Genomic DNA, 44,182 nt, shown 5'->3' on the forward strand with positions numbered 1-44,182 from the left:
CGCCCGGTTACATTCCGAACCCGGAAGCTAAGCCTTTCAGCGCCGATGGTACTGCAGGGGGGACCCTGTGGGAGAGTAGGACACCGCCGAACAATTTTTAGCCTCAACCCCCGGACTTTGTCCGGGGGTTGAGGCATTTTTGCGTTCATCTCCAGGAGGGTCGCCAAGCCGGCTGCCGCCCCTGTGTGGCCGCCTGCCTCACCCCTGTGAGGATCGCCACGAAAAGGACAAAGGATCACTATTGGCTGCAAGAGTGGCCGCATCGCCCGATCCATCCTGGGAGCACGCCCGTGGCCGCCCTCGCACGATGGTGCGTCAAGCACCGCCTCGTCGTCGTTCTCCTCTGGTTGCTCGCGCTCGGCGGGACCGTGGCCGGCGCGGCCGTGGCGGGCAGCGCGTACTCCTCCGACTACGAGGCCCCCGACACCGAGTCGGGCCGCGCGCTGGCGCTGCTCGACCGGGGCTTCCCGGGCGCCGGCGGTGACAGCGGCACCATCGTCTGGCACACCGAGCACGGCAGCGTGCGGGCCCCCGGCGTCGAGCAGCGGATGACCACCATGCTCCACCAGGTGGAGTCGCTGCCCGGGATCGCCTCCGTCACCTCCCCGTACGGCTCGGTGCCCGGCCGGATCAGCGCCGACGGCCGTACCGCCTACGCCGAGGTCGCCTTCGCGGCCGAGGGCGACAGCGTTCCCACCGAACGGGCCCAGGCACTCCTCGACACGGCCCGGGCCGCCGCGGGGAACGGCGTCCAAGTGGAGCTGGGCGGCCAGGCCGTCGGCCTCACCGAAGCGCCCGGCGGACACACCGCGGAGGCCGTCGGCGTGATCGTCGCCGCCGTCGTCCTCTTCATCGCCTTCGGTTCGCTCGCCGCCTCCTTGTTGCCGATAGGGACCGCGCTCGTGTCCGTGGGCACGGCCTACTCCGGCATCACCCTGCTCGGGCACCTCATGACGGTCGCCGACTTCGCCCCCATGCTCGGCATGCTCATCGGTCTTGGTGTCGGCATCGACTACGCGCTGTTCGTCGTGACCCGGCACCGGGCCGGTCTCAAGCGCGGCCTGCCCGTCGGCGAGGCCGCCCGCATCGCGGTCGCCACCACCGGCCGGGCCGTCGTCTTCGCCGGTGCCACCGTCTGTATCGCCCTGCTCGGCATGCTGATCCTCGGCCTCGGCTTCCTCAACGGCGTCGCCGTCGCCGCCTCCCTGACCGTCGTCCTCACCGTCGCCGCGTCCGTCACCCTGCTGCCCGCGCTGCTCTCCCTCATCGGCATGCGCGTGCTCAGCCGCCGCGAGCGCCGCCGGCTCGCCGAGCACGGCCCGCAGCCGGAGCTGCCCACCGGTTTCGCCGCCCGCTGGTCCGCCTTCGTCGAACGCCGGCCGAAGCTGCTCGGTGCCCTCGCCGTCGTCGTCATGGCGGTGCTCGCGCTGCCCACCTTCTCCCTCCACCTCGGTACCTCCGACCAGGGCAACAACCCGGCCGGGACGACCACCCGCACGGCGTACGACCTGATCGCCGCAGGCTTCGGACCCGGCGTCAACGGGCCGCTCACCTTGGTCGCTGGCCTCGACGGCGCCGACGACCGGCTCGCCCTCGACGCGCTGCCGGACCGGCTCGCGCACACCCAGGGCGTCGCCTCGGTCTCCCCGATCACGTACAACGGGGCGGGTGACATCGCGGTCCTCACCGTCGTTCCCGACTCCTCGCCGCAGTCGAAGGCCACCAGCGAGCTGGTCGACCGCATCCGCGGCGAGGTCCTGCCGGCCGCCGCCCACGACAGCTCGCTCCAGGTGCACGTCGGCGGGGTCACCGCCTCGTACGACGACTTCGCCGAGGTCCTCGTCGGCAAACTGCCGCTGTTCGTGGGCGTCGTCGTCTCGCTCGGCTGCGTCCTGCTGCTGCTCGCCTTCCGCTCGATCGGCATCCCGCTGAAGGCCGCGGTGATGAACATCGCGGCCGTCGCCGGCGCGTTCGGCATCGTCGTCGCGGTCTTCCAGTGGGGCTGGGGGAGCGAGCCGCTGGGCCTCGGCAGCGCCGGGCCCATCGAACCCTTCCTGCCCGTGATCATGGTGTCGGTGCTCTTCGGACTCTCGATGGACTACCAGGTCTTCCTGGTCAGCAGGATGTACGAGGAGTGGCTGGAGACCGGCGACAACCGGCGGGCCGTCCGGGTCGGCCTCGCCGAGACCAGCCGGGTGATCAACTCGGCGGCGGTCATCATGATCTCCGTCTTCCTCGCCTTCGTCCTGTCCGGCGACCGGGTCATCGCGATGTTCGGGATCGGGCTCGCCGCCGCCGTCGCCCTCGACGCCTTCGTCCTGCGCACCCTGCTGGTGCCCGCGCTGATGCACCTGCTCGGCGGCGCCAACTGGTGGCTGCCGCGCCGGCTCGACCGGATGCTGCCCCGGATCAGCATCGAGCCGCCCGAGTGCCGGATCGCCGCCGAAGCCCGCAGAGGAGCGGCCGCCGGGCCGGTGGCCCCGGAAATCGCGGGCGGTGCCGACTCCCGCCATGCGAAGATCCCCGCGCGAGAGGTGACCCTGACACAGCCGGAGGAAAACGAGGATGTTCGCGATATCGCTGGGTGACGACGGTGCCGAGCTGACCCCGCTCGCACCCTGGCAGGCGGAGGAGTTCTTCGCCCACATCGACGCCTCGCGCGACTACATCGGCGCCCACATCGGGATGCCCGACGCCGTCTCCGACCTCGCCGCCGCCCGGGCGTTCCTGAGGTCGTACGCGCAGAAGAGCGTCGACGACGCCGGGTATCTGTACGGCATCCGCGTCGACGGCCGGCTGGTCGGCGGCCTGATGTTCCGGGTCTTCAGCACGACGAGCGGGACGGCCGAGGTCGGCTGCTGGCTGGAGCCGGCCGCCGCCGGGAAGGGCCTGGTCACCCGCGCCTGCCGGACCATCATCGACTGGGCGGTCGAGCAGCGCGGCATCCACCGCGTCGAGTGGTACGCCCCGTCCGAGAACGCCCCCAGCCTCGCCGTCGCCCGCCGCCTCGGCATGCGGCGCGAAGGGGTGCTGCGACAGCACTACCCGTACCGCGGCAAGCGCGCCGACATGGAGGTGTGGTCGGTCCTCGCCCCCGAGTGGCGGGCCGCCAAGGAGGCGGCGGCGGGCGGGACCGTCTAGGGCCTTTCTTTTGGGTCAGGCTGGGTCAGGGAGCGGGGTTCGGCACGCGAGCCCAGCAGGATCCGAAAGAAAGGCCCTGGCGTCAGCCGCTTTCAGGGCCCCGGAACGTGTCGGCGTGCCGCGCGCACCAGACCCGGAACGTCCGAGCAGGCGCTCCAGGGTGTCCGTACGGAACCCGGCGGTGTCGGCGTGCATGAGGGCGAAGCCCTCCGTGAGGGCGTCGGCGAGCGCCGGGGGCGCCCCGTGGGGGAAGCGGGACCGTACCGCCTCGGCCGGAGTGGCCGTCTCCCGGACCTCGAGGTCGCGGCCGATCGTCTCGGAGAGGATCCGGACCTGCTCGGCGACGGTGAACAGCTCGCCGCCGGTGAGGACGTACTCCCGGCCCTGGTGGCCGTCCTCGGTCAGGGCGAGGGCGGCCACCGCGGCGATGTCCGCGGGGTCGACCGGCGCGTGGCGGCCCGGGCCGACCGGGTCGAGGACGTAGCCGCCCTCGCGGATGGTGGGCAGCCAGTCGAGGGCGTTGGTCATGAAGCCGCCGGGCCGCAGGAACGTGGCGGGGACGCCGGAGCCGCGGACGATCCGCTCGCGCGCGTGGTGCCAGCGGCCCATGGCGGGGATCGGGTCGAAGGCGACGTGGGCCGAGGACGGATGCACGATGTGCCGTACCCCGGCCGGTCACCGCGGATCTCACCGCGGCCGAGCGCGAGGTCCTCCTCGGCGCCCTGGCGAAGGTCCACCGGGCGGCGACCGCGCTGCTGAGCGGGCCCGCCGGGGAGGGCGGCGCCACTCCCTAAGGACCCCCTGGGGGTGCTCTAAGGGCCCCCGTACGCCGAACATGCGGAACCCGCCCGATGTGCCCGTACCCCCTGGGCGAGCAGAGTGGAGGCATCGCAAGGAGCGAAGCCGACACCGGCGAAACCCTCAGGGAGAACCCCATGTTCGCGTACGAACTGCACCGCATGCAGCACGCCGAGCTCGTCCGCCAGGCCGACACCCACCGCCTCGCCCGGGAGGTCGCCCGCGCCGCCCGCCGTACCGGACGCCGAGAACCCGAGGGGCGGGTGAGCGCCCTCCGCGACCGCTACACGCCGGCCGCGTGATCGCATGATCACCCATACGAGCGCGGGGGCGGCCGCCTGTGCGATGCTCAGCGCCGTGGAGACCAGGTCAGTCAGCCCCGTGTTCGTCGGCCGGGCGGGCGAACTCGCCGCCCTCACCGAGGCGCTCTCCCGCGCGGCCGCGGGAGAGCCCCAGGCCCTTCTCGTCGGCGGCGAGGCGGGCGTCGGGAAGACCCGCCTCATCGAGGAGTTCACCCACCTCGCCCGGGACCGCGGCGCCGTCGTCGCCGTCGGCGGCTGTGTCGAGATCGGCGCCGACGGACTGCCGTTCGCGCCCTTTTCCGCCGCCCTCGCCGCCCTGCGCCGCGCGCTGCCCGAGGAGTTCGCCGCCGCCGCCCACGGCCAGGAGGGCGAACTCGCCCGGCTGCTGCCCGAACTCGGCGACCCGGCCGGCCACGACCACGCCGCCGAGGACGCCACCGCCCGCCTCTTCGAGCTGACCGTACGGCTCCTCGAACGCGTCGCCGAGGACCACACCGTCGTCCTCGTCCTGGAAGACCTGCACTGGGCCGACGCCTCCACCCGGCACTTGCTCGCGTACCTCTTCCGCACCCTGGCCCACGGCCGCGTCGCCGTCGTCGCCACCTACCGCGCCGACGACATCCACCGCCGCCACCCGCTGCGCCCGCTGCTCGCCGAACTCGACCGGCTGCGCTCAGTCCGCCGCGTCGAACTCGCCCGCTTCACCCGCGCCGAGGTCCACCGCCAGCTCACCGGCATCCTCGCCGCCGAACCCGACCCCACCCTCCTCGACGAGATCTTCCGCCGCTCCGACGGCAACGCCTTCTTCGTCGAGGAACTCGTCGCCTCCGAGGCCTGCGGCTGCGCCGTCGGCTCCCTCAGCGAATCGCTCCGGGATCTGCTCCTGATCCGCGTCGAGACCCTCCCCGAATCCGCCCAGCAGGTCGTCCGCACCGTCGCCGAAGGCGGCTCCACCGTGGAGTTCGGCCTGCTCGCCGTCGTCACCCGGCTCTCCGAGGACGCCCTGATCGAGGCCTTGCGCGCGGCCGTCGGCGCCAACATCCTGATTCCCGCGCCCGACAGCGACGGCTACCGCTTCCGGCACTCCCTCGTCCGCGAGGCCGTCAGCGACGACCTGCTGCCCGGCGAACGCTCCCGGCTGCACCGCCGCTACGCCGAGGCCCTGGAGGCCGACCCCGGCCTGGTCCGCGCCGGCGAACGCGCCAGCCGGCTCGCCACGCACTGGTACCACGCCCAGGACACCGCCCGTGCCCTGCCCGCCGTCCTGCGCGCCTCCGTCGAGACCCGCAAGCGCCACGCGTACGCCGAGCAACTCACGCTCCTCGAAAGGGCGATGGAGCTGTGGGACACCGTCCCCGACGAGGTCCGCGGCGCGCTGCGCCCCATGGACTACGCCGAGTCGTACCCCGCCTGCGGCTGCGACCCGGAACACGCCCCGCTCACCCACCTCGACCTGCTCGCCGAGGCCGCCGTCGCCGCCCGGCTCTCCGGCGCCCGCGAACGCGCCCTGAAGATCGGCCGGACCGCGCTCCGGCTGCTCGGCGGTGAGGAGGAACACGACCCGCTGCGGGCCGCCTGGTTCTGGGTCGAGCGGGCCCGGCTCGAATCCCAGCTCGGCCGCGGCGACGGCTGGGCCGAGATCAGCCGCGCCCAGGAACTCGTCCGCGGCCTGCCGCCGTCGGCCGTGCACGCCATGGTCCTCGCCGACGCCGCCGGCTGGGGCATGCTCCGCGCCCCCGGCGTGGATTCCCTCGCCGCCGCCGAACGGGCCGTCGAATACGCCCGGTTGGTCAAGGCCGAGGCGACCGAGCTCAGCGCCCGGCTCACCCTCGGCACCCTCATGGTCGCCGCCGGGGACACCGAGGCCGGACTCGCCGAGCTGCACGCGGTGCGCGAACGGACCATCTCCCGAGGCCAGTTCCACGAAGCCGCGCGTGCCTATGTCAACATCTCCTCCAGCCTCGAAGGGCTCGGCCGTTCACGGGAAGCCGTGGACGCCGCCGTCGACGGGATCGCCTTCGCCCACACCCGGGGCCTGCTCGACTCCGCCGGCTGGATCAGAGCCAACCTCGCCGAGTCCCTGGTCTCGCTCGGCGCGTGGGACCGCGCCCAGGAGGAGGCCGAACTGCTGCTGCGCACCGGTGCCGCCTCCTCCAAGCCGGGCGGCACCGCCCTGCTCCAGCTGGCCCGGCTCGCCCTCCTGCGCGGCGAGACGGCCACGGCCGCCGCGCGCGTGGCCGAGGCCCGTACCCGCTACGGCGCCACCCACGACCCCATCCCGCAGTACACCCTGCCCACGGCACGGACCGCCGTCGCCGTCGCCGCCGCCGAAGGGCGGATCGAGGAGGTACGGAGCGGGCTCGCCGCGGCCGTCGACGCCGGCTTCCCGCCCGGCACCCATCGCTACGGCTGGCCGCTGCTGCTCGCCGCCGTCGTCGCCGAGGCCGACCACCGGGGGCTGCCGGCCGCCGACGCGGGCCGGGACGAGGCGCTGGAACGGATCCGTGGCTGCCTGCTGAGGCTCGCCGCCCCGTGCGGCGTCTGGCAGGCGTACTCCCTGTACGTCTCCGCCGAACTGGCCCGCGCCGAGGGCCGCGACACCGCCGGCCGCTGGGCCGAGGTCACCACCGCCTTCGCGGCGCTGGACCGCCCCTACGAACTGGCCCGTGCCCGCTACCGGCTCGCCGACGCCCTGCTCGCCGAAGGCGGCCGGCGCGACGAGGCCGCCGCCCTGCTCCACGACGCCCACACCACCGCCGACCGCCTCGGGGCGCGGCCGCTGCGCGAGGACGCCGAACTCCTCGCCGCCCGGGCCCGGCTGGCGCCGCCCACAGGCGAGGCGACGGCCCCCGCCGCGCCCGCACCGGAGCAGGACGACGCCTTCGGACTGACCCCGCGCGAACAGGACGTGCTGCGGCTGGTCACCGAGGGCCGCACCAACCGGCAGATCGCCGAGACGCTCTTCATCTCGCCGAAGACGGCCAGCGTCCACGTCTCGAACATCCTCGCCAAGCTGGGTGTCTCCGGCCGTGGCGAGGCCGCCGCCCTGGCGCACCGGCTGCGCCTGCTGGAGACCCCCGTCTGATCAGGTCCGTCCTGGATCCGGCTCCGGCTCCGGCCCCATCCCCGGCTGCCGCCCGCTCAGGCGGGGTCGGCCGGCGCCGGGATCCGTATCGTCACCTTGCCCGAGGCGAGATCTATCGGGCCGTGGTGCGGATTGGCGTCGCCCAGGTCCTCCCGGGTCAGGGCGAGCCGCTGCCGCTCGTCGTCGGTGTGCTTGCGCCCGGGTGCGAAGAACTCCTCCGCGATGTTGAACATGCGTCCTCCCTCGGCACCGGTACTCGGTCGGTCGGTCCGGACGGCGGCCGAGACGGCGGGGACAGCCGGGTCGGGCGAGGCGGCTACGGCGTGAACTCCAGACGCAGGATCCGGTCGTCCCCCGGACGGGGCGTGCCCCGGGTGTCGGTGTTGCTGGTGGTCAGCCACAGGCCGCGGCCCCCCGCGGTCGCCAGGACCGTGCGCAGCCGTCCGTACTCACGGGTGAAGAACGCCCGGGGCCGCCCGGAAAGTTCCGTTCCCGCGAGCGGGACGCGCCAGAGCCGCTGCCCGCGCAGCGCGGCCATCCAGATCGCGCCCCGGGCGTACGCGATGCCGCTCGGCGACGCCTCCGACGGGTGCCACCGCGCCACCGGGTCCGTGAGCCCGGGCCGCCCGGCCCGGCCCTCGGCGAGCGGCCAGCCGTAGTTCCGGCCGGGCCGGACGAGGTTCAGCTCGTCCCAGGTGTCCTGCCCGAACTCCGACGCCCAGAGGTGCCCCGCCGCGTCCCAGGCCAGGCCCTCCACATTGCGGTGGCCGTACGAGTAGACGACCGAGCCGGGGAAGGGGTTGCCGGGCGCCGGGCGGCCGTCCGGGGTCATCCGCAGGATCTTCCCGCCGAGCGAGCCCTTGTCCTGGGCGAGCCCGCGCTGCCCGGTCTCGCCCGTCCCGGCGTACAGCATGCCGTCCGGTCCGAACGCGATCCGCCCGCCGTTGTGGATGAATCCCTTCGGGATTCCGGTGAGCACCGGCTCCGGCGCCCCGAGCCGGTCGCCCGCCGCGCCGCCGTACCGCATGCGGACGATCCGGTTGTCGGTGGCCGAGGTCAGATACGCGTACAGGGTCCCGTCCCGGTACGCGAGGCCCAGCAGCCCGCCCTCGCCGGCCGGCGTCACCCCGGGAACCACACCGAGCGAAGTGTGGTGTCCGTCGCGTACGGCGATCCGGGTGACGGTACGGGCGTCGCGCGAGGAGACGAGCAGATCGCCGTCCGGCAGCTCGGCCAGGCCCCACGGGGACTTCAGGTCCTCGGTGAGGGTGCCGGCCACCCGGACGGCGGGCGGTGGCGCGGCCGTGGCAGTGGCGGTGGTCGCGGGAGACGCCGAGGCCGCCGTGGTCGCCGTGGTCGCGGGGGACGTCGCGGGTGCCGAGCATCCCACCACCAGGAGAAGGGGTGACACGGTGGCGGCGAGCAGCAGGGCGAGGCCTCGGTCGCGGCGCATGGTCCGGTTCCTTTCCGGCGGCGTTCCCTTCTTGATACACCGCCCGCGAACACCGCGCCCGGCCTCGCCGGACCACCCCGGGACCATCGCCGGGGCCGCCCGGCCCGTCAGTCCCAGGATCCCCGGGGCGCGGGCAGCGCCGCGATCTCCGCGAGATCCGCCGCGTCCAGGAACAGCTCCGCCGCCCGCGCGTTCTCCACCGCCCACGACTCCCGCTTGGCGCCCGGGATCGGGATCACGTGCGGCCCCTGGGCCAGCACCCACGCCAGCGCCACCTGCGCCGGGGTCACCTCCGCGCCGTGCCGGGCCGCGACCCGGCGCAGCCCCGCCACCAGCGACTGGTTGGCGGCCATCATCTCGGCCGTGAAGCGCGGGTGCCGGGCCCGCGGGTCGTCCTCCTCGAAGCCGCCGCCCGGCGTCAGCGTGCCGGTCAGGAACCCGCTGCCCAGCGGCATCGCGGCGAGGAAGCCCACTCCGCGCGCCGCGCACCAGGGCAGCAGCCGCTCCAGGGCCTCCGGCGACCACACCGACAGCTCGGCCTCGACCGCGCTGACCGGGAAGACCTGCTGGACCCGTTCCAACTGCCGGATCGTTCCGTCGTAGCCGCCGCCCGGCCTGCGCCGGCGGGTGGTCCGCGCCCCGACGGCGCACAGACCGAGCGCGCGGACCTTGCCCTGCCGGACCAGGTCCGCCATGGCGCCCCAGGTCTCCTCGACCGGCACCTCCGGATCGGCCCGGTGCAGCTGATAGAGGTCGATCACGTCCGTCTGGAGCCGCCGCAGCGAGGCGTCGCAGGCCCGGCGGACATAACCGGGCCGGCCGTTGGCCACCACGTGCTGATCGCCCACGAGCAGACCGCACTTCGTCGACACGAAGGCGTCCGCCCGGCGCTCCTTCAGGACCCGGCCCAGCAGCAGTTCGTTGGTGAAGGGGCCGTACATGTCGGCGGTGTCGAGCAGGTTCACCCCGGCGTCCAGCGCCGCGTGCACCGTCCGCAGCGAGCGGTCGCCATCGCGCTGCGAGCGGCTGTAGCCCCAGCTCATCGGCATGCATCCGAGGCCCACCGCACCCACACCGAGCGCCGCCGCCCCGATCGTCCTGCGCTCCACGTGCCGGTACCCCTCCCTGTGCCGTCCCTCAAGGTAACCAATGGGCTGCGGGATTCTTCGCATAGCCTCCCGGTCATGACTGTGCACAAGACCCCGACGGACGTGTGGCTTCCGATTCCCGCCGACGAGATCGACGGACTTCCCGAGCCGGGCGCGTCGGGCCTGAACTATCTCTTCTGGGACGGCGGACCGGACTTCCCCGGCGATCCCGCCTCCTGCGTCTTCTACGTCGTCCCGTACATGAAGGGCGAGCAGATCGCCGTCCGCCCGCTGTCCGGGATGAGCCGGGTCCGCGTCGTGCAGACGCTGTCGGCCGGCATCGACCATGTCACGCCCGGCATCGGCGCGCTGCCGCCCGGCGTACGGCTGTGCAACGCGAAGGGCGTGCACGAGGCCAGCACGGCGGAACTGACGCTCACCCTCATACTCGCCTCGCTGCGCGGCATCCCCGGCTTCGTCCGAGGTCAGGACGCGGAGGAGTGGCGGTCCGGCTTCTATCCCGCCCTCGCCGACAAAACAGTTCTGATCGTTGGATACGGCTCGATCGGGGCCGCGATCGAGGACCGTCTCACGCCCTTCGAGTGTGCGCGGGTGGTACGCGTCGCACGCTCCGCGCGCACGGGGGAGCACGGACCGGTGCACGCGATGGCGGACCTGCCGGAACTGCTGCCGGAGGCCGATGTCGTCGTGCTGTCCACGCCGCTCACCCCCGAGACCCGGCACCTCGCCGACGGGGACTTCCTCGGCCGGATGAAGGACGGGGCGCTGCTGGTCAATGTGGCGCGTGGGCCGGTGGTGGAGACCGCCGCGCTCCTGAAGGAGACCGAGACGGGCCGGATCCGGGCCGCGCTCGACGTCACCGACCCGGAGCCGCTGCCCGCCGGTCACCCGCTGTGGCACGCGCCGGGCGTCCTGGTGACCCCGCATGTCGGCGGCTCCACCTCCGCGTTCATGCCGCGCGCCAAGCGCCTGCTGGCCGCACAACTCACCCGGTTCGCAGCGGGGGAGGACCCGAGCAACATCGTCCTGACCACCTGACCACCTGACCACCCCTGGGGGTGTCTTGGCGACCGTGCGAGCTGGGCATGATCGGCAGGGCGTCCCCCGCAGGGCGCTGCGACGGCGTGCGCCCCCGCGTGCGCTCCGCGCCACCCCCAGGCCGTCACGGAGAGTACTGCGACCCTGTCCCTGAGTGACGAACCTGGTGTATGGTCCCGGAGCGGGGGACTGCGTCGAGTACGAGCGGACGCTGGGGAGTGACGTGACGGGACATCAGATTCCGAGGGGGGCGACGGATGGCGTACGAACGGACGACCGCCGGTCCGGTGCGGCGATGCCGCCGTCGGCCCCCCTCCCATACCGCATCGCCCTCCCGGCCCCCCGCGCGGCCGAGGGGGCAGGGTTCTGCGTGTGCTCCACCCGCTCCACGGCGGGTGGAGCGGCGCCGCCCGGGTCCGCCGGCGGCGCCGGTGCCGGTGACACCGCGCGCCCGGAGCGCGGCTGCGGCTGCGGGTGCGGCTGCGCCGGTACGGGCCGTGCCGGCGGGGCCTGGGCCGACGGCGAGGTGTGCCGCTCCGGCCTCGGCCGCGGCGTGCCCGCCCCGCGCGGCGGCGCCCGGCCATCCGGCGTGCCGCCCGAGCCGGCCGGCGGCTGCGGCGGGCACGCCGTCGCCGGGCCGGACGAGGGCGGCGAGGGACCCGGGATGCGGCAGCATCCCGGTGAGGCGCGGGAGCGGACGGTGAGCGCCGGGGCACTCGTCGACGACGCGGCCGGCCGCGCCGACTGGGCCGACCCCGTCGACTTCGCCGCCTACCTCGACCACACCGGCCACATCGGCTGCCTCGGCCACGCCGACCTCGACGACCCCGCGGACCCCACCGACCACGCGGACCACGCCGACCGGTCCGACGCGGACGGGCGGTCCGGGCCCGGGCCCGGCGCCGTACTGGCCCAGATCGGCCTCGGGCTCATCTGCGGCGGGTACGCGACCGGCGCGGCCCTCGGCTGGGGCTCCGCGGAACTCGCGCTCGTCATGGGCGACTTCGGCCTGAGCGCCGCCGCGCTCGCCGCCACCGTCTCCTGCCTGCTCTATGCCCGGATCCCGCACCGTCAGCGCGGCATCCGCCCGGCCTGGCTGCTGTTCGCCATCTCCTCGTTCATGGCCGCCGTCGGCAACGGCGTCTGGGGCTGGTACGAGGTCGTGCTGGACCGCCCGGTGCCCAGCCCGTCCCTCGCCGACCTGTGCTTCTTACTCTTCGCACCGCCCGCCATCGTCGGCCTGCTCGTCCTCGCCCAACGCCCCGTCACCCGGGCCGGCTGGGTGTGCCTGGGGCTCGACTCCTGGCTGATCGGCGGCTCCCTGCTCACCCTGTCGTGGAGCCTCGCGCTCGCGCACACCGCCTACCTGCCGGGCGAGAGCGTCGCCCGGGCCGCGCTCTCCCTCGCGTACCCCCTGCTGGACATCGTCCTCGTCAGCATGGTGCTCGCCCTGCACTTCCGCCGGTCGCACCTCAACCGCTCGGCGGTCAACACCGCCATCGCCGCGCTCGCGCTCACCGTGCTGTGCGACGCCCTGTTCACCTCGCCGCTGCTGCGCGAGCACTACAGCTCCGGCCAGCTCCTGGACGCCGGCTGGTTCGCCGGCTCCCTGCTGCTCGCCTACGCGCCCTGGGGCGCCCGGCGGGCCGCCGACGCGCAGCCCGCGCCCCTGCCGGTGCCCGCCCCGCGCACCCGGAACCCGCGCCGCCGCCCGTTCGCCGCGCTCACCCCGTACCTCGCCGCCGCGGTGTGCACCCTGAGCATCCTGTACAACGTGGTCGAGGGCCGCCGGGTGGACCGCGTCGTGGTCCTGACCGGCTGCGCGGTCGTGCTCGCGCTCGTCGTCCGGCAGGCCATCATGCTGGTCGACAACATCGCCCTCACCCACGAACTGGCCCAGAAGGAGAACCACTTCCGGTCCCTTGTCCAGGGCTCCAGCGACGTCATCATGATCGCCGCGCCCAGCGGGGTGCTGCGCTATGTCAGCCCCGCCGCCGGCGGCGTCTACGGACGCGAGGCCGAGGAGCTGGTCGGCTCGGCGCTGGCCTCGCTCATCCATCCCGAGGACCTCGGCGCCGTCGTCCACGAGGTGCGCCGCTTCCTCGCCGCCGTGCCCGCCGAGGAGCCCACCACCCGCATCGAGTGCCGCTTCCGCTCCGGCCGCGGCAGCTGGCTCAACGTCGAGTCCACCGTCAACCGCCACCAGGGCGGCCTGCTCTTCAACAGCCGCGACGTCACCGAACGCGTCCGTCTGCAGGCCCAGCTGCGGCACAACGCCGAGCACGACCCGCTCACCGACCTGCCCAACCGGGCACTGTTCACCGAGCGGGTCCGCGGCGCCCTGAGCGGCCGCCGGGCCTCCGACCCCGGCACCGCCGTGCTCTTCATCGACCTCGACGGCTTCAAGGCCGTCAACGACCGCCTCGGCCACCAGGCCGGCGACGACCTGCTCGTGCAGGCCGCCCGCCGGCTCCAGGACTCCGTACGGGCCGGGGACACCGCCGCCCGGCTCGGCGGCGACGAGTTCGCCGCGCTCATCCTCGGCGACGGCACCCACGACCGGGCCGCGCGCGAGCAGCGGGTGTACGAGATCGCCGACCGGCTGCGCGGCACGCTGTCCCAGCCGTACCGTGTCGAGGGCGGCGCCGAGGTGCGCGTCGCCGCCTCCATCGGCGTCGCCTTCGCCGACCCGGGCGTCGGCGCCGGGGACCTGCTGCGCAACGCCGACCTCGCCATGTACCGGGCCAAGGCCGCCGGCAAGAACCGGGTCGAGCTGTACGCGCCGCAGATGCAGGCCGAGGTGGAACGCCGTACCGAACTGGCCACCCGGCTGCGCACCGCCCTGCACGACGGCGAGTTCGCCCTGTTGCACCAGCCCGTGGTCGACCTCGCCACCGGCCGGATCGCCGCCGTCGCCGCCCAGGCCCGCTGGCGCTCCGCCCAGGGCATCCTGTTCACCCCCGCCGAGTTCCTGCGCGCCGCCGACGACGGCGAACGCACCGCCGAACTAGGTCACTGGCTCCTCCAGGAGGCCGTCGAACAAGCCGCCGACCGGGTCGGCAGCGGGCACCGTGCCCCCGTCACCGTCCGCCTCTCCGCTCGCAGACTGCTCGACCGTTCCATGCCGCTCGGCACCGTCGAGGGGCTGCTCACCCGGCACGGCCTGCCCTCCGGCTCGCTGATCGTCGAGCTCGCCGACAGCGACCCCCGCGACCCCAGGATCACCTTCGCCGAGCTGGAACAGCGTCTGGCCGCCCTGCGCCGCCTCGGCGTCCGGATCGCCCTGGACGGATTCGGCAGCGGCCACGCCGCCATCGACGCCCTGCGCCGCCTCCCCGTCGACATGCTCAAGCTCGACCACGGCCTCGTCGAGGGCATCGTGGAATCGGCCAGATTGCGCAAGATCACCAGCGGTCTGCTGCGCATCGCCGGAGACCTCGGGATGCAGTCCGTCGCCGAGGGCGTGGACCACCCCGAGCAGGTGCAGGCCCTGCGCTCCATGGGCTGCACCCACGCCCAGGGGGCGGCCTTCGCCGGCCCGCTCGACGAGTACCGGCTGCGCCGTGCCCTGGTCAGAGGCACCTATCCGATGCCGGGAGCAGCCGGCGCCGGGGTCCCCGTGACCGCCGGAAACGGACCCTCGCTCCGCTCACATGGTGAGACGCCCATCCCACCCCCTTGACAGTATGTGTGCGCCGGGGGGAGGGTCAGTGACATGCGCACCCGAATTCTCGTACTTGGACAGCGCGTCGGCTGAGGCAGGCCTGCGAAAGGCCGCCTGACACACACCGACGCGCTCCCCTCGCTTGCCTCACGGCACGAGGGGTTTTTTGTTGCACTGGATCACCCCGAAGTCGTCCCAAACCCTCGCAAAACCCCTCGCACAAACCCTCTGCCTCGAGAAGAGATTGCTGATGACCGAGCAGGCCACCGGGCACCATCCGCAGCCGCGGACCCGTCACGGCGCACCGACCGCCACGACCGTCGAGCACGTCACGGGTGCGCAGTCCCTCATTCGTTCTCTCGAGGAAGTAGGCGCCGACACCGTCTTCGGCATCCCGGGCGGGGCGATCCTCCCGGCGTACGACCCGATGATGGACTCGCGGCGAGTGCGCCACATCCTGGTCCGGCACGAGCAGGGCGCGGGCCACGCGGCCACCGGTTACGCCCAGGCCACCGGCAAGGTCGGGGTCTGCATGGCGACGTCCGGTCCCGGCGCCACGAACCTGGTCACCCCGATCGCCGACGCGCACATGGACTCCGTTCCGCTGGTCGCGATCACGGGGCAGGTCGCCTCGCACGCGATCGGTACGGACGCCTTCCAGGAGGCGGACATCTGCGGCATCACGATGCCGATCACCAAGCACAACTTCCTGGTGACGAAGGCGGAGGACATTCCGAGGACGATCGCGGAGGCGTTCCACATCGCCTCGACGGGCCGTCCGGGTCCGGTGCTGGTCGACATCGCGAAGGACGCGCTGCAGGCGAAGACGACGTTCTCGTGGCCGCCGCAGATGGACCTGCCGGGCTACCGGCCGGTGACCAAGCCGCACGCCAAGCAGATCCGTGAGGCGGCCAAGCTGATCTCGGCGGCGAAGCGGCCGGTGCTGTACGTCGGCGGCGGTGTCATCAAGGCCGGCGCGACGGCCGAGCTGAAGGTCCTGGCGGAGCTGACGGGCGCGCCGGTGACCACCACGCTGATGGCGCTGGGCGCGTTCCCGGACAGTCACCCCCAGCACGTGGGCATGCCGGGCATGCACGGTTCGGTCACCGCGGTGACCGCGCTGCAGAAGGCCGACCTGATCGTCGCGCTGGGCGCCCGGTTCGACGACCGGGTGACGGGCAAGCTGGACGGCTTCGCCCCGTACGCCAAGATCGTCCACGCGGACATCGACCCGGCCGAGATCGGCAAGAACCGCACCGCGGACGTGCCGATCGTGGGCGACGCGCGCGAGGTCATCGCCGATCTGGTCCAGGCCGTCCAGGCCGAGCACGCCGAGGGCGACAAGGGCGACTGCACCGCCTGGTGGTCGGATCTGAACCGGTGGCGCGAGACCTACCCGCTGGGCTACGACCTGCCCAAGGACGGCAGCCTCTCGCCGCAGCAGGTCATCCAGCGCATCGGCAAGCTCGCGCCGGAGGGCACGATCTTCGCCGCCGGCGTCGGCCAGCACCAGATGTGGGCCGCGCACTTCATCGACTACGAGCAGCCCGCGACCTGGCTGAACTCCGGTGGCGCGGGGACGATGGGCTACGCGGTCCCGGCGGCGATGGGCGCGAAGGCCGGCATGCCCGACCGCACGGTCTGGGCGGTCGACGGCGACGGCTGCTTCCAGATGACCAATCAGGAACTGACCACCTGCGCGCTGAACAACATCCCGATCAAGGTCGCCGTCATCAACAACGGCGCGCTGGGGATGGTCCGCCAGTGGCAGACGCTGTTCTACAACCAGCGCTACTCCAACACCGTGCTGCACTCGGGTCCGGGCGACGCCGAGCCGACGGCCAAGGGCACCCGGGTCCCGGACTTCGTGAAGCTGTCCGAGGCCATGGGCTGTGTGGCGCTGCGCTGTGAGGACCCGGCCGACCTGGACAGGGTCATCGCCGAGGCCAACGCGATCAACGACCGTCCGGTCGTCGTGGACTTCATCGTCCACCAGGACGCCCAGGTCTGGCCGATGGTCGCCGCCGGCACGTCCAACGACGAGGTCATGGCCGCCCGCGGAGTCCGTCCCGACTTCGGCGACGGCGCGGACGACTGAGGCGAAGAGCGAAGAGAAGCAGAGAACAGGCAGAGACAGGAAGAGACCCCACCATGTCCACCAAGCACACGCTCTCCGTCCTGGTCGAGAACACGCCCGGCATCCTCGCCCGGATCGCCGCCCTGTTCTCCCGCCGCGGCTTCAACATCGACTCGCTCGCGGTCGGTGTCACCGAACACCCCGACATCAGCCGCATCACCATCGTGGTCAGTGTCGAGGACCTGCCCCTGGAGCAGGTGACGAAGCAGCTCAACAAGCTGGTCAACGTCCTGAAGATCGTCGAACTCGAGCCCGGCGCGGCGATCCAGCGCGAGCTCGTCCTGGTGAAGGTCCGCGCCGACAACGAGACCCGCTCCCAGATCGTCGAGATCGTCCAGCTCTTCCGCGCGAAGACCGTGGACGTCTCGCCCGAGGCGGTCACCATCGAGGCCACCGGTTCGAGTGACAAGCTCGAGGCGATGCTGAAGATGCTGGACCAGTTCGGCATCAAGGAACTCGTCCAGTCCGGGACCATCGCCATAGGGCGGGGCGCCCGGTCCATCACCGACCGGTCCCTGCGGGCCCTCGACCGCAGCGCCTGACCCCGCACCGCCCGACCTCGCGGCGCCCGACCCCGTGCCGCCGCACCCGTTTTTCCCGTGTCACGCCGTCAAGAGGCGTCGGCCGCCGGTCCATCCGGCGGTCCGCCTGGCGAGATGCGGCACCCTACTTCCGCGCTCCGCCGTACGGTGGGACGCATCACCAGCACCTCAAGGAGAACCCCCGTGGCCGAGCTGTTCTACGACGACAACGCCGACCTGTCCATCATCCAGGGCCGCAAGGTCGCGGTGATCGGTTACGGCAGCCAGGGCCACGCCCACGCGCTGTCGCTGCGTGACTCGGGCGTCGACGTCCGCGTCGGTCTGCACGAGGGCTCGAAGTCCAAGGCCAGGGCCGAGGAGCAGGGTCTGCGCGTCGTCACCCCGGCCGAGGCCGCCGCCGAGGCCGACCTGATCATGATCCTGATCCCGGACCCGATCCAGGCACAGGTCTACGAGGAGTCCATCGCCCCGAACCTGAAGGACGGCGACGCGCTCTTCTTCGCGCACGGCTTCAACATCCGCTTCGGCCTGATCAAGCCCCCGGCCGGCGTGGACGTCGCGCTGGTCGCCCCGAAGGGCCCGGGTCACCTGGTCCGCCGTCAGTACGAGGAGGGCCGCGGCGTCCCCGCGATCGCCGCGGTCGAGCAGGACGCCACGGGCAACGCCTTCGCGCTGGCCCTGTCGTACGCCAAGGCCATCGGCGGTACCCGCGCCGGTGTCATCAAGACCACCTTCACCGAGGAGACCGAGACCGACCTGTTCGGTGAGCAGGCGGTGCTGTGCGGCGGCGCCAGCGCCCTGGTCAAGGCGGGCTTCGAGACCCTGGTCGAGGCCGGCTACCAGCCGGAGATCGCCTACTTCGAGTGCCTGCACGAGCTGAAGCTGATCGTCGACCTCATGTACGAGGGCGGCCTGGAGAAGATGCGCTGGTCGGTCTCGGAGACCGCCGAGTGGGGCGACTACGTCACCGGCCCGCGGATCATCAACGACGCCACCAAGGCCGAGATGAAGAAGGTCCTCGCCGAGATCCAGGACGGCACCTTCGCCAAGAACTGGATGGACGAGTACCACGGCGGTCTGAAGAAGTACAACGAGTACAAGACCCAGGACGAGCAGCACCTCCTGGAGACCACCGGCAAGGAGCTGCGCAAGCTCATGAGCTGGGTGAACGACGAGGAGGCGTAAGTCTCCGGGCGCGGGCCGGACCCCTCGTCCGGCTCGCGCCGCCCCGCGCACCACCGCCGTAACGGGCCGGCGTCACTCCCTCCGTACGGCCCGGCCGGCACCCCCGTACGGCGCTTGGACACCCCGTCCAACCACGGACGGGTGATCCTTCCAACGCGGCGTACGTGGCCGCTCGGCCCACCACCTACACTGCACAAACAACATCGCGTCCAGCCCACAGCGTCGTGCGCTTCCACGCGGCAAGCCCCCTCCACCGCTTCGGCCGTCGGGACGGCCGTCCGCACTGCCCTTGTGAGGACTCACGTGAGCTCGAAACCCGTCGTACTCATCGCTGAAGAGCTGTCGCCCGCCACCGTCGACGCACTGGGCCCGGACTTCGAGATCCGGCACTGCAACGGCGCCGACCGCGCCGAACTGCTCCCCGCGATCGCCGATGTCGACGCCATCCTCATCCGCTCCGCCACCAAGGTCGACGCGGAGGCCATCGCCGCCGCGAAGAAGCTGCGGGTCGTCGCCCGCGCCGGAGTCGGCCTGGACAACGTGGACGTCTCCGCCGCCACCAAGGCCGGCGTGATGGTCGTCAACGCCCCGACCTCCAACATCGTCACCGCCGCCGAGCTGGCCTGCGGTCTGCTCCTCGCCACCGCCCGCAACATCCCGCAGGCGAACACCGCGCTGAAGAACAGCGAGTGGAAGCGCTCGAAGTACACGGGCGTCGAGCTGAGCGAGAAGACCCTCGGCGTCGTCGGCCTCGGCCGCATCGGCGTGCTGGTCGCCCAGCGCATGTCGGCCTTCGGGATGAAGATCGTCGCGTACGACCCCTACGTGCAGCCGGCCCGCGCCGCCCAGATGGGCGTGAAGCTGCTCTCCCTGGACGAGCTCCTCGAGGTCGCCGACTTCGTCACCGTCCACCTGCCGAAGACCCCGGAGACCCTCGGTCTCATCGGTGACGAGGCGCTGCACAAGGTCAAGCCGTCGGTCCGGATCGTCAACGCCGCGCGCGGCGGGATCGTCGACGAGGCGGCGCTGTACGCGGCGCTCAAGGAGGGCCGGGTCGCCGGCGCCGGCCTCGACGTGTACGCCAAGGAGCCCTGCACGGACTCCCCGCTCTTCGAGCTCGACCAGGTCGTGTGCACCCCGCACCTGGGCGCCTCCACCGACGAGGCCCAGGAGAAGGCCGGCATCGCCGTCGCCAAGTCGGTGCGCCTCGCGCTGGCCGGCGAGCTGGTCCCGGACGCGGTCAACGTCCAGGGCGGCGTCATCGCCGAGGACGTGAAGCCGGGTCTGCCGCTGGCCGAGAAGCTCGGCCGGATCTTCACCGCGCTGGCCGGCGAGGTCGCCGTCCGGCTCGATGTCGAGGTGTACGGCGAGATCACCCAGCACGACGTCAAGGTGCTCGAACTCTCCGCGCTCAAGGGCGTGTTCGAGGACGTGGTCGACGAGACCGTGTCGTACGTCAACGCCCCGCTGTTCGCGCAGGAGCGCGGTGTCGAGGTGCGCCTGACCACCAGCTCCGAGTCGCCCGACCACCGCAACATGGTCACGGTCCGCGGCACCCTCGCGGACGGCCAGGAGGTCGCGGTCTCCGGCACCCTCGCCGGCCCCAAGCACCTCCAGAAGATCGTCGCCGTCGGCGACTACGACGTGGACCTGGCGCTCGCCGACCACATGGTCGTGCTGCGCTACGACGACCGCCCGGGCGTCGTCGGCACCGTCGGCCGGATCCTCGGCGAGGCCGGTCTGAACATCGCGGGCATGCAGGTCTCCCGGACCGAGGAGGGCGGCGAGGCGCTGGTCGTGCTCTCCGTCGATGACGACGTTCCGGCGGGTGTGCTCGCCGAGATCGCGGAGGCGATCGGCGCGGCCTCGGCCCGCTCCGTCAACCTGGTCTGACGCTCTCTCGTACGGACGACCGTGCCCGGCCCCCGGTCCTGGGGAGCCGGGTGCGGTCGCACCGTCAGAGCCGGGCCACTTTCAGTGCCATATGCAGCAGCAGCCGGTCCTCGCCCCGGTCGAGGTCGAGCCCGGTGAGCTGTTCGACCCGGGAGAGCCGGTAGTAGAGGGTCTGGCGGTGGATCCCGAGCGCCGTCGCCGTCCGCCCCGCCTGCCCCGCGTGGTCGAGGAACGCCTCGGCCGTCCGCGCCAGTTCGGCGTGGGACGGGGCGAGCAGGGCGCGGACCACCGGATCGGGTTCGGCCGGCGGGAGCGCGGTGAGCATCCGGTACGGGCCGATGGCCGACCACTCGGCGAGCGGGCCCAAGTGCGGCTGCGCGGTCGCCGCGCGGGCGGCCGAGGAGGCTTCCCGCCAGGCGATGTCCAGGTCCGCGAGCCCGCGCCGGGGCGCGGCGATCCCGGCCACGCCGGACGGATTGCCGCTGCCGGTGGACCGCAGCCGGCCGGCCGCGGTGGCGGCGGGGGAGAGATTGTCGGCCGCCCGGAGCCGGACGAGGACGGCGAGCGCGCGCCCCGCGGCGTGACCGCCGGCGGGTCCGCCCGGCCGGGACCACGGCACCGTGCACAGCGCCGCCGCTCCCGGAACCGCGCGCGGCGACGGGGAGTCCTCCTCGGGCCAGGGCGCGAGGCAGACCAGCGCGTGCAGCCCGTCGGCGTCCGGGCCCAGCGCCGTCCGCAGCGCGGCCACCGCCATGTCGTGCTGCCAGCCGCGCTCCACCGTGAGCGTGGTGCGCAGCTCCCGGGAGACGTCGGCCCCGGCCCGTTCCTCGTCGGCCAGCAGGTCGCCGATCCGGGCCGCGACCTCCATCGCGGCGCTCAGCCGTTCGTGTGAGGGGCCCGGCTCGGCGTCGAGCAGCCACACGTAACCGAGGGCCACGCCCCGGTGGCGTACCGGCAGGCAGATCCGGTCGCGGTAGACGCCCGCGTCCGGGGCGGCGGGGATCCGCACCGGGCCGGTCGCCCGGGTGATCCCGAAGCCCTCGAACCAGGCGCGGACCGCGGGCGTCGACTTCCTCGTGAGGATCGACCGGGTCCGGACCGGGTCCATGGCGCTGTCGTCGTCGCTGTCGTGCGCGCCGAAGGCGATCAGCCCGAAATCCCGGTTCTCCAGGATCGCGGGGGTGCCGAGCAGCGCCGAGATCTCGTCCACCAACTCCTGGTAATCGCCCTTCACGGCGCCATTCTCCCACCGCCACCGCCGATCTTCAGACAGATGTCTGAGCGGGTGACCACGGATGCGTGACAGCTGTAGATGGCGGACGATACGAGCGGTCCATAGGTTTCACGGTGGTTCTTCGTGCTGTTCCCGGCGATTCGAAAAGATCGGGTACGGCACCCTTCGTCACCCTGCCCCTTTGGAGGTGCCTCGTGCTGGCTCCCGTGATCCTCGCCGCGTCGCGCAGCGACAAAATGCGCCGTTTCGTTTCGGCCGCCCCCGGGACCAAGCAGGTCGTGGCACGCTTCATCGCCGGTGAGTCGGTGAACGACGTCGTCCCGATCGTGCAGGACCTGGCCGCCCGCGGCCTGGAGGTCACCCTCGACGTGGTCGGTGAGGACATCACCACCGTCGAGCAGTCCTACGCCGCCCGCGACGCCTACCTCGAGCTGATCGGCCGCCTCAAGGACCTCGGCCTCGGCGCCCGCGCCGAGATGTCGGTCAAGCTGTCGATGTTCGGCCAGTCCCTGGAGAACGGCCACGAGCTGGCCCTCGCGAACGTCCGCCCGGTCGTCGCGGCCGCCGCCGAGATCGGCACCACGGTCACCCTCGACGCCGAGGACCACACCACCCTCGACTCGATGTTCGCCATCCACGAGGAGCTGCGGAAGGACTTCCCGCAGACCGGCTGCGTCATCCAGGCCTACCTCTTCCGCACCGAGGACGACGCCCGCCGCCTGGCCGCCGCCGGCTCGCGCGTGCGCATCGTGAAGGGCGCCTACAAGGAGCCCGCCTCCGTCGCCATCCAGGACAAGCCCGAGATCGACAAGGCGTACGTCCGGATCACGAAGATCCTCATGGACGGCGAGGGCTACCCGATGATCGGGTCCCACGACCCGCGCCTCATCTCCATCGCCCAGGAGCTCGCGCGGCGCGCCGGGCGCAAGCTGGACGAGTACGAGTTCCAGATGCTGTACGGCATCCGGAGCGAGGAGCAGAACCGGCTGGCGGCCGAGGGCCACCGCATGCGTGTCTACACCGCGTACGGCACCGACTGGTACGGCTACTTCATGCGCCGCCTGGCGGAGAAGCCCGCCAACCTGCTCTTCTTCGTCCGTTCCATCCTGACCAAGGGCTGAGCCCACTACCTCTCTGAAGGAGTCCCGAGAGACATGGACGCTGTCACCCAGGTCCCCACGCCCGTCAACGAGCCGGTGCACAGCTACGCCCCGGGTTCGCCCGAGCGCGCCCGCCTCGAGGTCAAGCTCAAGGAGCTGGCCGAGAACCCGCGCGAGCTGCCGATGACCATCGGTGGCGTCAAGCGCATGGGCGGCGGCGACGAGTTCAAGGTCGTCCAGCCGCACAACCACAAGGCCGTCATCGGCACCTTCCGCGGCGCCACCCGGCAGGACGCCCAGGACGCCATCGACGCGGCCCTGGCCGCCGCCCCGGCGTGGCGCGCGATGTCCTTCGACGACCGTGCGGCGATCATCCTGCGCGCCGCCGAGCTGCTGGCCGGCCCGTGGCGCGAGACCCTGGCCGCCTCCACCATGCTCGGCCAGTCGAAGACCGCCCAGCAGGCCGAGATCGACACCCCGTGCGAGCTCGTCGACTTCTGGCGCTTCAACGTGTCCTACGCTCGCCAGATCCTGGCCGAGCAGCCCCCGGCCAACGCGCCGGGCGTCTGGAACCGCCTGGACCACCGCCCGCTCGAGGGCTTCGTCTACGCGATCACGCCGTTCAACTTCACGGCCATCGCCGGCAACCTGCCGACCGCCCCCGCCCTCATGGGCAACGTGGTCGTCTGGAAGCCGTCCCCGACCCAGACCCACTCCGCCGTGCTCCTCATGGAGCTCCTGGAGGAGGCCGGTCTGCCGAAGGGCGTCATCAACCTGGTGACCGGCGACGGCATCGCCGTCTCCGAGGTGGCCCTGAACCACCGCGACCTGGCCGGCATCCACTTCACCGGCTCGACCAAGACCTTCCAGCACCTGTGGAAGACGGTCGGCAACAACATCGAGACGTACCGCTCCTACCCGCGGATCGTCGGCGAGACCGGTGGCAAGGACTTCGTCGTCGCCCACCCGAGCGCCGACCGCGCCGTCCTGAAGACCGCCCTGACCCGCGGTTCCTTCGAGTTCCAGGGCCAGAAGTGCTCCGCGTCCTCGCGTGCGTACATCCCGGCCTCCATCTGGAACGACGGGTTCAAGGAGGAGTTCGCGGCCGAGATCGACGGCATCACCATGGGTGACGTCACCGACCTGTCGAACTTCATCGGCGCCGTCATCGACGAGCGCTCGTTCGCCAAGAACAAGGCCGCGATCGACCGTGCCCAGGCCGACGAGACCTGCACGATCGTCGCCGGTGGCACCTACGACGACTCGGTCGGCTACTTCGTCCGCCCGACCGTCATCGAGTGCTCCGACCCGGAGAACGAGGTCTTCACGACCGAGTACTTCGGCCCGATCCTCGCGATCCACGTGTACGACGACAGCTCTGCCGAGAAGTACGACGAGATGCTGACCCAGATGGAGTCGGTCTCGGACTACGCCCTCACCGGCTCGGTCATCGCGGGCGACCGCGCCGCCGCCGCGTACACCATGGAGAAGCTGCGCTTCGCGGCCGGCAACTTCTACATCAACGACAAGTCGACCGGCGCCGTCGTCGGCCAGCAGCCCTTCGGCGGCGGCCGCGCGTCCGGCACCAACGACAAGGCCGGCGCCCCGCAGAACCTGATGCGCTGGACGCTGACCCGCTCCATCAAGGAGAGCCTGGTCTCGCCGACCGAGTACGGCTACCCGCACATGGGCTGATCAGCCCGCCTCCGGGCCGCCGCCTCGCGTGCGGCCCGGCCTCCGGCCACCGCCCCCTTCCTCGGTCCCCCAACCGAGGTCGGGGGCGGTTTCCATTTCCCGCCCGTCTTCTCACGCCGCTTCGGAGGTACGGGTACGGCGGTGCTCGGCGAGGGCGATCAGGGCGAGCGTCACGGCGATCACCGCGCAGCCCGTCATCACCGGCGCCACGAAGCCGGGAACGGCCGCCGGATAGGAGCCACCCCCCGACAGCCGGCAGTCGAGCGCGGGCGGCAGATACGACACCTCGAACGCGCCCACCCGCCCGAACAGGGCCCGGTTCGCGTCCAGGCACGCCTGGGCGGTGCCGCTCTCGTCGCGGACCAGCGACCCCAGGCCCAGGCGTACGCGACCGCGGCGAGCGCGCCGGCGAGCGCGGCACCCCCGCGCGCCACTCCCGCCGGGCCGCCCCGGCCGATCGTCCGGAAGCCGTATCCGGCCAGGCCGAAGGCGGTCAGGGCGGCGACGAGGACGCCGCTCAGGAGGGGCAGGGCGGCGGGATACGAGGAGGTCATGGCGCTCACCTCACCCCGCGGCGGGCCGCGGGGCAAGGGGGCCGGTAGCCCCGCGCGCTCGGGAACGGATCGCGGCGCCGTCTCAGATAGTAGGAAGTCCGAGTAATTGTGGAGACAAGTGCGTGGGCCTGCCCTAGCGTTGTAGGAGCCGAACGTCTCGCTTCATCAGCGAATGGCGGCCGAGAGCGCGACGCCCCTGCGCAGGCAACCCCTGCGGCGGCGCTCCCCGCCCCTTCCGGCGCCTTCGATCACCACTGATCTCCGCACGTCCGGATCACCATGGATCTCAAGGAGTCGATCCCTCATGGCCGCTCAGACCACCCGCCGTGTCCGCCACTCCGCCCCCCGCGCCACCGACGAGGCCCGGCAGAACGCCGCCGCCGCCCTGCAGCGCGCCCTCGACCGTCGCGACAACGGCGGCTCCACCGGCCACTGACACCCCACGGGTCCCGCCGCGCGTCCCCGTACCGCTTCCGTCCGCCGTCCGGAGGCCTCGCCGTCCATATCGTGGACAAGGTGTGTCAGACGGTGGGACGCCGCGTGTAAGGTACCGACATGTCTCACAGCATCGATCTCGCAGTCATCCCCGGCGACGGCATCGGCCAGGAGGTCGTGGCCGAGGGCCTCAAGGTCCTCGCGGCGGTCCTCCCGCAGGATGTGAAGCTGGAGACCACGGAGTACGACTTCGGCGCCCGGCGCTACCACGCCACCGGCGAGACCCTCACGGACGCCGACCTGGACGCGCTCAAGCAGCACGACGCGATCCTGCTGGGCGCGATCGGCGACCCGTCGGTCCCCTCGGGCGTCCTGGAGCGGGGCTTCCTGCTGAAGCTCCGCTTCGCCTTCGACCACCACGTCAACCTGCGTCCCTCGAAGCTGCTCCCCGGCGTCGCCACCCCGCTCGCCGGCCAGCCCGCGATCGACTTCGTCGTGGTCCGCGAGGGCACCGAGGGCCCGTACACCGGCAACGGCGGCACCATCCGCAAGGGCACCGAGCACGAGGTCGCCACCGAGGTCTCCGTCAACACGGCCTTCGGTGTCGAGCGCGTCGTCCGCGACGCCTTCGCCCGTGCCCAGGCCCGCCCCCGCAAGAAGCTCACGCTGGTCCACAAGAACAACGTGCTCACCTTCGCGGGCCACCTCTGGACGGACGTCTTCGCGCGGGTCGGCCGCGAGTTCCCCGAGGTGACCACCGACTACCTGCATGTCGACGCCGCGACGATCTTCCTCGTCACCGACCCGGCCCGGTTCGACGTGATCGTCACCGACAACCTCTTCGGCGACATCATCACCGACCTCGCCGCGGCCGTCTCCGGCGGCATCGGCGTCGCCGCCTCGGGCAACATCGACCCGAGCCGCTCGTTCCCCTCCATGTTCGAGCCGGTCCACGGCTCCGCGCCGGACATCGCGGGCCAGGGCAAGGCCGACCCGACGGCCACCGTGCTCTCGGTCGCGCTCCTGCTGCGCCACCTCGGGTACGAGGCCGAGGCCGCCCGGATCGAGACGGCCGTCGCCGCCGACCTCACCGAGCGCGGCGACCGCGTCCGGACGACCGTCGAGATCGGCGACGCGCTCGCGGTACGCGTAGCCGGCTGACCCGCGGCCGCATGTTTTTCAGGCAGCCGCCGGGTCGCCATCACGCCCGGCGGCTGTACCGACGCGGTCGCAGAGGGCACCATCGACTTCTGGACCGCGTACACACCGTTTCGTGCACCGGCCGTCACGCGCGATAATCGAACGTGGGGCCGCGGCATGCGTGCATGCTCGGACGTCCTGGCAGTGACTCGCGTGACACACGTGACGCGGGTGACTGCGGAGCGGCGTGAGCGCGGTCCGACACACACAAACGGTGAAGGACATCCACATGACGACGCCCACGATCGAGCTCAAGCCCTCCTCCAGCCCGCTGTCCTCCGTCGAGCGCGAGGCGATCCTGGCCAACCCGGGATTCGGCCGGCACTTCACCGATCACATGGTGACCATCCGCTGGACCGAGGGCCGCGGCTGGCACGACGGCCAGCTGGTGCCGTACGGCCCGCTCTCCCTGGACCCCGCGACCAACGTCCTGCACTACGCCCAGGAGATCTTCGAGGGTCTGAAGGCGTACCGCCGCCCCGACGGCTCGGTCGCCACCTTCCGCCCCGACGCCAACGCCCGCCGCTTCCAGGCGTCCGCCGCCCGGCTCGCCATGCCGGAGCTGCCGGTCGAGACCTTCATCGAGGCCTGTGACCTGCTCGTCCAGCAGGACAAGGCGTGGGTGCCGGCGCACGGCGGCGAGGCCTCGCTCTACCTGCGCCCGTTCATGATCGCGACCGAGGTCGGCCTGGGCGTCCGCCCGGCCAACGAGTACCTGTTCGTGGTCATCGCCTCCCCGGCCGGCCCGTACTTCCCGGGCGGCGTGAAGCCCGTCTCCATCTGGGCCTCCGAGGACCGCGTCCGCGCCGTCCCCGGCGGCATGGGCGACGCCAAGACCGGCGGCAACTACGCGGCCTCCCTGCTCGCGCAGGCCGAGGCGGCGGCGCAGGGCTGCGACCAGGTCTGCTACCTCGACGCGGTCGAGCACAAGTGGGTCGAGGAGCTCGGCGGCATGAACCTGTACTTCGTGTACGGGGGCGGCGACGGCGGGACGACGCGCATCGTCACCCCGACCCTCACCGGCTCGCTGCTCGCCGGCGTCACCCGTGACTCGCTGCTGAAGATCGCCCGCGACCTCGGCTACGAGTCGGAGGAGGCCCGCGTCTCCCTCGACCAGTGGCGGACCGACACCGAGAACGGCACCCTCACCGAGGTCTTCGCGTGCGGCACCGCCGCCGTCATCACCCCGGTCGGCACGGTCAAGACCGCGCGCGGCGAGTGGCAGCACTCGGGTGGTCAGCCGGGCGAGGTGTCGATGAAGCTGCGCGAGGCGCTGCTCGCCGTCCAGACCGGCAAGACCGAGGACGTCCACGGCTGGATGCACGAGCTCGGCAAGAAGTAGACGATCGGATCCTCGGCGGGATCCGCAGCCGGAGCGCCTGGGTGGCCATCGCCCGGGCGCTCCGGCGTTTCGGTGGGTGTGGGGTGCTTGGAGCACCGTTCAAGAGATTGTGCTCTCGCTGCCCCTGTCTCCCCGTCTGATAGTCGGCCACCCCTTGGAAGATTCCTGTCCACGATTTAGAGTGCTGCTCTAAATGTTGGATCTGTTCGACCAGGAGGCGTACGGCGTGCGACTCACCCCCACCGAGCGCGACCGGCTGCTCCTCTTCGGCGCCGCCGAACTCGCCCGCGCCCGCCGCGCCCGCGGCCTCAGGCTCAACGTGCCCGAGGCCACCGCGCTCATCGCAGACGCCGTCTGCGAGGCGGCCCGCGACGGCAGGCGGCTCGCCGAGGCGATCGAAGCGGCCCGGTCCGTGCTCGGCCCCGAGGACGTGCTGCCGGGCGTCGCCGGCATCGTCACCGAGGTGCACGTCGAAGCCGTCTTCGACGACGGCTCGCGGCTCGCGGTCGTCACCGACCCCCTGGGGCGTGGGCCGGATCCGGCGGAGGCCGGGCCCGGCGCGCTGCTGCCCGGACCGGGGGAGGGGTACGAGGAGGCCGCCCCGGACCTCCGGCTGACCGTACGCAACACCGCCACCGTCCCGGTCAGCGTCACCTCCCACTTCCACTTCTTCGAGGCCAACCCGCGCCTCGCCTTCGACCGGGCCGCCGCCTACGGGATGCGGCTCGCGCTCCCGGCCGGCGCCTCCTTCCGCTTCGACCCGGGCGGCACGGCGGAGGTGGGCCTCGTCCCCCTCGGCGGCGCGCGCGTGGCCGTCGGCTTCGCGGGCCTCGTCGACGGCCCGCTCGACGCCCCCGGTGCCCGGGAGGAGGCGCTGCGCCGGGCCGCCGCCTGCGGCTACCTCGGCGCCGAGCCGTACACCGAGCCCGGGCGGGCTTCCCGCGAGGAAGGCGAGTGATGGACCCCTACGAGTACGCCTCCGTGCACGGCCCGCGCGCCGGCGACCGTGTCGTCCTCGGCGACTCCGGGCTCGTCGTCCGCGTCGAGTCCGACGCCCAGAAGCCCGGCGACGAGTTCCTCGCGGGCTTCGGCAAGACCGCCCGCGACGGGCTGCATCTGAAGGCCGCCGCAGTCCGCGACACCTGCGACGTCGTCATCAGCAACGTCCTGGTCGTCGACGCCGTCGCCGGCATCCGCAAGGTGTCCATCGGCATCCGCGAGGGCCGGATCCACGCCATCGGCCGGGCCGGCAACCCCGACACCCTCGACGGTGTGGACGTCGTTGTCGGCACCGGCACGTCGATCGTCTCCGGCGAGGGCCTGATCGCCACCGCGGGCGCCATCGACACCCACGTCCATCTGCTCTCGCCCCGCATCATGGAGGCGTCGCTGGCCAGCGGCGTCACCACTGTCATCGGCCAGGAGTTCGGCCCCGTGTGGGGCGTCGGCGTCAACTCGCCCTGGGCGCTGCGGCATGCCTTCAACGCCTTCGACGCCTGGCCGGTCAACATCGGGTTCCTCGCCCGCGGCTCCTCCTCCGACCCGGCCCCGCTGACCGAGGCCCTGGCCGAGGGCGGCGCCTGCGGCTTCAAGGTCCACGAGGACATGGGCGCCCACGCCCGGGCCCTGGACACCGCCCTCCGCGTCGCCGAGGAGCACGACGTCCAGGTCGCCCTGCACAGCGACGGGCTGAACGAGTGCCTGTCGGTCGAGGACACCCTCAGCGTCCTGGACGGCCGTACGATCCACGCCTTCCACATCGAGGGCTGCGGCGGCGGCCACGTCCCCAACGTGCTGCGGATGGCGGGCGTCCCGAACGTCATCGGCTCCTCCACCAACCCCACGCTCCCTTTCGGCCGCGACGCGGTCGCCGAGCACTACGGGATGATCGTCTCCGTCCACGACCTGAAGACCGACCTGCCCGGCGACGCGGCGATGGCCCGCGACCGGATCCGGGCCGGCACGATGGGCGCGGAGGACGTCCTGCACGACCTCGGAGCGATCGGCATCACCTCCTCCGACGCTCAGGGAATGGGCCGGGCCGGCGAGACCGTACGCCGGACCTTCGCCATGGCGGGGAAGATGAAGGCCGAGCGCGGCCCCCTGGAGGGCGACGGCGCGCACGACGACAACGCGCGCGTGCTGCGCTATCTGGCCAAGCTGACCATCAACCCGGCCCTCGCCCACGGCCTCGCGCACGAGATCGGGTCGATCGAGGTGGGCAAGCTCGCCGACATCGTGCTGTGGCGGCCCGCGTTCTTCGGCGCGAAGCCGCAGCTGGTGCTGAAGTCCGGGTTCCCGGCGTACGGCGTGGTCGGCGACCCGAACGCCGCCACCGACACCTGCGAACCGCTCGTCCTCGGGCCCCAGTTCGGCGCCCACGGAGCCACCGCCGCGGACCTCTCCGTCGCCTTCGTCGCCCAGGCCGCCGCGGGTCTCGGCGCCGACCGGATGCCCACCCGCCGACGGCGCGTGGCGGTGCGCGGCACGCGCGGCATCGGCCCGGCGGACCTGCGTCTCAACTCCCGTACCGGAGACGTCCGGGTCGACGACCGCACCGGCCTCGTCTCGCTCGACGGCGCGGCGCTGCGCTCGGACGCGGCCGACCGCGTCACGCTCAATCGCCTGTACTTCCTCTGACCTCTGACCTCTGACCTTCGCCAGGAGCCGTCATGACCTACCGCATGCCCGCCGAGTGGACCCCGCACGAGCGCACCTGGATGGCCTGGCCCAGCCCCAACCCCACCTTCGCGAACGACTCCGAGCTGGCCGGGGCCCGCGCCGCCTGGGCGACGGTCGCCCGCGCCGTACGCCGCTTCGAGCCGGTCACCATGGTGGTGGCCCCCGGCGGCGCCGACTCCGCCCGCGCCCTCCTCGGTGACGACGTCGAGCTCCTCGAATGCGGGCTGGACGACGCCTGGATGCGCGACATCGGCCCCACCTTCGTCAAGGACGAGTACGGCCGGCTCGCCGCCGTGGACTGGGTGTTCAACGGCTGGGGCCGCCAGGGCTGGGCCCGCTGGCAGTACGACACCGCCGTCGCCCGCCATGTCGCCGACGCGGCCGGCGTGCCGCTGCTCGGCAGCGACCTCGTGAACGAGGGCGGCGCGATCCACGTCGACGGCGAAGGTACCGTCCTGCTCACCGACACCGTCCAGCTCGGCGAGGGCCGCAACTCCGACTGGAGCCGCGAGGAGGTCGAACGCGAGATCCACGCCAAGCTCGGCACCACCAAGGCGATCTGGCTGCCGCACGGCCTGACCGCCGACTACGGTCTCTTCGGCACCCGGGGCCACGTCGACATCGTCGCCACCTTCGCCCGCCCCGGCACCGTCCTCGTCCACAGCCAGCAAGACCCCGACCACCCCGACCACGAGCGCTCCCGCCTCTACGTGGACCTCCTGCGCGGCGCGACGGACGCGCAGGGCCGCCCCCTGGAGGTCGTCGAGGTCCCGGCCCCCACCGTGCTGAAGGACGAGGACGGCGACTGGGTCGACTACTCGTACATCAACCACTATCTCTGCAACGGCGGCGTCGTGCTGTGCGCCTTCGACGACCCCCACGACGAGATCGCGGCCGGCATCCTGCGCCGCCTGTACCCGGAGCGCGAGGTCGTCCTGGTCGACGCCCGTCCGATCTTCGCGGGCGGGGGTGGCGTGCACTGCATCACCCAGCAGCAGCCGGCGGTGTGAGGCCCCCGGGAAGGACGGATCCGGGAAGGGCGCTCCCGGGAAACGCGGGTGCGGGCCGCGGGACGGGCGTGCCAGGGTGACGGTCATGCCCGGCCCGAACCCCCGCCCCGGCGCGTACGCGCTCACCTTCCACTACTCCCTGCCCGAGGACGCCTGGCACGTGGAGCTGGACGACCTCGCCGCCGGACGGCGGATGGTGGTGACCGCGATCGTGCCCGACGAGGACCCGGCGCGGGAACCCACCCTCTGCTGGGACCCGGCCGTCGCGGGCCGGGAGATCCCGTACGACGTCATGCGCTGGTTCATGGAGCACGTCGAGGAGGAGATCCGCACCTCGCGCGCGTGGATGGCGCTGCGGCCGGAGATCGTGGAGGTGATCCGGGCGCTGCGCGAGGAACACCTCGGCGTCCTCGCCGACGAGGAGGCCGCCCCCGTACTCGCCGGGCTGCGCGGCACCGTACCCGAGGCCGATCTCGCCGACGTGATGCACCACGCCTTCGGGCGCGGCCCCGACGGCCGCCTGCCCGAGGAGCCCTGACGGCCCGCGCCTCCCGATCCTGTAGAACGGACCGGTGACCCAGCACAGCGACCCGCCCGCCCCCGACCCCCGCCCGCGCCGCAGGAACCAGCCCGCGCCGCCGCGCGAGGACGTGCTCGCCGCCGCGATGGACACCATCGCCGCGCACGGTCTCGACGGGCTGACCATGGCCGGGCTCGGACGGCAGGTCGGCATGAGCAGCGGTCACCTCCTCTACTACTTCCGCAGCAGGGACGAACTGCTGCTGCGGACCCTGGAGTGGAGCGAGAGCCGGCTCGGCGCGGCCCGCGCCGCCGTGCTCTCCGGGCCCGGCACCGCGCGCGAACGGCTCGACGGCTATGTGGACGTGTACGTGCCGGACGGCCCGCGCGACCCGCACTGGACGCTGTGGCTGGAGGTCTGGAACCGTTCGCGCGGCGCCGACGACGACGCCCGCGCCCGGCAGGCCGCCATCGAACGGGCCTGGCACCGCGACCTCGTCGCGCTCCTCGCCGAGGGGGTGTCGCGCGGGGAGTTCCGGGCGGGCCTGGACGCGGAGCGGGCGGCGCACCGCACGCGGGCCCTGCTCGACGGCTTCAGCGTGCACGTCGCGGTCGGCATCCCCGGTACCGACCGGGAGCAAGTCCTGTCCCACGTAGGCGAGTTCATCTCCGAAACCCTGCTTCCGTGATCTTTAGGAACGCAAGTAGGCGCGATCGTTGCCCTCCGCACTCTTGTTGCCGAAGGCCGATGTCCGGCACGGTTCCTGCCCATGGGACGAGAGCACTGGAAGAAGATCTGGGTCGGGTCCGCCGGCAACATGGTCGAGTGGTTCGACTGGTTCGTGTACGCGAGTTTCGCGACGTACTTCGCGGGGGCGTTCTTCCCCGAGGGCAACGACACCGCCAAGCTCATGAACACCGCCGGCATCTTCGCCGTCGGTTTCTTCATGCGCCCGGTCGGCGGCTGGCTGCTCGGCCGGGTCGGTGACCGCAAGGGCCGGAAGGCGGCCCTCACCCTCACCGTCACGCTGATGTCCGCCTCGGCGCTCCTCATCGCCGTCGCCCCGACCTACGGCGTGGCCGGCTACGGCGGCGCGGCCGTCCTCCTCGTCGCCCGGCTCCTCCAGGGCCTGTCCGTCGGCGGCGAGTACGCCGCCAGCGCCACGTACCTCACCGAGGCGTCCGCCCCGGAGCGCCGCGGCTTCGCCTCCAGCTTCCAGTACGTGTCGATGACGGCCGGCCAGATCCTCGGTCTCGGCCTGCAGATCATCCTGCAGCGGACCATGTCCACCGAGGCCCTGCACAGCTGGGGCTGGCGCATCCCCTTCATCGTCGGCGCCCTCGGCGCGGCCGTGGTGTTCTACCTGCGGCGCACGATGCTGGAGACCGAGGTGTACGAGGACACCGCCGACGACGGCGTGGCCGCCGGCGACAAGGGCACGATCAAGGCGCTGTGGGCGCACAAGCGCGAGGCGCTGCTCGTCATCGCGCTCACCATGGGCGGCACGGTGGCCTACTACACGTACACCACCTACCTCACGAAGTACCTGTCCAACTCCGCGGGACTGCCCAAGCAGACCGCCACCCTGGTCTCCTTCTGCGCGCTGATCGTCTTCGCCTGTCTGCAGCCGCTCGCCGGCCGGCTCTCCGACCGGATCGGCCGCCGCCCGCTGCTCATCACCTTCGCCGTCGGCTCCACGCTCCTCACCGTGCCGATCATGACGATGCTGCGGCACGCGGGGTCGTTCTGGCCGGCGCTCGGCCTGTCCCTGCTCGCGCTCGTCGTCGTCACCGGCTACACCTCCATCAACGCGTGCGTGAAGGCGGAGCTGTTCCCGACCGGGATCCGCGCGCTCGGCGTCGCCCTGCCGTACGCCATCGCCAACGCGCTGTTCGGCGGCACCGCCGAGTACGTGGCGCTGTGGTTCAAGGACGCGGGGATCGAGTCCGGCTACTACTGGTACGTGGCCGGCTGCGCCGCGGTCTCGCTGATCGTGTACGTGTCGATGCGCGAGACCCGCGACATCGACCTGGGCCGGGTGGCCGGTTCGGGCGCGGGCACGGCCTCCGCGACGCCCGTGAAGAAGCCGGTGACGGCCGCCGATTCCGCATCGTGAGATTCCCGTCCACGGTGCCCGGCGCCTGTGGCAGACTGCCGGCGTGCTCGCTACCACGATGATTATCGGCAGCAGCGCGCCGGTCCGCAGTGACCGCTGAGCCGTGGGACCCATCCCCACGGCAGGCGGCCATCGTGCCCCAGACCCGCGCGCAGACCTCTCGCACCCGCGAGGGGTTTTTTGTTTTCCGGCTTCCCGGCCCCACCAAAAGGCCGAAACGGACGGCGCGTGAGAATGGGGGCAAGTGGATCCAGACCTTCCGGAGCCACATCCGACAGGAGCCATCACGTCATGACCACGGAGAACGGCGGGCACGGCCAGAACGCCGGCCGCGACGACCGCGACGACAGCTTCCACGTCTTCGACACGACGCTGCGCGACGGCGCGCAGCGCGAGGGCATCAACCTCACGGTCGCCGACAAGCTGGCCATCGCGCGGTATCTGGACGACTTCGGCGTCGGCTTCATCGAGGGCGGCTGGCCGGGCGCCAACCCGCGCGACACCGAGTTCTTCGCCCGCGCCCGGGAGGAGATCGCGTTCAAGAACGCGCAGCTCGTGGCCTTCGGCGCCACCCGCCGCGCCGGCGGCAGCGCCGCCGAGGACCCGCAGGTCAAGGCGCTGCTCGAATCCGGCGCCCCGGTGATCACGCTCGTCGCCAAGTCCCACGACCGGCATGTCGAGCTGGCCCTGCGCACCACCCTCGAAGAGAACCTGGAGATGGTCCGCGACACCGTCTCCCACCTGCGCTCCCAGGGCCGCCGGGTGTTCGTCGACTGCGAGCACTTCTTCGACGGCTACAAGGCCAACCCCACGTACGCCAAGGACGTCGTCCGCACCGCGCACGAGGCCGGCGCCGACGTCGTGATCCTCTGCGACACCAACGGCGGCATGCTCCCCGCCCAGGTCCAGGCCGTGGTCGCCACGGTCCTCGCCGACACCGGCGCCCGGCTCGGCATCCACGCCCAGGACGACACCGGCTGCGCCGTCGCCAACACCCTCGCCGCCGTCGACGCCGGTGCCACGCACGTGCAGTGCACCGCCAACGGGTACGGCGAGCGGGTCGGCAACGCCAACCTCTTCCCCGTGGTCGCGGCCCTCGAACTCAAGTACGGCAAGACGGTGCTGCCCGAGGGCGCGCTGGCCGAGATGACCCGGATCTCGCACGCCATCGCCGAGGTCGTCAACCTCACCCCCTCCACCCACCAGCCGTACGTCGGCGTCTCCGCCTTCGCCCACAAGGCCGGCCTGCACGCCTCCGCGATCAAGGTCGACCCCGACCTCTACCAGCACATCGACCCCGAGCGGGTCGGCAACACCATGCGGATGCTGGTCTCCGACATGGCGGGCCGCGCCTCCATCGAGCTCAAGGGCAAGGAACTGGGCGTCGACCTCGGCGGCGACCGCGCGCTGGTCGCCCGGGTCGTCGAACGGGTCAAGGAGCGCGAGCTCAAGGGCTACACGTACGAGGCCGCCGACGCCTCCTTCGAGCTGCTGCTGCGCGAGGAGGTGGAGGGCCGGCCGCGCCGCTACTACCGCACGGAGTCCTGGCGGGCCATCGTCGAGGACCGGCCGGACGGCACCCACGCCAACGAGGCCACGGTGAAGCTGTGGGCGAAGGGCGAGCGGATCGTCGCCACCGCCGAGGGCAACGGCCCCGTCAACGCCCTCGACCGGGCGATGCGCATCGCGCTGGAGCGGATCCACCCGCAGCTCGCGCAGGTCGAGCTGACCGACTACAAGGTCCGCATCCTGGAGGGCCGCCACGGCACCGAGTCCACGACCAGGGTGCTCGTGACGTCGAGCGACGGCGACGGGGAATGGCGGACGGTCGGCGTCGGCACGAACGTCATCGCCGCCTCCTGGCAGGCCATGGAGGACGCGTACACCTACGGGCTGCTGCGGGCGGGCGTCGAACCGGCGGAGTGACGCGGGGGCCCGGGGCGCAGGCCCCTTGGGCTCGCCGAGGGGCCCGGAGGCCCTGGGAATCACGGGTTCCCGGGGCCGGCTCCCGGGTTCCCAGGGTCTCCTGGGTCTCCGGGCGCCCTGGGATACCAGGGGCACTCTCAGGGAAATCCCCTATGTCCCGTTCGATCGCCTTCGGGTAGCGTCGAGACATGAGGATCAGGGCCATGTCCACCCGGCAGACGGCGACCGCGATGGCGGGCCTGTTGCTCTTGCCGTTCCTGCTGCTCCTGCTCCTGGCGCCCGCCGCGGGCGCCAGGTCCGCGGGGATACCGGACGCGGCCGCGGCCCTGCGCCAGGGGCCGGTGTACGTGGACCCCGCGGCGGCCGGGCAGCTGTCGAAGGCCGACGCGGACGCGCTCGCGAAGAAGATCAAGGACGCCGACAAGCCGCTGTTCGTGGCGGTGCTGCCCGCGAACCAGCAGTACCCGCCGCAGGACCTCTTCTCGAACCTGCGCACCCGGACCGGGATCACCGGCCTCTACGCGGTCCGCCTCGGCGACGGCTTCGACGCCAAGGCCGACCGCACGGTGATCTCCCAGGCCGCCGTGCGCAACCTCGTCACTGCCGTACGCCAGCCCGGCGTCGACGCCAAGACCGAGCTGAACGACTTCGTCGACCAGGCCCTGCCCACCGTGCGCGGCTCCGCGCCCGCGTCCTGGGGCGGCGCGGCCGGCCAGGACTCAAGCGTGCCGACCGGCGCCCTGATAGGCCTGGGCGCGGTGGTCGTCGCCGGCGGCGCCGGGATCTACGCGGTCACGCGCCGCAACCGGCTGCGCAAGGAAGCCGAGGAGCGGGCCGCGCTCGACCGGTTGCGGGTCGTCGTCGACGAGGACATCACCGCCTTCGGCGAGGAGCTGGACCGGCTCGACTTCCAGCCGGGCGAGCCCGGTGCCACCGACGCCATGCGCGCGGACTACGAGCACGCCCTGGACGCCTACGACCGGTCGAAGTCCCTGATGGGCGCCGCCACCCGGCCGGGCGAGGTGCGCCCGGTCACCGAGACCCTGGAGGACGGCCGCTTCGCGCTCGCCGTGCTGGCCGCCCGGCGCGAGGGCCGGCCGCTGCCCGAGCGGCGCGCCCCCTGCTTCTTCGACCCGCGCCACGGCCCGTCCGTCGCGGACCGTACCTGGACCCCGGCCGGCGGCGCCGCCCGGGAGGTCCCGGTCTGCGCCGCCGACGCGGCCCGCCTCGACGACGGCCTCGACCCGCAGGCCCGCACGGTCGAGACCGACGCCGGCCGCCGCCCCTACTGGGAGGCCGGACCGGCCTACGGTCCCTGGGCGGGCGGCTACTTCGGCGGCGGCATGCTGCCGGGCCTCCTGGTCGGCACCATGCTCGGCTCGATGCTCGCTACCCCGGCCTACGCCTCCGAGTACGGCGGCGGGGACTTCCAGGGCTTCCAGGGCGGCGACGTCTCCGGTGCCGACTTCGACCCCGGTGACTTCGGATCGGGCGATTTCGGCGGCGGCGGCGATTTCGGGGGCGGCGGGGACTTCGGCGGGGGTGGCGACTTCGGCGGCGGCTTCTGACCGGCGGTCCCGCTCGCTCAGACCAGCGGCTTCACCGACATCAGCAGATGGCGGTGGGTTCCGGCCCGGCCGTCCGTGGCGTCGGTGAGCAGCGCCCGCTGCCCCGGGCCGAGCAGGTGCAGACCGAGCGTCGGCGCCTCGAAGGAGCCGAGCGCGTCGAGCAGATAGCCGGGGTTGAAGGCGACCGTCATCGACTCGGCGCCGGTCAGGACGGCCGGCAGCCGCTGCGAGGCCACGTCGTCCTCGTAGCCCGCCTGGAGATGCACGGTCGTGCCGTCGAACGCGAGCTGGACGGGGCTGTCGCCCTCGGCCACCACCGCCACCCGCTTCACGGCCTCCACCAGCGGGGCCCGCTCGGTGACCGCGACCGCGTGCTCGCCCAGGGCGAAGAGCTTGTCGTGCCGGGGCAGCCGTCCGTCGAGGAGCCGGGTGGTGGTCCGCATGCCGCCGCTCTCGAAGCCGAGCGAGCCGGCGTCCAGGGCCAGCCGGACCGTGCCCGCGCCGGCGAGTGACCGGGCGATCTCGGTGAGCCGCCGGGCCGGCACCACCACGTCCGTGCCCGCCCCGTCCGCGGAACCCGTCCCGTCGCCGGAGACCTCCGGCTTCCACTCCAGGGTGCGCACCGCGTACCGGTAGCGGTCGGTCGCGGCCAGCGTCATCGTCGTGCCGTCCAGACCGAGCCGGATGCCGGTGAGCACCGGCAGCGAGTCGTCCCGGCCGGCCGCCACCGCCACATGCCCGACGGCCGCCGCGAAGGCGTCCGCGTCCACCGCGCCGCGCCAGGCGGGCAGGGCGGGCTGGGCCGGATAGTCGTCCAGCGGCAGCAACGAGAGGCCGAAGCGCGCGTCGCCGCCCGTCACCGAGAGACGCGCGCCGTCGACGACGCAGTCCACCGGGCCGTGCGGCAGCACCTTGCAGATGTCGAGCAGCCGCCGCCCGAGCACCAGCGCCCGGCCGGCCCCGGCGACGTCGGCGTCGACCTCGATCCGGGCGGACGCCTCGTAGTCGAGTCCGGAGACGCGCAGCCGCCCGTTTGCCGCCTCCAGGAGGAGCCCGCCGAGGACGGGGACGGGGGAGCGGGCGGGCAGGACACGGGCGGCCCAGGCCACGGTCTCGGTCAGGACGGCGCTGTCGATACGGAATTCCATCCGGCCGACGCTAGCGGCCCCCACTGACAATCGCCCCGGCCGGCAACTCCGGCTCTCCTTCGGTCGGATCGGGACACGGCCGGCCGCGCACCGCGTCCGCTCTTCACCGGCCCGCAGCGACCCGCCGATCGGTGCGGTCGCCCGGGAATCCGTCAACGCCCTTGATCGTTCGGCTGTTTGAGAAAACGACGGATCAAGGGGGAGTGCGGGCATGGCCGAGGTGTACGGCAGTGTGGCGGCCGGATTCGAGTCCGTGCGCGAGGAGTTCGCGACCGTCGCCGCCGCCGAGGCCCGCGACGGCGGCGCGCAGCTCGCCGTCTACCACCAGGGCCGTCAGGTCGTCGACCTGTGGGGCGGTGACGGGGTCGACGGGGACGCGCTGCTCGCCCTCTACTCCTCCGCCAAGGGGGCGACATCCCTCGTCGTCGCCCTCCTCATCCAGGACGGCACGCTCGACCCGGACCGCGAAGTGGCCTCCTGGTGGCCGGAGTTCGCCGCCGAGGGCAAGGACCGTCTCACCCTGCGCGGACTGCTCGCGCACCGCTCCGGCGCCATCGGCGTCGACGGCGGCTTCCGTCCCGCCGAGCTCGCCGACGACCGCGCCGTCGCGGCCCGTCTCGCCGCCCACCGCCCGTACTGGGAACCGGACTCCGGCCACGGCTACCACGCGCTCACCTTCGGCGCGCTGGCCGGCGAGGTCGTCCTGCGGGCCACCGGCCGGACGGTCCAGGCGCACTACGAGGAGCGGATCCGCGCCCCGTACGGCATCGACTACCACCTCGGCCTGCCCGAGGAGCTGGAGCCCCGCTTCCGCACCGCCCTGCCGCTGATTCCCACCCCGGCCCAGGCGGCGTTCCTCGCGGCGTCCCCGGGCAGGCCGGACGATCTCCTCGGCGTCGCGTTCGGGCAGCACGCCGACCCGCCGTTCGACGCGGTCGCGTACGGCAACTCGCGCGCCGTACGCGCCGCCTGCCCGCTGTCCGGCGGCGGTGTCGGCAGCGCGCGGGGCCTGGCCCGGATGTACGCGGCGGTCGCCGGCCCGCTCGGCGGCCGTCCGCCGCTGCTGACGCCGGACACGCTCGCCGAGGTCTCCCGTGTCCACTCGTCCGGCAAGGACCTGGTCACCGGAGAGAACAACGCGTTCGGTCTCGGCTTCGTGCCGCTCGCCACCCGCCACCCCGAACTGGGCCCGACCGCCATCGGCCACAGCGGTGTCCCCGGCAGCCAGTCCTTCGCCGACCCCTCGCGCGCCCTCTCCTACAGCTACGCGCGCCGCCGCTTCGCCTTCCTCGGCGGCCCCGGCGCCCCCGAGAACGACCGGCTGATCCGCGCGGTGGCCCGCGCCGCCGACGGCGCGGCCGCGTAGCCCCGCCCGGCAGGGCCGGAAAACGCCGAGCGCCCGCCTTCCGCTGCTGCGGAGAGGCGGGCGCGCTCGGTCGTGCGATGCCCCGAGGGGCACGGGGTCAGGCGGCCTGCTTGATGGCGGAGATGTCGAAGTTCAGCTTGACCTTGTCGCTGACCATGACACCGCCGGTCTCCAGGGCCGCGTTCCAGGTCAGGCCCCAGTCGGAGCGCAGGATCTGGGCCGAGCCCTCGAAGCCGACGCGCTCGTTGCCGTAGACGTCGGTGGCCGAGCCGTTGAACTCCAGGTCGATGGAGAGCGGCCGGGTGACGTCCTTGATGGTGAGGTCGCCCGTGACGCGGTAGGTGTCGCCGCCCAGGTGCGCGGCCTCGGTGGAGCGGAAGCTCATTCGCGGGAACTGCTCGGCGTCGAAGAAGTCCGCGCTGCGCAGGTGGTTGTCGCGGTCGGCGATGCCCGTGTCGACGGAGGCGATCTCGACGTCGATGGAGGCGCTGGAGTGGGCCGGGTTCGAGCCGTTCAGGTCCAGCGTGCCCTCGTGGGCGGCGAAGGTGCCGCGGACGTTGGTGACCATCGCGTGGCGGACCGTGAAGCCGATGCTGCTGTGCGCGGCGTCGATCGTGTACGTGCCGGTCAGCGCGGCGAGCGCCGGGTCGACGGGGAGGGTGGCGGTGGTGGTGGCGGACTCGGTGTTCTTGCGGCCGAAGAGACCCATGACGTGCTCCTTGGGGACGGTGCGCGGGGGAGGGGGGATCGCGCTTTGTTGAACCTTCAACGAGAATGACTGTAGACGTATTCCGTTCAACTTTCAACATCTGATTTTTTCGTGGCTCCCACCCTCTGGCGGACGCGCGTAGATCTCGGGCACCATCTTCGTGCACATGACAATCCGTGTCCGGTCCCCGGTCCGGTCCCCAGCAGGAGGCCCCGTGAAGCTCCGCTCCGCCCTCACCGCCACCGCCCTGGTCGGCGGCGCCCTCTTCGCCCCCGGCTTCGGCGTGATGGCCACCGCCACCGACGCCCAGGCCGCCACGAAGATCACCCACGCCACCGCGACCTCGATGTTCCGCTCCTCCGGCATCACCTGGTCCTCGTCCGGCGGCTGCTCGGACCGCAACAACTCCACCTGCACGTCCTTCGAGCAGCTCAACCTCGCCACCGCCCAGGGCGCCCAGACCCTCAAGAGCGCCAGCGGCTGCGCCCTCAACATCACCGGCGGCACCGAGACCGGGCACGCGAGCGGCACGTACTCGCACTGGAACGGCTACAAGCTCGACTTCGCCAAGGCCACCTGCCTCACCAACTACGTGAAGAACACCTTCACGTACATCGGCGTGCGCGGGGACGGCGCCCCGCAGTGGCAGTCCGGCGCCGGCAACATCTACGCCGACGAGGGCAATCACTGGGACGTGACCTTCTACAACTGCGGCGGCTGCTGACCGCCTCGCCGCACCGCGGCACGGACGGGGGAGTCCCTGACGAGTCCCCGATGAGCACGACAGCAAGCGCTTGCTGTCGTGCTCATTGATTGCGTCCGAGGGCCTGTGAGAGAACCGGGCACCAACCGGTCCTCACCCCGTTCCCTCCCCGGGAGGCTCTCCGTGTCCGTCCCCGTGCCCCCGCCCGTCCCGGGCCCCTCGCGCCGGCCCGCGCACCCGTCCGTGCCGGCCTGGTCCCGCCGTACGTTCCTGACCGTCACCACCGCCGCGGCGTCCGCCCTCGCCCTCGCCCCGCACGCCCAGGCCCAGAGCCCGATCCAGGCCCAGCCCCTGGCCGCCGCCGGAGACGACGAGTTCGAGATCCTGCGCCGCCGCTGGGTCGACCTCCAGCTCGGCTCCGGTTACGACGCGGCCGCCGAACCGTACGCCTCGCGGCTCGCCGAGACCGGTGCCCTGGCCCGCGACTTCCGCGCGACCATGGCGCCCACCGCGACCTCCCTGTGGCCCGGCTACGCCTTCGACCCGTCCGCCGGCATCACCCAGAGCTACAGCCGGCTGTGGACGATGACCCAGGCGTACCTCCAGGACGGCACCGGCCTCACCGGCGACCCCGGCCTCCTCGACGCCGTCCTGCGCGGCCTCGACCACCTCGCCGCGCGGGTCTACCACCCCGGCACCACCCCGTACGGGAACTGGTGGGAATGGCAGATCGGCTCCCCTCGGCTGCTCATGGACATCGTCGCCGCCCTCCACCCGCTGCTCGGCGCCGACCGGATCGCCGCCGCCTGCGCGGCCGTCGACCACTTCGTCCCCGACAGCGTCCTCGGCTCCTACACGGGCACCTCCACCGGCGCCAACCGCGTCGACCTGTGCCGCTCGGTCGCCGTGCGCGGTGTCGTCGGCGCCGCCCCCGCCAAGCTCGCCCTGGCCCGCGACGCGCTCTCGCCCGTCTTCCCGTACGTGTCCCAGGGCGACGGCCTCTACGCCGACGGCTCCTTCGTCCAGCACACCTGGGTCGCCTACTCCGGCACCTACGGCCAGGTCATGCTCGACGGCCTCGGCCGGCTCTTCACCCTGCTCGCCGGCTCCCGCTGGGAGGTCACCGACCCGAAGCGGCAGATCATCCTCGACAGCGTCGAGCAGGCATATGCCCCGCTCATCTACGACGGCCTGATGATGGACAGCGTCAACGGCCGCGCCATCAGCCGCGGCTACCTGGCGAGCGACGAGCGGCGGATCATGCGCTCCGACCACTTCCACGGCCAGGGCCTCATCGCCGCCATCACCCTCCTCGCGGGCGGCGCGAGTCCCGCCGAACGCGACCGCTGGCACGCGCGCGTGAAGGGCTGGATCGCCCGCGACACCGTCACCCCGGTCCTCGCCGCCCGCCAGTTCGGCGTCGCCGACCTCGCCCGGCTGCACGCCGTCGCCGACTCCCCGGTCCCGGCCGCCCCCGAACCGACCGGCCACCGGCTCTTCCCCGCCATGGCCCGCGCCGTGCACCGCCGCCCCGGCTGGGCCGCCAACGTCTCCATGGCCTCCGACCGCATCACCCACTACGAGTGCGGCAACGGCGAGAACCCGCGCGGCTGGCACACCGGCTCCGGAATGCTGTACTGGTGGGCCGCCGGACAAGGCGGCCAGTACACCGACTGGTTCTGGCCCACCGTCGACCCCTACCGGCTGCCCGGCACCACCGTCTCCACCAAGCGCCTCGCCGACCGGGCGGGCGGCGAATGGGGCGCGCCCCGGCCCGGCACGCGCTGGGTGGGCGGCGTCACCGACGGCGAGTTCGCCGCGATCGGCCAGCACCTCAAGGGCCTCGGCTCCACCCTCCAGGCCCGCAAGTCCTGGTTCTGCGCCGCCGACACCGTCATATGCCTGGGCGCGGGGATCACCGCGACCGACGGAGTGCCCGTCGAGACCGTCGTCGACAACCGCTGCCTCGGCGAGAACGGCACCGCCGCCTTCACGACCGGGGAGGGCTGGGCCCACCTCGCCGGCCACGGCGGCTGGGTCTTCCCCGGCGGTGCGGGCGGCAGCGGCGGCACGGAGGGACTGCGCACCCTGCGCGAGGACCGCACCGGCGCCTGGAGCGACATCAACACCACCAGTTCCACCGAGCGCCGCACCCGCCGCTACCAGACCCTCTGGCTCGACCACGGCACCGACCCGGCGGACGCCTCGTACGCCTATCTCCTCATGCCCGGCGCCTCGCCCCGCACCCTCGCCGCCCGGGCCGCCGACGGGCACTGGCTGCGGATCCTCGCCAACGACGCCGGCCGGCAGGCGGTCGCCGTCCCGTCCCTCGGGCTGACCGCGGCCAACTTCTGGCGGGCCGGTACGGTGGACCGGCTCGCCGTCACCGCGCCCGCGAGCCTCCTGCTGCGGCGTACCGGCGGTTCGGCGGCCCTGTGGGTGAGCGAGCCGGAGCGCTCCGGCCGGCCCTTCGAGCTGACCTGGGACCGCCCCGTGCGCGCGGTCCGGGGCCGGCACCACACCGAGG

General features: G+C 72.7%; 34 protein-coding genes and 1 rRNA gene. 27 read left to right on the forward strand and 8 right to left on the reverse strand.

Translation table 11 applies throughout. The features are described from left to right. The 3 genes from rrf to ABZ693_RS29590 all read left to right on the forward strand — a co-directional run. Positions 1–92 (forward strand): 5S ribosomal RNA (gene rrf / locus ABZ693_RS29580); the annotation flags it as partial. Between the two features lie 198 nt (positions 93–290). Further along, positions 291–2,588: an MMPL family transporter gene (locus tag ABZ693_RS29585; protein ID WP_359883499.1), complete on the forward strand. Its 2,298-nt coding sequence runs from the start codon at positions 291–293 to the stop codon at positions 2,586–2,588. Continuing rightward, a complete protein-coding gene (locus tag ABZ693_RS29590) occupies positions 2,566–3,141 on the forward strand; it encodes a GNAT family N-acetyltransferase (protein ID WP_359883502.1) in 576 nt (191 codons plus the stop codon). The genes ABZ693_RS29585 and ABZ693_RS29590 overlap by 23 nt, the downstream gene beginning before the upstream one ends. 15 nt (positions 3,142–3,156) lie before the next feature. Here the strand turns inward: ABZ693_RS29590 and ABZ693_RS29595 are convergent, their stop codons facing one another. Next, positions 3,157–3,795, reverse strand: a complete 639-nt coding sequence (locus ABZ693_RS29595; RefSeq protein WP_359883504.1) for a Rossmann-fold NAD(P)-binding domain-containing protein — start codon at positions 3,793–3,795, stop codon at positions 3,157–3,159. Positions 3,796–4,076: 281 nt separating this feature from the next. Here ABZ693_RS29595 and ABZ693_RS29600 point away from each other — a divergent pair, with 281 nt between their 5' ends. Together ABZ693_RS29600 and ABZ693_RS29605 are read left to right on the forward strand one after the other, a co-directional pair. Beyond that, positions 4,077–4,241 carry a hypothetical protein gene (locus tag ABZ693_RS29600; protein ID WP_359883507.1) on the forward strand — a complete coding sequence of 55 codons (165 nt, stop codon included), beginning with the start codon at positions 4,077–4,079 and terminating at the stop codon, positions 4,239–4,241. A gap of 43 nt (positions 4,242–4,284) precedes the next feature. Next, complete coding sequence (locus tag ABZ693_RS29605; RefSeq protein ID WP_359883578.1) at positions 4,285–7,326, forward strand: helix-turn-helix transcriptional regulator; 3,042 nt, start codon at positions 4,285–4,287, stop codon at positions 7,324–7,326. Positions 7,327–7,382: 56 nt separating this feature from the next. Here the strand turns inward: ABZ693_RS29605 and ABZ693_RS29610 are convergent, their stop codons facing one another. The 3 genes from ABZ693_RS29610 to ABZ693_RS29620 form a co-directional block, all read right to left on the reverse strand. Next, the gene (locus tag ABZ693_RS29610; protein WP_359883509.1) at positions 7,383–7,559 is read right to left on the reverse strand and encodes a DUF6191 domain-containing protein; all 177 of its coding nucleotides are present in this window, start codon (positions 7,557–7,559) and stop codon (positions 7,383–7,385) included. An 83-nt stretch (positions 7,560–7,642) separates the two neighbouring features. Continuing rightward, on the reverse strand, positions 7,643–8,779 hold the full coding sequence (locus ABZ693_RS29615; RefSeq protein ID WP_359883512.1) for a PQQ-dependent sugar dehydrogenase: 1,137 nt from the start codon (positions 8,777–8,779) through the stop codon (positions 7,643–7,645). 107 nt (positions 8,780–8,886) lie between these two features. After that, positions 8,887–9,888, reverse strand: coding sequence for an aldo/keto reductase (locus ABZ693_RS29620; protein ID WP_359883515.1), 1,002 nt, complete (start codon positions 9,886–9,888; stop codon positions 8,887–8,889). A gap of 102 nt (positions 9,889–9,990) precedes the next feature. Between ABZ693_RS29620 and ABZ693_RS29625 the strand changes: the two genes are divergently transcribed. The 6 genes from ABZ693_RS29625 (at position 9,991) to serA (ending at position 20,347) form a co-directional block, all read left to right on the forward strand. Next, positions 9,991–10,926, forward strand: a complete 936-nt coding sequence (locus tag ABZ693_RS29625) for a 2-hydroxyacid dehydrogenase (RefSeq protein WP_359883581.1) — start codon at positions 9,991–9,993, stop codon at positions 10,924–10,926. 370 nt (positions 10,927–11,296) lie between these two features. Further along, positions 11,297–14,608, forward strand: a complete 3,312-nt coding sequence (locus ABZ693_RS29630; RefSeq protein ID WP_359883518.1) for a putative bifunctional diguanylate cyclase/phosphodiesterase — start codon at positions 11,297–11,299, stop codon at positions 14,606–14,608. 232 nt (positions 14,609–14,840) lie between these two features. Further along, a complete protein-coding gene (locus tag ABZ693_RS29635) occupies positions 14,841–16,688 on the forward strand; it encodes an acetolactate synthase large subunit (RefSeq protein ID WP_359883521.1) in 1,848 nt (615 codons plus the stop codon). A 53-nt stretch (positions 16,689–16,741) separates the two neighbouring features. Further along, on the forward strand, positions 16,742–17,269 hold the full coding sequence (ilvN, locus tag ABZ693_RS29640) for an acetolactate synthase small subunit (RefSeq protein WP_359883523.1): 528 nt from the start codon (positions 16,742–16,744) through the stop codon (positions 17,267–17,269). Between the two features lie 183 nt (positions 17,270–17,452). Continuing rightward, positions 17,453–18,454: a ketol-acid reductoisomerase gene (gene ilvC / locus ABZ693_RS29645; protein WP_359883525.1), complete on the forward strand. Its 1,002-nt coding sequence runs from the start codon at positions 17,453–17,455 to the stop codon at positions 18,452–18,454. Between the two features lie 303 nt (positions 18,455–18,757). Next, a complete protein-coding gene (serA, locus tag ABZ693_RS29650) occupies positions 18,758–20,347 on the forward strand; it encodes a phosphoglycerate dehydrogenase (protein WP_359883528.1) in 1,590 nt (529 codons plus the stop codon). Between the two features lie 64 nt (positions 20,348–20,411). Here serA and ABZ693_RS29655 read toward each other — a convergent pair whose 3' ends face one another. After that, positions 20,412–21,581, reverse strand: coding sequence for a PucR family transcriptional regulator (locus ABZ693_RS29655; RefSeq protein WP_359883531.1), 1,170 nt, complete (start codon positions 21,579–21,581; stop codon positions 20,412–20,414). A 194-nt stretch (positions 21,582–21,775) separates the two neighbouring features. Between ABZ693_RS29655 and ABZ693_RS29660 the strand changes: the two genes are divergently transcribed. Both ABZ693_RS29660 and pruA read left to right on the forward strand, forming a co-directional pair. After that, positions 21,776–22,702 (forward strand): proline dehydrogenase family protein, encoded by a 927-nt coding sequence (locus ABZ693_RS29660; protein ID WP_359883534.1) that lies wholly within the window; start codon positions 21,776–21,778, stop codon positions 22,700–22,702. 33 nt (positions 22,703–22,735) lie between these two features. Continuing rightward, positions 22,736–24,376, forward strand: a complete 1,641-nt coding sequence (gene pruA, locus ABZ693_RS29665) for an L-glutamate gamma-semialdehyde dehydrogenase (protein WP_359883537.1) — start codon at positions 22,736–22,738, stop codon at positions 24,374–24,376. 111 nt (positions 24,377–24,487) lie between these two features. On the opposite strand, the gene ABZ693_RS29670 is transcribed toward pruA, so the two are convergent. Further along, positions 24,488–24,676: a hypothetical protein gene (locus tag ABZ693_RS29670; protein WP_359883540.1), complete on the reverse strand. Its 189-nt coding sequence runs from the start codon at positions 24,674–24,676 to the stop codon at positions 24,488–24,490. 558 nt (positions 24,677–25,234) lie between these two features. On the opposite strand from ABZ693_RS29670, the gene ABZ693_RS29675 reads away from it, so the two are divergent. The 11 genes from ABZ693_RS29675 (at position 25,235) to ABZ693_RS29725 (ending at position 37,729) form a co-directional block, all read left to right on the forward strand. Further along, complete coding sequence (locus tag ABZ693_RS29675; protein ID WP_359883543.1) at positions 25,235–25,366, forward strand: hypothetical protein; 132 nt, start codon at positions 25,235–25,237, stop codon at positions 25,364–25,366. 119 nt (positions 25,367–25,485) lie between these two features. After that, positions 25,486–26,526: a 3-isopropylmalate dehydrogenase gene (locus tag ABZ693_RS29680; protein WP_359883546.1), complete on the forward strand. Its 1,041-nt coding sequence runs from the start codon at positions 25,486–25,488 to the stop codon at positions 26,524–26,526. 268 nt (positions 26,527–26,794) lie between these two features. Further along, positions 26,795–27,907, forward strand: coding sequence for a branched-chain amino acid aminotransferase (locus tag ABZ693_RS29685; RefSeq protein WP_359883549.1), 1,113 nt, complete (start codon positions 26,795–26,797; stop codon positions 27,905–27,907). Positions 27,908–28,133: 226 nt separating this feature from the next. After that, positions 28,134–28,865 carry an urease subunit gamma gene (gene ureA / locus ABZ693_RS29690; RefSeq protein WP_359883584.1) on the forward strand — a complete coding sequence of 244 codons (732 nt, stop codon included), beginning with the start codon at positions 28,134–28,136 and terminating at the stop codon, positions 28,863–28,865. Further along, positions 28,865–30,547 (forward strand): urease subunit alpha, encoded by a 1,683-nt coding sequence (locus tag ABZ693_RS29695; protein ID WP_359883551.1) that lies wholly within the window; start codon positions 28,865–28,867, stop codon positions 30,545–30,547. Before ureA ends, ABZ693_RS29695 begins: the two co-directional genes overlap by 1 nt. Before the next feature lie 32 nt (positions 30,548–30,579). Beyond that, positions 30,580–31,599, forward strand: coding sequence for an agmatine deiminase family protein (locus tag ABZ693_RS29700; RefSeq protein WP_359883554.1), 1,020 nt, complete (start codon positions 30,580–30,582; stop codon positions 31,597–31,599). 85 nt (positions 31,600–31,684) lie between these two features. Beyond that, on the forward strand, positions 31,685–32,137 hold the full coding sequence (locus ABZ693_RS29705) for a hypothetical protein (protein WP_359883557.1): 453 nt from the start codon (positions 31,685–31,687) through the stop codon (positions 32,135–32,137). Positions 32,138–32,264: 127 nt separating this feature from the next. After that, on the forward strand, positions 32,265–32,807 hold the full coding sequence (locus tag ABZ693_RS29710) for a TetR/AcrR family transcriptional regulator (protein WP_359883586.1): 543 nt from the start codon (positions 32,265–32,267) through the stop codon (positions 32,805–32,807). An 81-nt stretch (positions 32,808–32,888) separates the two neighbouring features. Next, positions 32,889–34,235, forward strand: coding sequence for an MFS transporter (locus ABZ693_RS29715; RefSeq protein WP_359883559.1), 1,347 nt, complete (start codon positions 32,889–32,891; stop codon positions 34,233–34,235). A 291-nt stretch (positions 34,236–34,526) separates the two neighbouring features. Continuing rightward, complete coding sequence (cimA, locus tag ABZ693_RS29720) at positions 34,527–36,161, forward strand: citramalate synthase (RefSeq protein WP_359883561.1); 1,635 nt, start codon at positions 34,527–34,529, stop codon at positions 36,159–36,161. A 188-nt stretch (positions 36,162–36,349) separates the two neighbouring features. Continuing rightward, complete coding sequence (locus ABZ693_RS29725; protein WP_359883564.1) at positions 36,350–37,729, forward strand: hypothetical protein; 1,380 nt, start codon at positions 36,350–36,352, stop codon at positions 37,727–37,729. A gap of 17 nt (positions 37,730–37,746) precedes the next feature. Here the strand turns inward: ABZ693_RS29725 and dnaN are convergent, their stop codons facing one another. Then, positions 37,747–38,877, reverse strand: a complete 1,131-nt coding sequence (gene dnaN / locus ABZ693_RS29730) for a DNA polymerase III subunit beta (protein ID WP_359883567.1) — start codon at positions 38,875–38,877, stop codon at positions 37,747–37,749. Positions 38,878–39,088: 211 nt separating this feature from the next. On the opposite strand from dnaN, the gene ABZ693_RS29735 reads away from it, so the two are divergent. Next, positions 39,089–40,243 carry a serine hydrolase domain-containing protein gene (locus ABZ693_RS29735; protein WP_359883570.1) on the forward strand — a complete coding sequence of 385 codons (1,155 nt, stop codon included), beginning with the start codon at positions 39,089–39,091 and terminating at the stop codon, positions 40,241–40,243. A gap of 97 nt (positions 40,244–40,340) precedes the next feature. Here the strand turns inward: ABZ693_RS29735 and ABZ693_RS29740 are convergent, their stop codons facing one another. Further along, positions 40,341–40,952, reverse strand: a complete 612-nt coding sequence (locus ABZ693_RS29740; protein ID WP_359883572.1) for a YceI family protein — start codon at positions 40,950–40,952, stop codon at positions 40,341–40,343. A 166-nt stretch (positions 40,953–41,118) separates the two neighbouring features. Here ABZ693_RS29740 and ABZ693_RS29745 point away from each other — a divergent pair, with 166 nt between their 5' ends. Both ABZ693_RS29745 and ABZ693_RS29750 read left to right on the forward strand, forming a co-directional pair. Further along, on the forward strand, positions 41,119–41,676 hold the full coding sequence (locus ABZ693_RS29745) for a hypothetical protein (RefSeq protein ID WP_359883575.1): 558 nt from the start codon (positions 41,119–41,121) through the stop codon (positions 41,674–41,676). A gap of 222 nt (positions 41,677–41,898) precedes the next feature. Continuing rightward, the coding region (locus tag ABZ693_RS29750; protein ID WP_359883589.1) for a polysaccharide lyase 8 family protein at positions 41,899–44,182 on the forward strand (2,284 nt) is incomplete at its 3' end.

The organism is Streptomyces laurentii, assembly GCF_040635425.1.
Lineage (GTDB): Bacteria > Actinomycetota > Actinomycetes > Streptomycetales > Streptomycetaceae > Streptomyces > Streptomyces laurentii.

Excerpts from the sequence above, each read along its gene's own strand:
- ABZ693_RS29635 (WP_359883521.1), top strand. The coding sequence starts at position 14,841 with ATGACCGAGCAGGCCACCGGGCACCATCCGCAGCCGCGGACCCGTCAC.
- ABZ693_RS29725 (WP_359883564.1), top strand. The coding sequence starts at position 36,350 with ATGAGGATCAGGGCCATGTCCACCCGGCAGACGGCGACCGCGATGGCG.
- ABZ693_RS29745 (WP_359883575.1), top strand. The coding sequence starts at position 41,119 with ATGACAATCCGTGTCCGGTCCCCGGTCCGGTCCCCAGCAGGAGGCCCC.
- pruA (WP_359883537.1), top strand. The coding sequence starts at position 22,736 with ATGGACGCTGTCACCCAGGTCCCCACGCCCGTCAACGAGCCGGTGCAC.
- ilvN (WP_359883523.1), top strand. The coding sequence starts at position 16,742 with ATGTCCACCAAGCACACGCTCTCCGTCCTGGTCGAGAACACGCCCGGC.
- ABZ693_RS29715 (WP_359883559.1), top strand. The coding sequence starts at position 32,889 with ATGGGACGAGAGCACTGGAAGAAGATCTGGGTCGGGTCCGCCGGCAAC.
- ABZ693_RS29685 (WP_359883549.1), top strand. The coding sequence starts at position 26,795 with ATGACGACGCCCACGATCGAGCTCAAGCCCTCCTCCAGCCCGCTGTCC.
- ABZ693_RS29615 (WP_359883512.1), bottom strand. The coding sequence starts at position 8,779 with ATGCGCCGCGACCGAGGCCTCGCCCTGCTGCTCGCCGCCACCGTGTCA.
- ABZ693_RS29735 (WP_359883570.1), top strand. The coding sequence starts at position 39,089 with ATGGCCGAGGTGTACGGCAGTGTGGCGGCCGGATTCGAGTCCGTGCGC.
- ABZ693_RS29680 (WP_359883546.1), top strand. The coding sequence starts at position 25,486 with ATGTCTCACAGCATCGATCTCGCAGTCATCCCCGGCGACGGCATCGGC.
- ABZ693_RS29605 (WP_359883578.1), top strand. The coding sequence starts at position 4,285 with ATGCTCAGCGCCGTGGAGACCAGGTCAGTCAGCCCCGTGTTCGTCGGC.
- ABZ693_RS29610 (WP_359883509.1), bottom strand. The coding sequence starts at position 7,559 with ATGTTCAACATCGCGGAGGAGTTCTTCGCACCCGGGCGCAAGCACACC.
- ABZ693_RS29705 (WP_359883557.1), top strand. The coding sequence starts at position 31,685 with ATGCCCGGCCCGAACCCCCGCCCCGGCGCGTACGCGCTCACCTTCCAC.
- ABZ693_RS29740 (WP_359883572.1), bottom strand. The coding sequence starts at position 40,952 with ATGGGTCTCTTCGGCCGCAAGAACACCGAGTCCGCCACCACCACCGCC.
- ABZ693_RS29695 (WP_359883551.1), top strand. The coding sequence starts at position 28,865 with ATGGACCCCTACGAGTACGCCTCCGTGCACGGCCCGCGCGCCGGCGAC.
- dnaN (WP_359883567.1), bottom strand. The coding sequence starts at position 38,877 with ATGGAATTCCGTATCGACAGCGCCGTCCTGACCGAGACCGTGGCCTGG.
- cimA (WP_359883561.1), top strand. The coding sequence starts at position 34,527 with ATGACCACGGAGAACGGCGGGCACGGCCAGAACGCCGGCCGCGACGAC.
- ABZ693_RS29600 (WP_359883507.1), top strand. The coding sequence starts at position 4,077 with ATGTTCGCGTACGAACTGCACCGCATGCAGCACGCCGAGCTCGTCCGC.
- ABZ693_RS29700 (WP_359883554.1), top strand. The coding sequence starts at position 30,580 with ATGACCTACCGCATGCCCGCCGAGTGGACCCCGCACGAGCGCACCTGG.
- ABZ693_RS29590 (WP_359883502.1), top strand. The coding sequence starts at position 2,566 with ATGTTCGCGATATCGCTGGGTGACGACGGTGCCGAGCTGACCCCGCTC.
- ABZ693_RS29675 (WP_359883543.1), top strand. The coding sequence starts at position 25,235 with ATGGCCGCTCAGACCACCCGCCGTGTCCGCCACTCCGCCCCCCGCGCC.
- ABZ693_RS29710 (WP_359883586.1), top strand. The coding sequence starts at position 32,265 with ATGGACACCATCGCCGCGCACGGTCTCGACGGGCTGACCATGGCCGGG.